This window comes from Duncaniella freteri, from assembly GCF_004766125.1.
GTDB classification, from domain to species: Bacteria; Bacteroidota; Bacteroidia; order Bacteroidales; family Muribaculaceae; genus Duncaniella; species Duncaniella freteri.
Genome location: NZ_SJSA01000001.1, coordinates 1,781,640 through 1,839,310, shown reverse-complemented (window position 1 = coordinate 1,839,310; position 57,671 = coordinate 1,781,640). Strand labels below are relative to the sequence as shown.

At 47.6% G+C, this 57,671-nt stretch carries 38 protein-coding genes, 1 tRNA gene and 1 pseudogene (2 of these 40 cut by a window edge); 16 read left to right on the top strand and 24 right to left on the bottom strand.

Going from position 1 to position 57,671, the window contains the following annotated elements; genetic code table 11:
* The 6 genes in view from EZ315_RS07890 to EZ315_RS07865 are tightly spaced (at most 57 nt apart) and all read right to left on the bottom strand, a layout consistent with a single transcriptional unit that may run on beyond the window.
* On the bottom strand, positions 1 to 1,797 hold the 5' portion of the coding sequence (locus EZ315_RS07890) for a glycoside hydrolase family 2 TIM barrel-domain containing protein (RefSeq protein WP_135471589.1). The gene continues 1,443 nt to the left of window position 1, outside the view; the window shows 1,797 of its 3,240 coding nt (coding positions 1-1,797); its start codon is at positions 1,795 to 1,797; its stop codon lies beyond the left edge, outside the window.
* 9 nt (positions 1,798 to 1,806) lie between these two features.
* Positions 1,807 to 5,979 carry a beta-d-glucuronidase/beta-L-arabinofuranosidase gene (locus EZ315_RS07885; RefSeq protein ID WP_135471588.1) on the bottom strand — a complete coding sequence of 1,391 codons (4,173 nt, stop codon included), beginning with the start codon at positions 5,977 to 5,979 and terminating at the stop codon, positions 1,807 to 1,809.
* A gap of 18 nt (positions 5,980 to 5,997) precedes the next feature.
* On the bottom strand, positions 5,998 to 8,652 hold the full coding sequence (locus EZ315_RS07880; RefSeq protein WP_135471940.1) for an alpha-d-galacturonidase: 2,655 nt from the start codon (positions 8,650 to 8,652) through the stop codon (positions 5,998 to 6,000).
* A 44-nt stretch (positions 8,653 to 8,696) separates the two neighbouring features.
* A complete protein-coding gene (locus EZ315_RS07875) occupies positions 8,697 to 10,901 on the bottom strand; it encodes an alpha-L-rhamnosidase-related protein (protein WP_135471587.1) in 2,205 nt (734 codons plus the stop codon).
* 6 nt (positions 10,902 to 10,907) lie between these two features.
* The gene (locus EZ315_RS07870; protein WP_135471586.1) at positions 10,908 to 12,731 is read right to left on the bottom strand and encodes a right-handed parallel beta-helix repeat-containing protein; all 1,824 of its coding nucleotides are present in this window, start codon (positions 12,729 to 12,731) and stop codon (positions 10,908 to 10,910) included.
* 57 nt (positions 12,732 to 12,788) lie between these two features.
* A complete protein-coding gene (locus EZ315_RS07865; RefSeq protein ID WP_242452540.1) occupies positions 12,789 to 14,876 on the bottom strand; it encodes an aceric acid hydrolase in 2,088 nt (695 codons plus the stop codon).
* 447 nt (positions 14,877 to 15,323) lie between these two features.
* Between EZ315_RS07865 and EZ315_RS07860 the strand changes: the two genes are divergently transcribed.
* The 5 genes from EZ315_RS07860 (at position 15,324) to trpB (ending at position 23,093) form a co-directional block, all read left to right on the top strand.
* Complete coding sequence (locus EZ315_RS07860; RefSeq protein WP_135471584.1) at positions 15,324 to 16,547, top strand: efflux RND transporter periplasmic adaptor subunit; 1,224 nt, start codon at positions 15,324 to 15,326, stop codon at positions 16,545 to 16,547.
* A 1-nt stretch (position 16,548) separates the two neighbouring features.
* Positions 16,549 to 19,683, top strand: a complete 3,135-nt coding sequence (locus EZ315_RS07855) for an efflux RND transporter permease subunit (protein WP_135471583.1) — start codon at positions 16,549 to 16,551, stop codon at positions 19,681 to 19,683.
* Positions 19,680 to 21,092: an efflux transporter outer membrane subunit gene (locus EZ315_RS07850; RefSeq protein ID WP_135471582.1), complete on the top strand. Its 1,413-nt coding sequence runs from the start codon at positions 19,680 to 19,682 to the stop codon at positions 21,090 to 21,092. The genes EZ315_RS07855 and EZ315_RS07850 overlap by 4 nt, the downstream gene beginning before the upstream one ends.
* Before the next feature lie 35 nt (positions 21,093 to 21,127).
* On the top strand, positions 21,128 to 21,625 hold the full coding sequence (locus tag EZ315_RS07845; protein ID WP_135471581.1) for a peroxiredoxin family protein: 498 nt from the start codon (positions 21,128 to 21,130) through the stop codon (positions 21,623 to 21,625).
* 277 nt (positions 21,626 to 21,902) lie between these two features.
* Positions 21,903 to 23,093, top strand: coding sequence for a tryptophan synthase subunit beta (gene trpB, locus EZ315_RS07840; protein WP_135471580.1), 1,191 nt, complete (start codon positions 21,903 to 21,905; stop codon positions 23,091 to 23,093).
* Between the two features lie 86 nt (positions 23,094 to 23,179).
* On the opposite strand, the gene EZ315_RS07835 is transcribed toward trpB, so the two are convergent.
* Together EZ315_RS07835 and EZ315_RS07830 are read right to left on the bottom strand one after the other, a co-directional pair.
* Positions 23,180 to 24,037 (bottom strand): enoyl-ACP reductase FabI, encoded by an 858-nt coding sequence (locus tag EZ315_RS07835; protein WP_135471579.1) that lies wholly within the window; start codon positions 24,035 to 24,037, stop codon positions 23,180 to 23,182.
* A gap of 162 nt (positions 24,038 to 24,199) precedes the next feature.
* The gene (locus EZ315_RS07830) at positions 24,200 to 24,577 is read right to left on the bottom strand and encodes a winged helix-turn-helix transcriptional regulator (RefSeq protein WP_135471578.1); all 378 of its coding nucleotides are present in this window, start codon (positions 24,575 to 24,577) and stop codon (positions 24,200 to 24,202) included.
* Between the two features lie 164 nt (positions 24,578 to 24,741).
* Between EZ315_RS07830 and EZ315_RS07825 the strand changes: the two genes are divergently transcribed.
* The 4 genes from EZ315_RS07825 to EZ315_RS07810 all read left to right on the top strand — a co-directional run bounded on the left by EZ315_RS07825 (position 24,742) and on the right by EZ315_RS07810 (position 29,407).
* Positions 24,742 to 25,152 (top strand): cupin domain-containing protein, encoded by a 411-nt coding sequence (locus tag EZ315_RS07825; RefSeq protein WP_135471577.1) that lies wholly within the window; start codon positions 24,742 to 24,744, stop codon positions 25,150 to 25,152.
* Between the two features lie 84 nt (positions 25,153 to 25,236).
* The gene (locus EZ315_RS07820) at positions 25,237 to 26,802 is read left to right on the top strand and encodes a Gfo/Idh/MocA family protein (protein ID WP_135471576.1); all 1,566 of its coding nucleotides are present in this window, start codon (positions 25,237 to 25,239) and stop codon (positions 26,800 to 26,802) included.
* 20 nt (positions 26,803 to 26,822) lie between these two features.
* Positions 26,823 to 27,917 (top strand): phosphotransferase enzyme family protein, encoded by a 1,095-nt coding sequence (locus EZ315_RS07815; protein WP_135471575.1) that lies wholly within the window; start codon positions 26,823 to 26,825, stop codon positions 27,915 to 27,917.
* Positions 27,918 to 27,979: 62 nt separating this feature from the next.
* Positions 27,980 to 29,407: an MATE family efflux transporter gene (locus tag EZ315_RS07810; RefSeq protein ID WP_242452539.1), complete on the top strand. Its 1,428-nt coding sequence runs from the start codon at positions 27,980 to 27,982 to the stop codon at positions 29,405 to 29,407.
* Here the strand turns inward: EZ315_RS07810 and EZ315_RS07805 are convergent.
* The 7 genes from EZ315_RS07805 to EZ315_RS07775 all read right to left on the bottom strand — a co-directional run bounded on the left by EZ315_RS07805 (position 29,404) and on the right by EZ315_RS07775 (position 41,182).
* Positions 29,404 to 29,994, bottom strand: a complete 591-nt coding sequence (locus EZ315_RS07805) for a sugar O-acetyltransferase (protein ID WP_135471574.1) — start codon at positions 29,992 to 29,994, stop codon at positions 29,404 to 29,406. The two genes, EZ315_RS07810 and EZ315_RS07805, sit on opposite strands and share 4 nt — an antisense overlap.
* Positions 29,995 to 30,031: 37 nt before the next feature.
* Positions 30,032 to 33,007, bottom strand: coding sequence for an outer membrane beta-barrel protein (locus EZ315_RS07800; RefSeq protein WP_170957492.1), 2,976 nt, complete (start codon positions 33,005 to 33,007; stop codon positions 30,032 to 30,034).
* Positions 33,008 to 33,173: 166 nt separating this feature from the next.
* Entirely contained in the window at positions 33,174 to 36,083 is a 2,910-nt protein-coding gene (locus EZ315_RS07795; RefSeq protein ID WP_135471572.1) for an outer membrane beta-barrel protein, read from the bottom strand.
* Positions 36,084 to 36,136: 53 nt separating this feature from the next.
* Positions 36,137 to 37,159 carry a BF3164 family lipoprotein gene (locus EZ315_RS07790; protein ID WP_135471571.1) on the bottom strand — a complete coding sequence of 341 codons (1,023 nt, stop codon included), beginning with the start codon at positions 37,157 to 37,159 and terminating at the stop codon, positions 36,137 to 36,139.
* 471 nt (positions 37,160 to 37,630) lie between these two features.
* Positions 37,631 to 38,386, bottom strand: a complete 756-nt coding sequence (locus EZ315_RS07785; RefSeq protein WP_135471570.1) for a succinate dehydrogenase/fumarate reductase iron-sulfur subunit — start codon at positions 38,384 to 38,386, stop codon at positions 37,631 to 37,633.
* A gap of 30 nt (positions 38,387 to 38,416) precedes the next feature.
* Positions 38,417 to 40,396 (bottom strand): fumarate reductase/succinate dehydrogenase flavoprotein subunit, encoded by a 1,980-nt coding sequence (locus EZ315_RS07780; RefSeq protein ID WP_135471938.1) that lies wholly within the window; start codon positions 40,394 to 40,396, stop codon positions 38,417 to 38,419.
* A 105-nt stretch (positions 40,397 to 40,501) separates the two neighbouring features.
* Positions 40,502 to 41,182: a succinate dehydrogenase cytochrome b subunit gene (locus EZ315_RS07775; RefSeq protein ID WP_135471569.1), complete on the bottom strand. Its 681-nt coding sequence runs from the start codon at positions 41,180 to 41,182 to the stop codon at positions 40,502 to 40,504.
* 243 nt (positions 41,183 to 41,425) lie between these two features.
* Here EZ315_RS07775 and EZ315_RS07770 point away from each other — a divergent pair, with 243 nt between their 5' ends.
* Positions 41,426 to 42,145 carry a lysophospholipid acyltransferase family protein gene (locus tag EZ315_RS07770; protein WP_135471568.1) on the top strand — a complete coding sequence of 240 codons (720 nt, stop codon included), beginning with the start codon at positions 41,426 to 41,428 and terminating at the stop codon, positions 42,143 to 42,145.
* A gap of 128 nt (positions 42,146 to 42,273) precedes the next feature.
* Here the strand turns inward: EZ315_RS07770 and EZ315_RS07765 are convergent, their stop codons facing one another.
* The 5 genes from EZ315_RS07765 to EZ315_RS07745 are packed head-to-tail and all read right to left on the bottom strand — an operon-like array spanning position 42,274 to position 45,344.
* A complete protein-coding gene (locus EZ315_RS07765; protein WP_135471567.1) occupies positions 42,274 to 42,726 on the bottom strand; it encodes an RpiB/LacA/LacB family sugar-phosphate isomerase in 453 nt (150 codons plus the stop codon).
* 39 nt (positions 42,727 to 42,765) lie between these two features.
* A complete protein-coding gene (locus EZ315_RS07760; RefSeq protein ID WP_135471566.1) occupies positions 42,766 to 43,290 on the bottom strand; it encodes a DUF5063 domain-containing protein in 525 nt (174 codons plus the stop codon).
* Entirely contained in the window at positions 43,274 to 43,879 is a 606-nt protein-coding gene (gene nadD, locus EZ315_RS07755; protein ID WP_135471565.1) for a nicotinate (nicotinamide) nucleotide adenylyltransferase, read from the bottom strand. The genes EZ315_RS07760 and nadD overlap by 17 nt, the downstream gene beginning before the upstream one ends.
* On the bottom strand, positions 43,876 to 44,448 hold the full coding sequence (gmk, locus tag EZ315_RS07750) for a guanylate kinase (protein WP_135471564.1): 573 nt from the start codon (positions 44,446 to 44,448) through the stop codon (positions 43,876 to 43,878). The genes nadD and gmk overlap by 4 nt, the downstream gene beginning before the upstream one ends.
* 17 nt (positions 44,449 to 44,465) lie before the next feature.
* A complete protein-coding gene (locus tag EZ315_RS07745; protein WP_135471563.1) occupies positions 44,466 to 45,344 on the bottom strand; it encodes a YicC/YloC family endoribonuclease in 879 nt (292 codons plus the stop codon).
* A gap of 190 nt (positions 45,345 to 45,534) precedes the next feature.
* Between EZ315_RS07745 and EZ315_RS07740 the strand changes: the two genes are divergently transcribed.
* Positions 45,535 to 45,619, top strand: a tRNA-Ser gene (locus EZ315_RS07740).
* Between the two features lie 208 nt (positions 45,620 to 45,827).
* Here EZ315_RS07740 and EZ315_RS07735 read toward each other — a convergent pair.
* From EZ315_RS07735 to EZ315_RS07720, 4 genes and pseudogenes are all read right to left on the bottom strand, one after another.
* Positions 45,828 to 46,793, bottom strand: a complete 966-nt coding sequence (locus EZ315_RS07735) for an ISAon1 family transposase (RefSeq protein WP_242452538.1) — start codon at positions 46,791 to 46,793, stop codon at positions 45,828 to 45,830.
* Entirely contained in the window at positions 46,768 to 47,139 is a 372-nt protein-coding gene (locus tag EZ315_RS07730) for an ISAon1 family transposase N-terminal region protein (protein ID WP_135471562.1), read from the bottom strand. The genes EZ315_RS07735 and EZ315_RS07730 overlap by 26 nt, the downstream gene beginning before the upstream one ends.
* 347 nt (positions 47,140 to 47,486) lie before the next feature.
* A pseudogene (locus tag EZ315_RS16635) lies at positions 47,487 to 47,627 on the bottom strand (ZIP family metal transporter); the annotation flags it as partial.
* Positions 47,628 to 47,733: 106 nt separating this feature from the next.
* A complete protein-coding gene (locus EZ315_RS07720; RefSeq protein ID WP_135471561.1) occupies positions 47,734 to 48,690 on the bottom strand; it encodes a LuxR C-terminal-related transcriptional regulator in 957 nt (318 codons plus the stop codon).
* Between the two features lie 198 nt (positions 48,691 to 48,888).
* On the opposite strand from EZ315_RS07720, the gene EZ315_RS07715 reads away from it, so the two are divergent.
* The 5 genes in view from EZ315_RS07715 to EZ315_RS07695 are tightly spaced (at most 13 nt apart) and all read left to right on the top strand, a layout consistent with a single transcriptional unit that may run on beyond the window.
* Positions 48,889 to 50,388, top strand: coding sequence for a PepSY-associated TM helix domain-containing protein (locus EZ315_RS07715; protein WP_170957491.1), 1,500 nt, complete (start codon positions 48,889 to 48,891; stop codon positions 50,386 to 50,388).
* Between the two features lie 13 nt (positions 50,389 to 50,401).
* Positions 50,402 to 50,875: a calycin-like domain-containing protein gene (locus EZ315_RS07710; protein WP_135471559.1), complete on the top strand. Its 474-nt coding sequence runs from the start codon at positions 50,402 to 50,404 to the stop codon at positions 50,873 to 50,875.
* Positions 50,876 to 50,887: 12 nt separating this feature from the next.
* Positions 50,888 to 53,014 carry a TonB-dependent receptor gene (locus tag EZ315_RS07705; RefSeq protein WP_135471558.1) on the top strand — a complete coding sequence of 709 codons (2,127 nt, stop codon included), beginning with the start codon at positions 50,888 to 50,890 and terminating at the stop codon, positions 53,012 to 53,014.
* 2 nt (positions 53,015 to 53,016) lie between these two features.
* Positions 53,017 to 57,342 carry a cobaltochelatase subunit CobN gene (locus EZ315_RS07700; protein ID WP_135471557.1) on the top strand — a complete coding sequence of 1,442 codons (4,326 nt, stop codon included), beginning with the start codon at positions 53,017 to 53,019 and terminating at the stop codon, positions 57,340 to 57,342.
* Positions 57,342 to 57,671, top strand: partial view of a hypothetical protein gene (locus EZ315_RS07695; protein WP_135471556.1) — the 5' portion only. 354 nt of this gene lie beyond the right edge of the window; only the first 330 of its 684 coding nucleotides appear in the window; its start codon is at positions 57,342 to 57,344; its stop codon lies beyond the right edge, outside the window. The genes EZ315_RS07700 and EZ315_RS07695 overlap by 1 nt, the downstream gene beginning before the upstream one ends.

Sequence of the window (57,671 nt, the reverse complement as noted above, 5' to 3'; positions counted from 1 at the left end):
GTACTCACGGAAATTGCCAAGAGCATTGCCCATACAATGAGCGTATTCGCTCGTGAGAACAGGACGCGTATCGTTATCGCGCATTGCTATTGAAAGCAGCCGCTCCCAGCGTGCATTCTCGGCACGCTCCTTATCATCACCCTCCTTGATGCCAGGATTGAGATATTCATCCTGTACACGCGGATAGAAACGGCTTATGATGTCGACTGTGGCAGGATCAGGATTTCCGTCAATGCCCTGCGCACCTTCATAATGGACCGGACGAGTGGGATCGAAATCATGAAGCCATGCTGATATCGCTGCAAAATTAGGACCATAGCCACTCTCATTGCCCATACTCCAGAATATGACCGAAGGATGGTTCTTATCGCGCTCTGCCATACGTACAGCACGATCAAGGAACGCCGCATGCCAGTCAGGGGTACTTGCAAGAGTGCCTCGCAATCCGTGCTCCTCTATGTCAGCCTCATCCATTACATAAAGCCCTATAGAATCACACAGCTCATACCAACGCGGATGATTGGGATAATGGCTTGTGCGGACCGCATTGACATTGGCTTGCTTCATTAGCTTTATATCCTTGAGCATGAGCTCCTCGCTCATCACTCTGGCTGTGCGCGGATCATGCTCGTGACGGTTGACACCACGAAACCGTATCGGCTTACCGTTAACAAGCACCTGACCATCCCTGACCTCCACACTGCGGAATCCCACCTTGCTGCCGGCCCTCTCTATTACATTTCCGGAGCCATCAATGAGCTGAAGCTCCAGAGAGTAGAGAAAAGGGGTCTCGGCTGTCCACAGTTTCGGGCCGGAAATCCTACCGGAAATCCTACCCAATTTTCTTGGGCCACGCTGAGGATACCACTCATTCATCACTGAAGCCTTGTGGTCAAGGTCAAGGATCTCCTTGATAGGAATAATGGTGTCAAAGACCATACTATCACCATCCTTAAGCTCGACGCGAAGAGAATAATCGTCTCCGCGCTCACCATTATACACAGAGAACTGCGGATCGAGCTGGAATGTGAAATCACGATAGCCAGTGTCAGGAATAGTCCTCACGGTATAGTCCCGCAGACGCACATCAGGGGTATGGAACAGAGTCACATCACGGTGAATTCCGGCAAAACGCCAGAAGTCCTGGTCCTCAAGATAAGAACCGTCGCTATACTTGTACACCTCTACGGCAATCTCATTCTTCCCTGAACGTATATAAGGGGTGATATTGAACTCGGAGGGCTCCATACTGCCCTGTGAGTAACCGACCGACTTGCCGTTGACCCATACATAGAACGCACTCATAGCTCCGTCAAACCGAAGGAAGGTCTGACCACCTTTAAGCCATGACAACGGCACTTCGAATGTTCGGCGATACTGTCCGGTAGGGTTGCGCTCAACAAATGCTGTGAAATTCTCCTTAGGGACATCGGTCACATAAGGAGGATTGATCTTGAATGTGTATCCGGCAGAAGCATAGATAGGTGTACCGTAACCGTTAACCTCCCATACAGCCGGCACAGGAATCACAGCCCAGGATGCATCATCAAATCCCATAACCTCAAACCCCTCTACCCTGCCCTCAGGCACAGGCGACCAATGGAAACGCCAGTCACCGTTAAAGGATACGGAACGGTCGCCCTTCACTTCACCGTAAGGGATGAAAAAGGAGCGCGCAGGCTCACGGTTGATATGCAATATGTGATGGTTCTCCCAGTCGCGAGGCATGCGCGACCCGGCAGCAACAGCTGCCACCGATACCACAAGAAGGAGTGCAAACGTCAAATGTCTGTTCATAATTATCCCTTACTGAATTTCCAATGAATCAAAAGCCACCCCACTGAGATCGGGAGCCGAGATCACCACTTTATAAGTACCTGCATTAATATACGATCCGGTAGTGGTGCTGAGCATGCGCCACTTCTCAGGAGTGTCGGGCAGACTTATGGTATCATCCTTCAGCACTGCTCCATTAGGGGCAATGAGTTTGAAATTGACAGCCACAGGACGCTTATTGGTATTCATGAACTTGAACCGGAGCGCATACACCTGGGCAAGTCCGGTAGAAACCGTCCACTCAATGGAGCCCTTGCCGTTGAAGAACACACCTGTCTGTTTCTTGAATTCCTTGATCTGATGCCTGCCTGTGCATTTTGCCTTTTCGGCCTCATAGGTCACTGCCGCACGAGCATTCTCATCCTTAGGCAAAAGTTCCGACGGCATTTTCTCTATGACATCCATATCGGCATCTCGCCAACTCCATGCCGCAGTCCTCGGCTCAGCCGGCTTTACACCATTGTCGAGAGTAGCCACAGCTATCGCAGAAATAACAGCCTGGCCTGCATTGACCTCAGGGAAGCTTACTGACAGCATGCCATTTCTGACATCACAGTCAACAACCTTTTTCAACATGCGGTCATGTCCTGCCTCGGCCCAAATGTCAAGGTCGTCAATGACGGTGACACCATTGACCGCCACATCGAATATGCGCAATCCTTCACAATCGGTACCTTCACCACCGCCTGTGCCATGCCAAGGTTCGATAAAATAAAGTTCAACACGATATCTGCCATCAGGAACAGGCAGATTATATGAAAGTTTATGACGCCCGAACCGGAACCTCTGCATCAACTCCCAGTCATTAGTCCCGGAGATAGGATCACCGGTGACACGCTGACTTGCAATATAGGGTGACAAACCCTTGAAATCATGAGCCCACGAACGTGAATATATCGAATCGTCAGCAAGCCATTTCTGACCGAACTCATCGGTGTAGGCATCTCCGCCACAGTTTATACGATAGATATAATTGTAGCCGTCCTCGCCTTTGACCCCCTTAGTGCCCGGTGAAAGCAGAGCCGAATAGCCGGGAGCCTTCTCAAGATTGTCAAGAACTATCAAGTCCTCAGCTACTTTTTCTCCATGATGATAGCCCACAGCACGGAGCACATTGTAACGGACAGGCACATCCTTCCATTCCATGTGTGTGCCGATACCTCCTCTTGCCCTTGTGCCGAGCCAGTTGGCATCAACGGCATCATTGAACAGACGGACCGAATCACAATTGCTGTAGACCTGTACAGTAGCATTACGTGCCGACCTGAAACGATCGCGCCAGGAGCGGGACGCTATGTACACAAACGGATCGGAAGATGCATCCGTATAATTGGACTTGTACATATAATAGACATCAGCAGGCTCCTCCCAAGGAGAGACGAGCCCCTTGTAGTTGAACGGTCCTACTTTGTCGATACGGCGGTAAGCCTCGTCGGGCTGACGGCGACCGGGATTATCATGACTGCTGTAGATCCACTGGTAATGACCGCACACGCTATCCTTAGCCTCCTCGGCAAGACGCAGTTTGGTCTCCATGAGCTGGCACATGCGCTCCTCGCTCCAAGGGCCCTTCGGATCGAATTCGCCAGGCTCGGTATGAAAATCGAGTGTGCGCCAGGCACCGTATTCACCATTAAGCAGCTGATTAGGACCGGAAAGCTCCTTGCCGTAGGCATTGACATCACCTCCATAGGTGCCGCTCCAGTTCTGTATCACATTCCAGTCAGTACCTTCGCCTCCATTGCAGGTGGTTATAACACGCATATCACGAGCCATAGGGTCCATCTCACGGATAATATCGGCACACTCACGAGCAAAATCACGAGGAAGAGTGCTCTCATTCTGCAATCCCCACATAACTACCGACGGAGAATTTCGACGCTCCTTGACCCATTGACGCAGAAGTCTCTTGAAATTATCACGGAACTCAGGGGTATCATACCATATATGAGCCGAGAACTGCGGCCAAAAGAGTATACCCTCCTTGTCCCAATGCTCCTGATAGCGCAGATTGTGAGGCTGATGGGCATCACGCACCGAATTGAATCCGGCATTCTTTATCTGCTTGACGCGCGCCTCGATCTGCTCATCGCTGAATGCATGTGATGCACCAAACTGATGTTCATACTCACACACACCGTTAATGAACACCGGTTTGCCGTTAAGTATGAACCGCCGGTCACCGTCATTGCGCTTGACAGGCCAGCTGAAAGAGCGTATGCCATAAGGGGTGCTCACCTCTTCGGTGGTCTTGCCGTTACGCTTTACCATTGTGGAAAGCTTATAAAGATAAGGGTCACCTGTATCCCAAAGATGAGCGTCAGCGACCGGAGAGGACTGGGTGACAAAGCGTGTCTCGCCTGGATTCAGAGTCAGCTGCTCACTGAGACGGAACACTTGCCTGCCATCGGCATTTACAAACTTATTTACAAAATCGAATGTAGCAGGCTTGTCAGAATAGTTCTTTATTTCGGTCTCTACAAACACCGAATCACACTTGGCATTGTTCCATATGTGCACGCCAAACGGCTCCACTCTCACCTCGTCAGTAATCTCAAGCTGTACCGGACGGAATATGCCTAAAGGCTGTGAGCCTTCACTGAATCCCCACTCCGATGAACATCCTCCACACACCCAAGGCATATCGGAAATCATTTCGGGATGGTCGGCAAGGACTTCGAGAGTGTTGGTGCCACCATAATTCAGATAATCGCTCACATCAAATGTCAGGGAAGTGCGTCCCGATGGATGTCGACCGAGATCATGACCATTCAACTTTATATGGGCATATGAACCTACTCCTTCAAAATTTATGAAATATCGTTTACCATCAACGCGGACGGGGACATCAAAATCACGTACATAAGTGGCATTGCCGTGAAGATTTCCGTGAGTGAGCTGGCGATAGCCATAATAGTCATCCCAGTTGTGAGGGACATTCACATGAATTGAAGAGCCCTTATCGTCACCAAGCCATGTGGTCCAATCCTGATTGAGATTGACAACAGTGCGTCTGCCCACCGCCGGACGTTCCGGGAAACGGACTGCCGAGCGTCCCATAGGCTTGCTTGTGGCAACAGCTATACCACGCTGGTCCGCATTATTTACAGCACAATAGAAATGATATACAACACCATCGTGCTTGACAAGATAGCTTTTGTGAGCAAAAAGTTCGTCATACTGCTTGGTGGGGAATATAAGGTCGTCACCCTCCCAATCGTCCCACGTCACCATATCATAACTGCAAGCAAACGTGTTGAATGCCTTGTAGGGGCGAGAAGGATTGAACGCTGAGAAATAGAACATCACATAAAGGTCACCCATCTTCTGTATCTGAGCATCACCGGTAATGGTACCCTGAGCCTCATGTGTGAACACAGGATTACCCTTGTAACGTCGCCATTTCTTCATGTCGTCGGACAGAGCTATGCCTATGCGCTCACCCTTGATACCTGTCTGCGGATTGATGCCTCCTGCATTATAGTACATCACAAACGGCGCGCCGAGTGTCTTTGCTTCATCCTTATATACGGTGCTTTTATATTGAGTCAGTCCCTCCCACCACTGGGTATCCTTATCATTGACCGACAAGATGGGACGGTCAAGGCTCTCCCATTCGTGAGCTGAGCCTGGATTACCCTTGGTCCAAGCAAGACCCACATACAACGGTGCATTGACAGCCTCGTATCCTGTGCCCTCGCCTCCTATATAGGTCATATAATATCTGCCTTTGAAACTCTGTATGGCATAACCGCCACCCCAGGTCCAGTCAATCAGCCCAGGGAAACCTCCGCGCTGATTGCGGTCCCATCCTTTGTCCTTATATGACAGGATGCGACCGAGAGTCCTCCACTCCAGGAGGTTGTCACTCTCGGCAATCCATGTCTCATACCCTCGACCGTCAGTTCCTGAACGACCGTTATAGACCACATAAGTCATATACCACTTGTCACCTTCACGGAACACAGTCGGACAATCAATCTTATGCTTGTTGTCCTGAGGAGCCACTACAAGACCGTATTTATAGGGTGTCCGTGACTCACGATACACCTCAGCCATGCGCTCCTGGCTCACATGACGCTGAGCCAGCGCGCCAATGGCGATTATCAGGGAAAGACAAGATGATACAAACAGTCGTTTCATAATTAAATTGTCCGTTGGTTAATAGAAAAGCCAATCCATAGCCTCGTCTGCGCCTGCAAGAGCGGCGTTGCGAGGTTTGATCTCGTCAGAAGTAAATCCGAGTACCAGAGTGTAACCCTTGGGGAGCAACAGAGAATGGCTTCCCGGATTGAAGCTGTAAGCATGAACATTCGCCAAAGGCATCTTATCAAGATGGATGGCATTGGTCAGCACAGGCTCAGCCTGACCGTACTCGTTGGCAGAAGCATCGGTCTCAAGTTTAGGAGCCTTGGCATACTTTTTCTGATCATCCTTGAAATAACCTACAAGGAGTCTGACAGGTGCCTGACAGGTGAAATCGATCTTTGTTCCATCCTTGCGCTGGTCGTCTCCATTCACCTGGAATGCAGTCAATCCGTCAAGCTCTGGAGCAAGTCCTCTCACTCTGGCATCAGGCATATTGGCAAGCACTGCTGCTCCTTCGGTAAGCTTCACACGTTTCCATGGTCCTGACACAGTGACATCCGCCTCAGAGAGAGGAGAGATGACTTCATCAGCTCCGGAATCCTTACCTGCCGCCTTGTCCTTGAGCATCGCAATGTTGTTTCTAAAGTTCTCAAGCTCCTTCTGATAGTGGACATAAAGCTCCTCCCATGTCTTGTTCTTTCCGCCATCACCGGCAATGGGTATACGACGCATGTTGGTCTGCATACTGTTGGCATACAGATATGTGCCCTTGGTGCGTTCTACGAGCTGACGGTAATAATCAAGACTCTTCTCAAGATACGGGACAGCAGCATCAAGATATTTCAGATCTTTGGTCCACTGATAGTTGAGGACCTCACGGGCAGCCTTGACCTTATTGTCAAAGAAATAAGCAAACAGACGATAGCAGTGCATGTCATTGCTCAGACGGTCAAACTCATCCTTGTTAGCCTTGACATTTCCTTGAAGTCTTTCAATAGCCTCTACAGCCTTATCGCCATGGACCACACACTGAGACGTGATATCAAGCGGAAGCTCTCCGACATGGGGGATCCCTTTGTGCTCCTTTTCAGCAAACTCGATAAGCTTTTCACCCTCAGGGCCGCAGCTCTCATAGAAACCGGGATAGATAGTGTATTTATACGGATTCACCAACTGGCTCATGAACATGCCGAGAAGAAGTGTCTGACGGTTGCCTTCTGTGATGCCGAAACGGCGCAGAAGCTTTGGAGCTATCTCTCCCGATTCCTCAAACGCCTCACGTATTGCTGCTCCCTGATCATCGGAAAGACCGTAGGTACGTGCGAAACGACGGTTCCAGTACTTCACCTCATCGTTGCGGTCACGCCTGCAATTCCATGCATACCTTCCCCAGCCCTCGTACCAGGTGCTGTCGCGCACAAGCTGGAGTTCACGACCGCCGGGTATACTGTCAGCCGAATAGGGCCAGTCCCAATAGGAGGCCTGAGGGTACAGGTGCAGAGCATTCGCACCATGTACATCATGCATTGCCTGAGCAGCCTTCTGTGTGAAATCGGGCGAGCTCCAACGCCACGGTTCGAGATTGGCAAGAATATGCACGTTGCTTATATGCACACTCCCAAGCGAACTGAGACCGCGGTGTATCTCGGTCCAGGGACCGCGAGGCTCGTAAGTGGTGAGCGACTCGCCATTATATTTGTGCATAGTATAGAGATTCTTGTATATAGGAAGAGCGGCATCCATCACCATCTTGCAGTCAGTGTCGTGAGCACGCAGAAGCAACGGCGGCTCATCCGTACGGCCAAGCTTTGCCAGTCCGTCCTTCACTCCAGGAATAATGGTCTCGGTGAACCACACCACATCATCCTCGTAAGTATCCATTGCCTCGCCAAGACACACAAGCAGCCCTACATTAGGATATTTCTCAATGAATGCGGCGACACTCTTGCGGGTGTAATCGCTCAACAGAGGGCTTATGGGGCGGTTGCGGTCCTGCGTCTTTAGGCCGTAATGCTCGGCAAAAGGCTTGGAAAGAAGAATGTTATAGAACATCTGTATCACAAAGATACCACGCTTGTCAGCCTCATTGGTAATGAACGAGTACATCTCCTCATTCTTCTTGAAAGTCTCATCGTCCACTTCTATTGCAAACGGATAGTCCTCAAGCTTGACAAGCGATGCAAAAGGATGGCCGTTCCACAGATAAAGGGAGTTCATGCGATTGGACACAAGCATATCCAGGTACTTCACCCACAATTCCTTATCGTAGAACCAAGGGAAGTTGTCAGGAGTGTAAGGATATTCATATACGGCACGTCCCGGTAGCAGATAGGGTTTCTGTACACCCACACAGGCTCCACGAAGCACCATTTCAGGAGCATCGGTGAATTCTGCCGGAACACTGTCGAGGCTGCCTCCGAACCCGACACGGTCAATGACCTCACGGCAACCGTATATGACACCGGATCCGTCATTTCCAATCACGTTGATAGTGTCATTGACAGTGGTTATCGTGAAACCCTCCTTCGGACCAACACTGTCGGAAACCATAGACAGACGTATGACCTTGGTGCCTTCAGGTGCTCCCTCCAGAGCAGGCAACACATCATAGCCCATAGTCTGGAGCACGGAATCAAGATGCTCGGCTGCAAACACCACTCTATTGGATGAGTTTCCAGGATATTCGATAGCCACCGACTGCCGGCTTGAACACCCCCACAAAGCCATCGCTGCGAACACAGCCGCTGAATATTTCAATATGTCAATTCTCATCAGATATGCTTGTATTTGACTGTTATTTCATCATGTGTATCTATAAAAAGACGATAACTGTTGTCTCCGGTCTTTTCAAACTTTCCATAAGATGATTTTGGAAGCTTACCGGAGCGGACATTAAGATACCCTTTGCCCTCAGTCGCCTTTATGCGGATCTCTCTGTCGTTCATATATACCGATATGTCTCCATCAGGAGTGGGGACCGAACCTTCCATCCATTTCAGTCCTCCGAGAACAGGAGTGATCGAAAATTCCTCGTAACCCGGCTTTACCGGAATAACCCCAAGATAATACTTCCCAAGCAGATAGACAGGACTTGCACCCCATGCATGACACAGGCTCTTGCCGTAGGGACGACCATACATGGCAAGATGCTGGGAACCTGAATCGGTAGGGACATATTTCTCCCAGAATGATGTCGCGCCCTCACGGAGCATTCCGCCCCAGTAATCCTTCATCTCTCCGAGCACCTGCTCCTGCATACCCTGGCTGCACAGTGACTCCAGCTCATAGAAGCGCATATAGGGGGTGGTGATAGCAGGGACAGAGGGATTGAGCATCACATTCTCCATGACTGACTTTGTGGTAGGAGCGTCAAAGAAACCGTAATTGATGGCAAACATATTGGCAAATTTGTTGACCTGATCACTTTTCCTGCCGTTCTCCACATTATGTACGAGAGCCTGGCGCGACTCATCCCAGAATGTAGGAATAAGCTTTCCACGAAGCTCCGAAGCAAGTTTGCCGTAACGACCGGCATCGGCGGTATCGCCAACAATATCAGCGCAAAGCTTCATTGTCTCAAGGCTCTTGCAGAAAAGCACCTGTTCAAATGACAGCGCGCCCTGCTTGCTCATAGGGAAATCAGCCCAATCGACAAACACCCAATCGCCGGTCATACCCTCAAGCATTCCATCCTTATTGGTGCGTCCGAGCACATACTCCATCAGAGACTGCATCCTGGGATAGAGTTCTTTCACAAAATCCTTGTCACCGGTGTACAGGTAATAGTCATATATCCCATTGAACCAGTACAGAGTATAGTCCATTATGGTATTGATATGGGCTGTGACAGGGTCCTTGCCACGCAGGAGGCGCGTTGTGCGCTTGACCGTCGGACTGTCAAAGAACAGATAGTAGTTCATCAGATAGCTCTGTACTGCATCTCCGCTCCACACCCAACGGTCACGCTTTATACCGTCAATAAAAAATTCTCTTGTCGTGAGATGCATGGTGTAGGCACCGACATCCCATATACGGTTAAGTTCAGGGTCGCTGCATCTGAACGAGCCTCGATATTCCACCGGAGCATACTCATACAGCATTGCAACATCCCCTACTTTCACTCCCGATTCGGGAGCCACATACACGTATCTGAACGCTTTAGTGTTATCAAGAGTGTAGTCACCGGAATTGCGGACCGACACATTGGTGGCAAGGTCACGCACATCATCTGCCGAGAATCTGATCTTGTCGAGAGTCTCGCAATGGTCAAGGTCAAGAGCCTCCTCCGGACTTTCACCATAATATATATTCACAGTCCCATGCCCTACAATATCCTTGAGCACAATGCGGCCGAAAGTCTCTTTACCGAAGTCATAGAGCCTGCCGCCATCGGCTGTCTTATCCTCAACCGAGACATATGACATAGGCTCATATCTCAGCGGCGACACCTTGGAGGGAGGTGTGTTAATGTCATTAAAGTCCCAGTATCCTGCAAGAGCATACTCGGTGGCGGAAGTGTCGCTCGCCTTTCCGCTTTCGTCAATCCATTCTTTATCCTCGTTGGTCACTTTCCATGTTCCGTCGCTGTTGACGGAACGTCCTTTCACATATATAGAAGGTGGTGTCGACTGATTCCACACCTTTATGTTAAGACTATGCTTGCCTGCCGGCAAGGTGAACTTATCAGGCATTCCGAACTGGAGCTTGCCGTCAAACTTCACGTTGTATTTACCCTCAGCCGCAATCTCGATCTCCTCAGGCTGGGCAAGGTCGAGCTGCTTGCTGAACTCCACAGTCACAAAATGGCTGTCGGTTTTCCAGAAAGGGGGAAAGAATGCTCCCCGCTCGGTACGGTTGTTGTTCATCCGGTTGCCGAGCCATATCTCATAGTCGCCCGGATACCATATCCAGGTCTGAGCTGAAGCTGCCGAAGCCAAGGCAAATACGCCCAATAATGTCATCCATCTTTTACTCATGGCTGATTATAAGGTTTTAAGGTATTGATAATCTTTGGTAAGTCCGGCATTCTCCTTGATTTTGGAGTCCACGTTCGGACCATTGTTCTCCCACACATTGCCAGGACCGTTGGCATTCCGGAGAAATTTTTCACTTTCGGTCCAATTGTCCTTCACTGTGATGAATGAAGAGCCCTCATCGGTGTAAAGATAGAACCAATGTTTGGGGTCATGAGCATAACCCGGCACATATATGTCACGCACACAGTTCTCTGTCACCCAACTGTGAGGCTGAGAGCCAAGCGTGTACACGCCTGCCACATCATACATATGGCGGGCATAATGATGTATCAGATTGGCATGCACACGGTTGTCGCGCATGCAGTTGACTGTGCGAGTCCATCCCCACCCGAGACTTATGCCACTGTAGGACACATCACTGATCTCATTGTGCTCTATATTGATACCCTTGACGTAGCCGGCAGCAATGCCGAGCGTGCCCCAGTCCTCGTTGGATACATCTGTGATGAGATTATTGGATATGATGAGGCCTGAACATAATTCCCTGCCGTCAGCAGGATCATAAGGCAGATGGGTCTCATGCGACCCAGGGCTGAAACTTCCAGCCACAATGCCGTTTCCTGCTATGTCACGGAACAGACATCCCTTTACAAGTCCGCCTTGTGTGCCCCATTTGTAATCGAGCCCCGACGAACCGAGATGCTCGAACCGGCATCCGATGAAATACACATCCCTTGCCCCGCTCACAGTGACCGCAGACTCGGGACGACCGAGCCAGCCCTGATTGTCGAGCTTATGGTTCTGATAACGTTCCATCTTCGGACTGATCCTGTAACCGTCGGTCATATACATTCCTGCCTGCAAAGGCACGTGCCCCATAAGAGAGGGACGCATCCAGGTTGTGTACTCAAACCCTATATTCTCAAATCTCACATTCTCAACAGGACGGTCGAGCGTACCCTCCACATTGAGAAGTGTCTCAACGGCAGGAACCACTGCGTCTGTGACAGTCTCTCCGGGATAAGGATAGTAATACAACTTTCGGGTGCTGATGTCGTGATACCATTCTCCCGGAGTGTCGAGAAGCTCTTTGGCATTGGTGAGATAGAATGCCGAATTATGTCCGTCGGTAGTAACCATCGGACGCGGCCAAGGATGCTCAAACTGTATGCGGCTCTCAGGATTATGGAACCTTACAGCTGCGCTGTCACCATGTATCTCTATGGACTTGATACGCAGATTCGCCACACACCACATCTCATGCAGCACCATCTCGGCATAGGGTGACTTCAATATCCCTTTGACAGCCTCGGCAGGCACCCAAAGAATTTCGTTGACAGGATCATTGCTCATGATACGGTGCATCTTCTCAAAATCCTGCACGTCACGAGCCCGCACCGCCTTCTTTCCATTGACATATAACTGACGGAAATCGAGCGGACGACCATTGAACGCAGGCACATCTGCCACAAGAAGCTTGCCCTGACGTTTCCAACCGTCAATCCTGACTCCTCCATTGAGCCATGCAACACCGTCGGATGTTATGACAGTCGGAGCCTCGGGCGTGCCACTGTCCTCAGGACGCACAAACACAGGCTCATACACACAATAATTCCCCGGTGCCATATGTATGGTCACTCCCGACTCAACTCCCGGAAGGGACTGACGTCGCATCTCGCGCGCCTGACGCAGAGCCGAAGTAAGAGTGGCTTTAGGCGCACCCTGTTCGCCGGAGTTCCGGTCATCACCCGCAGGCGATACATAAATGTCGGCTGAATATAATGTAAATGCCGTGAAAAGAAGCCCTGCTGTGGTAAAAGATTTCTTCATGCTGTTATTTTTTGTTTGTTATAATATCCCCGCCGGACAAATGTCACCGAACGCCGATCACCTCGACAAAGGCAACCATACACTCATTTCAGCCTTGTCACGGTTTCCCCAGGCATAGTAAGGTATAAGGGTCACTCTGACACTCTTGTCGGCACTCCCTACCTCGCGATAAAGCTTGCCGGTCCAATCACCGTTGTCAGCCAGGCGCGCCATGGTCTCAAGTGCTGTCATACGGCTTCCGTCGATAGTGATGTCCTTTTCAGTGAACGCCGCATCAGCAGGAATGAGCACATCATCGATTGACTTGCCATCCTCTATATCAATGCTCTCAAGGCAGTAGACGATAGGACCGCGCTTTACAGCCACATGATTGCGAGTCTCCTCGACAAGAGGATTCGACTCAAGAAGCCGGGTGCGCATATCCATATCGAACACTACTTCATCGCCGGGCTTCCACACCCTGCGCAGGGAGATATAGCTGTCAGGGGTAACACTTACAGCCTCAGGCTTACCGTTGACACTCACCGTGGCTTTATCGCACCATGAAGGCACACGGAGATTCAGGGTGATATCCTCTTTCTTAGGTGTCTCTACAAATTTCAGCACCACTTTGCCGTCATAAGGATAACCTGTGTGCTGGGTCACAGCAAGAGGACGCTTCTTGCCGAGAGACGTGCGCAGCTCGCTATCCCCATAAAGGTTACACCACAGGGTGCTGTCATTAACCGTATATGCGTAGTTCTGAGCTTCACAGATTGTACGGAGCGTATTGGGCGGACAGCAGAAACAGCTTATGTACTCCTCGCGGGTCTTGGGCCAGCGGAGAGTATAGGGAAGATTATCGCTCATACGGAGCGGATTGGTGTAGAAATACCGCTTGCCGTCAAGACTGACACCGCTGAGCACACTGTTGTAAAGAGCGGTCTCCACTATGTCGGCATATCTGGCATCGCCGGTCGACTCAAGCATGCGCCAGTTGAACAGCATATTACCGATATTGGCACATGTCTCGTTGTGGGCTGTGCTGTTAGGGAGCTGATAGGGACGGCCATAACTCTGGTGCACCTTCTGTATGCTGTCAGGCTCATAGCATGTACCGTCGGGTGATGTGCCGTCATAGAGCGCACCACATGCTCCTGTGATATACATCTTACGGGTCACAATGTCGTTCCATATACTTGTGAGGTTCTTCATCAGCTGCTCCTCACCGGTCTCGGCATACAGGTCAGCCACTCCCGCATAAAGATAATTTGCACGGACAGCGTGACCCATGGCATTGTACTGGTCGCGGAACGGAATACGGTCCTGATTGTCGTCAGTGCCGTTCTCGACCAGCCCGCGTATGTTGATAAGATTGTTGGCAAAATCGAGGTAACGCGGATTGCGTGTCTCACGATACATCTCCACCACACCCATATAATGCGAGGGACATATGGCATTGCGGGCAAGCTCAGCGGAAGCTGTCTCATAAAAATGGCACAGAAAATCAGTAGCCTTGACCGCAGCATCAAACAGCGTTGTCTTGCCGGTGGCTCTCTTATGAACAATACCCGCCATCATGAGATGTCCGAGATTGTAGGTCTCGAAGTTAAGACGATTGGCAAACGCGCCTTTCTCATCTTCGGCTCCCACCTTGGTGCCAACCACGGTCTGATCCTTATGGAAAGCATGAGTATCGACCCCGCGGTTGCGCTCGTCAATGATCACAGGTGTATGGATATACCCATCCTCCCTCTGCGCCTTGACCACCTGTCCGATAAACTTATCCATCAGGGCATCAAGTTCGGGGTCTTTGTTGACAGCATACACAGCCGCCACCGCCTCAAGCCACTTGTACATATCGCCGTCGTGGAAAGGTGGCCCCCAATGCTCTCCGGGACAGGTGCCGGCAGCAATCTCAAAGTTGCGGAAACCGTGAGAAACGTCAGGATTGTTCCAAGTGTCCCACATGCTTTGAAGAGAAGTACCGCTATATACATTAAAACGCTCTCCCCAAAATCCTCCGGTCCATTTCACAGCTCCGAGAGGGGTATTGCTCATTACAGCATGCCGACTGCGGGAAGTGTCAGTAAGTCCGTTAGATTGCGCTGATAAACCAAGCGAAATGACTGCGCCAGCCAATATGGCAGTAAATTTTTGATACACAACAGAATGGGATTAGAATTAAGTTTTATTACCGCAAAGTTAGTTAAAATTAATTATTTCAGCAACTTTAATAGCAACATATTTTACTTATTACAATAAGTCAGGCTACAATAAATTCAATAAGAACCCCTAATACAAACAGCATGGATGCGCATCATAAACCATTCCGAAACGCACCGGCAAGTAATCACTGAAAATATTCCGAATGATCAAACCATTTGTATTTATTATTGGACGTTGGTTTACACATTTGATGTTTCTGTTAACATTTTACCTTGTGTTAATACAGGATTCACTACCTTTGCATAAGTAAAAACCCATAATTTTATCTCATAAATAAAATATACAGAGGGAATGAACTTTTTAGAATCCTTAAATGTTAAATTTAAGATTCTGATTGTTAAAAAGTTCATCCCATTATTTATTATCACCAATTTTTCTTTGATTATGCCTAATAAATACATGACATTACGGAGCGCAAAGTTTTGGTCGATCATTGCCATAATAGTAATTGCAGCAGGGATTGCCCTATACTTCACTTTCCGCTCTAAGAAAGTGGAAAACATACTTCCCACTGTGGAGGTTGAGACTGTGACCACCGACAATGTAAACATATACGGCGAATATGTAGGCAAAATCCGAGCCCAACAGTTTGTCGAAATCCATGCCCGCGTGGAAGGCTACCTTGAGAACATGCTCTTCAAGGAGGGCTCTTATATAAAGAAAGGACAGACATTGTTTGTCATAGACCCCCGCTTGTATAAAGCTAATGTCGACAAAGCGCGTGCCCATGTCAACAAGGCGCGTGCCAACAAGCAGAAAGCGGAGCGCGACCTCAACCGCATAAAGCCTCTCTATGCACATAACGCGGCATCCCAGCTCGATCTTGACAACGCTACAGCAGCCTATGAGATATCCAAAGCCGAACTCGCCGTAAGTGAGGCAGATCTGACACAGGCTCAGATGACCCTTGGCTACACTCAGGTGACATCACCCATATCAGGTTTCATATCCGAGCGTGTAGCCGACATAGGCACACTCGTCGGTCCCGGCGGTGGCAAATCACTGCTCGCAACCGTGGTGAAAAGCGACACTGTAAGAGTTGACTTCTCAATGACCGCTCTCGACTATCTGCGCAGCAAGGACAGGAATGTCAATCTCGGAGGCGCGGACTCCACACGGAAATGGAACTCGTTTGTGACCATCACTCTTGCCGACGGCTCCGTATATCCCCACCGAGGGCTTGTGGATTTCGCTGATCCTCAGGTCGATCCGAAGACAGGGACATTCTCCGTCCGTGCTGAGATGCCTAATCCCGACCGCAGCCTCCTGCCGGGAGAATTCACCAAAGTGAAAGTCCTTCTTGATGTCAGGGAACATGCCGTGGAAATCCCTAACAAAGCCATGGTGATCGAGAAAGGCGGTGCATATATCTATGTGGTACGCCCCGACAGCGTTGTAGAGAAACGCTTCATTGAGATAGGACCGCAGGTAGGGAACAGCACTATAGTAGAACGCGGTCTTGCCAAAGGTGAAAAAATAGTAGTGGAAGGTTATCACAAACTCTCCCACGGAATGAAAGTAAACCCTGTCGCAGCCCCTGTCAAAGAGGGGGAGACTGAGACAGAAACATCATCAGCTGACAATGCTGACATAGGAAAGGAGGGCTGACATGAAGCGCAATTTCTTTTTAGAGCACCCTGTATTCTCGATAGTAATATCGATCGTCATATTCATAATCGGAGGCATAGGGCTGGCAATGCTTCCTGTGGACCAGTATCCTCAGATTGTCCCCCCGGTGGTCAAGATAACAGCCTCCTATCCCGGAGCGGATGCCCAGACAGTGACACAGGCCGTAGCCACACCCATAGAACAGGAGCTCAACGGCACACCGGGCATGATATACATGTCATCGTCAAGCTCCAATTCCGGAGGCTTCTCTGCCCTCGTGACCTTTGATATAGACACGGACCCCGAGCTCGCAGCCGTAGACATCCAGAACCGTGTGAAAAAAGCAGAATCACGACTCCCTGCCGAAGTGGTACAGAACGGCATATCGGTATCCAAGGAGACTGCAAGCCGCCTTATGACCATCACGATACTCTCGTCCGACCCGAAATTTGACGAAGTGTATCTCAGCAACTACACCACGCTCAACGTTCTCGACCCCCTGCGCCGCATCCCAGGAGTAGGAAGTGTGAGCAATGTCGGAAGCCGCTACTATGCCATGCAGATATGGGTGGCACCCGACAAGCTTGCCGACCTGGGGCTCACGGTAAAGGACATACAGTCGGCACTCAAGGACCAGAACCGCGAATCGGCAGCCGGAGTGCTCGGCCAGGCTCCTGCCACTGACATCGATCTCACAATGCCTATCATTGCCCGCGGAAGGCTTTCGACTGTAGCGGAATTCGAGGACATAGTGATACGTGCCGACGCCAATGGGTCAATAATAAGGCTAAAGGATGTGGCACGAGTGTCGCTTGAAGCGTCAAGCTACTCCACCGAGAGCGGAATCAACGGAGGCAATGCCGCTGTGCTCAACATCAACATGCTCCCCGGCTCCAACGCCATGGAAGTGGCCGATGCAGTAAAAAAGGAGATGGAGATCATAGCCAAAGGTTTCCCTGAAGGCATAACCTACGAGATACCTTTCGACATGACCACTTATATATCCGAGTCGATCCATCATGTGTACCGGACATTCTTCGAGGCACTGGTGCTGGTGATCCTTGTGGTGTTCCTGTCGTTGCAAAACTGGCGTTCAACCCTCATCCCCATCATTGCTGTGCCGATATCGCTTGTCGGGACTTTCGGCGTGATGCTTATATTCGGATTCTCGCTCAACATGCTCACTCTGCTCGGACTTATTCTCGCCATAGGCATAGTGGTGGACGACGCCATAGTGGTGGTGGAGAATGTGGACCGCATAATGAACACTGAAAAACTCTCCCCTTACGAGGCAACAGCCAAAGCCATGAGCAATCTGAGCAGCGCGCTTATAGCCATGTCGCTCGTGCTCTGCGCCGTATTCATTCCTGTGAGCTTCCTCCCCGGAATCACAGGTCAGCTCTACCGTCAGTTCACAATCACAATAGCGGTATCAGTGATCATATCCACAGTAGTGGCTCTCACGCTCTCCCCGGTGATGTGTGCCAAGCTGCTCCGTCCGGCATCAAGCAAAAAGAAAGCCAGAGTGTTCCGACTCATCAACATGTGGCTTGCACGCGGCAACAACTTCTACTGCCGTATGATACGCAAGGCGCTCTCTTACCCCAAACGCATGTATGTGGCATTCGGAATGGCACTGATATTCATATGGCTCATGAACACACTTATGCCGCGAAGCTTCATGTCGCAGGAGGACCAGGGATACTTCACCGTGGAGCTCGAACTCCCCGAGGGCGCAACAATAGAGCGTAGCCGCGAAGTGACCGAGCGGGCCATCGCATACCTGACCGATGATCCAGATGTGGAATACGTGCTCAATGTCACAGGCTCATCACCACGAGTAGGCACCAATCCCGCCCACACTCAACTCACTGTGATACTCAAGCCCTGGGACGAACGCTCCACCGAGAGTATCTCCGAGATACGCGAAAGGGTGCGTGCACATCTGTCGACCTATCCCGAGAGTGAAGTATTCATCTTCTCTCCCGCCATCATCCCCGGATTAGGCTCGTCAGGAGGTTTTGAAATGGTGCTCGAAGCACGAGGAGACGCCTCCTACAGCGATCTGCAACAGGCAGTCGACACCCTTAAGCACTATGCGGCGATGTGTCCTGAGGTATCGGGGCTCTCTACATCGATGCAGGCCGACATACCTAAACTATACTTCGATGTGGACCGCGACCAGGCCAAAATGCAGGGCATCCCGGTAAGCGACATCTTCTCCACAATGAAAGCTTTCACCGGATCGATATATGTCAACGACTTCAATATGTTCAACCGCATATACCGAGTGTACATCCAGGCAGAAGCTCCCTACAGGTCCAACAAGGAGAATCTTAACCTCTTCTTCGTAAGAGGAGCCGACAACGCCATGGTGCCTATATCTTCGCTCGGCACATCCCACTTCACTACCGGTCCCGGCACAATGTCGCGATTCAACATGTTCAATTCAGCGACTATCTCCGGCGAAGCATCCCACGGCTATAGCACCGGGCAGGCTATGTCAGCTCTTGAGGAGATAGTCAGGACCAAACTTCCCGAGAACATCGGTGTGGAATGGAGCGGACTGTCATACCAGGAGAAACATGAAAACGGCAACACCGGACTGGTGCTCGGACTCGCATTCCTGTTTGTGTTCCTATTCCTTGCCGCCCAATACGAAAGCTGGAGCGTACCCATGGCTGTGATACTGTCCCTACCGATAGCAGGGATAGGAGCATACCTGGGAATATGGATGTGCGGACTTGAAAACAACATATATTTCCAGATAGGTCTGGTGATGCTCGTCGGTCTTGTCGCGAAGAATGCCATCCTCATCGTGGAGTTCGCCAAAGAGGAGGTTGACAAAGGTGTCGATGCTGTGCATGCCGCCCTTACAGCCGCCAAGCTCCGCTTCCGTCCAATAGTGATGACATCGCTCGCCTTCATGCTCGGACTGCTTCCTCTTCTGTTTGCCTCCGGTCCGGGTTCTGCCGCCAGGCGGGACATAGGCACAGGTGTATTCTTCGGAATGCTTGTCGCCATCACGGTAGGCATAGTGTTCGTGCCGTTCTTCTTTGTCGCCATCGACAAGCTCAACCGCCGCCGCTCCACTTTCCGTATTCCTAACCCAACACGTTTATTGAAAAAGAAATGAAAGCTGCATCATACATACTTCTGGCATCAGTGCTGACGGTCATCAGCTCCTGCTCCGGCGTAAAGAATCTTTCAAAGCCGGAGCTGGCAATGCCTGCCACATACACTCCCGAGTCGCCTAACGACTCCCTGACTATCGCCGATATGGCATGGTGGGAATTCTACGCCGACGAACCTCTGCGTAAGATAATAACCAAAACACTTGAAAACAACCGCGACCTGCTCAAGGCGGCTGCCCGCGTAGAACAGATGAGGAAACTTTACGGAATTGAGAAAGTCAACCTCACTCCTGAAGTCACAGGTCTGCTGAGTGCCGATCATGAGACCAACAATTACGGAGGCAACGGTACAAAAAAAGATCCTGAATACGACCTAAAAGTATCAGTAGGATGGGAAGTGAACCTATGGGGGGCACTATCCTGGGCACGCAAACAGAGCGGAGCCAAATATCTCGCCTCGGTAGAGGACATGAGAGCCATGCGCATGACACTCGTGGCAGAGGTAGCAGAGGCTTATTTCCGGCTAATAGCCCTCGACAATGAACTTGACATCGTGAAGCAGACCCTCGTGACACGCAAAGAGTCACTGGAACAGGCCCGCCTGCGATTCGAAGGCGGACTTACCTCCGAAACAGTGTATCAGCAGGCAAAAGTGGAATACGCCTCTACAGCGTCACTCGTCCCCAACCTTGAGCGACAGATATCAGTGGCCCGCAATGCCATCACTCTGCTCATGGGCGAATATCCGGCGCAGGAACTGGAACGCTCCACTCTTTACCTCAACGAGACTCTCCCGGCAAAACTTCCGCTCGGAATTCCGTCCACACTTCTGAGGCGCAGACCCGACATACGTTCTGCCGAGCAGTCACTCGCCGCAGCTCTCTCAGGCGTAGGCCTTTCGTATGCCGACCGCTTCCCCAATCTACGCATCAGCCTCTCAGGAGGCCTTGAGAATGACGAATTATCATCATTCTTCAAGTCCCCTTTCTCCTACGCTATCGGCTCCATCACCGGGTCCATACTCGACTTCGGACGAAAGAAGAAAAAATATCAGGCATCTATCGCTGCCTACGAACAGGCACGCTACACCTATGAGCAGTCAGTGCTACAGGCATTCACCGATGTAAACAATGCCATAGTGACCTATAAGCGCGTATATGAAGCTGCCGCCCTGAAAGCGGAGCTACGTGACGCCGCAAGCAAATATGTACAGCTCGCTCATGTGCAATATAAGGGTGGCACCCTCAATTACATTGACGTGCTTGATGCGCAGCGTCGCTACTTTGATGCGCAGATAAGCCTCAGCAATGCACTTCGTGATGAATACCTCGCTGTAGTGGCTCTGTACAAAGCTCTCGGAGGTGGATGGGACATGCTTCAGGATGACAAGAACAATACCAAAGAATCATAAGTTATTATATATGTAAGCAATTTTTTCGGACAATTATGAGAACGTTCTGGATATTCACAACCTTTGTAGCGATATTCATACTTGCAGTGTGGATGTTTGCCGAACGCGTCGTACAGCGCACTCCGGAACTCAAACAGCAACCACACATAACGGAAGTGCACGGAAACCACGGTGAGATATCACTGTCCGATCTGAAAGGCAAATATGTGCTGGTGAACTTCTGGGACTCGCACAATGCTGTATCCAGGATCGCCGCAGGGGAGTATGACCGCTTCTTCCGTGACAACAAGCACAAGAACATCCAGCTTCTCTCAGTCAATACCGACGATAACCTCAAACTGTTCAACGAGATAGTGCGAAATGACGGTCTCGACTCTCTCACACAGTTCCATATACGCAACGTCAAGGCGCACGGCATATCACCCGGATACCATCCCGAAGGTGGATACTCCTCCTATCTCATCAACCCTGCGGGCAAAATCATAGCAGTCAACCCGTCGATACAGACTATAAAAAAAATAATCAACCTATAAAATTTCAGTAAAATTCTTGGCAGTTTGAATTATTAGATATAATTTTGCCGACAGAAATACGACAAAATGAGAAATATGCTCAACAATCAGAACTATTGGTGGCGCATCGGTAAAGATTATCGATGGCATTATCGCACACATATATAGTTAGCGATCACAAAAGCATTTTCCTGAAAAGATATCCAAGAGGAGCCATCGATGATACATCGGCGGCTCCTCTTTTTTATAAAAATTTTTAACCCTTCAAGACTCGCCGGTATGGCGGATACATGAGACTATGACACAATTTCATTCACTCCTTCCTGTAGATGAGGAAGGCTATTACGGACATTTCGGAGGCGCATACATCCCGGAAATTCTCCAACAGAACATCCGGCTCCTCCGCGAAGCATTCTACAGATATGCAGCCGACAAGGAATTCAATCAAGAGCTTGACACCCTGCTACGCGACTATGTAGGCCGCCCCACCCCACTCTACCGGGCAAACAGGCTGAGCGAACGTTACAACACCAATATCTATCTCAAACGAGAGGATCTCAATCACACAGGTGCCCACAAAATCAACAATGCTCTCGGCTCTGTGCTTCTCGCCAAGCGCATGGGCAAGCACCGCATAATAGCTGAAACCGGGGCCGGACAGCATGGTGTCGCCACGGCAACAGCATGTGCGCTTATGGGAATGGAATGCACCGTGTTCATGGGCGCAACCGATGTGGCACGACAGAAACCTAACGTTGACCGCATGCTTATGCTCGGGGCTAAAGTCGAATCCGTCAAAAGCGGCAGCAGCACCCTCAAGGACGCCACTAACGAGGCTATAAACTACTGGTGCTCCAATCCCGACACCTTCTACGTGATAGGCTCGACCGTAGGACCTCATCCATACCCCGAGATGGTGGCACATTTCCAGTCGGTGATATCAAGTGAGATACGCAGTCAGCTCCTTTCGCAGACCGGATCGGAACTACCTGACTATGTGATAGCATGCATAGGAGGAGGCAGCAATGCTGCCGGAGCGTTCTATCATTTCATAAACGAGCCATCGGTACGACTGATTGCAGCCGAAGCAGCCGGACTCGGAGTGGATTCCGGACACACCGCCGCCACCATGACGTTAGGCACGGAAGGCATCCTGCATGGGTCAAGAACATTGGTCATGCAATCCGAAGACGGCAATGTGATCGAGCCTTATTCAATTTCCGCAGGGCTGGATTATCCCGGCGTAGGTCCCCTTCACTCCTATCTTGCAACATCCGGACGCAGCCAAGTGCTCGCCATCACTGACCGCCAGGCTCTCGATGCCGCTTTCCGTCTCTCACGAATCGAAGGTATAATCCCGGCTCTTGAATCGGCTCACGCTCTCGGGGTCCTTGATGTAAAGAGATTCAAGCCCACCGACACTGTTGTGATCAATGTCTCCGGCCGTGGAGACAAGGATATGCTCACATACATGCAAGATGAATGTTAGAAATATAAAAGAGCGGAGACAACAGTAAGGACTTGCTGTCTCCGCTCTTAAATTTTTTACTCAAAGTTAATACAACATATCAGGCATTAACCATACTGTATGGTTCCGTCAGCATTGCGGTAGAGATCGAAACTCTTTTCGTACTGGTCCATCGCACGAAGGCTCATACCCATGCTTGAGAAGCCTCCATCGTGGAAGAGATTCTGCATTGTCACCTTACGGCTGAGGTCGGAGAACATCATGATGCAGTAGTCGGCACATTCTTCAGCTGTAGCGTTGCCTAAGGGGGACATACGGTTGGCGAAGTCCATAAGCGAGTCCATGCCTTTCACGCCACTTCCGGCTGTGGTGGCTGTGGGTGACTGTGAAATGGTGTTGATTCGCACATGCTTCTCACGGCCATAGATATATCCGAAACTGCGTGCTATAGACTCAAGAAGAGCCTTGGCATCAGCCATATCGTTGTATCCGAACATTGTACGCTGAGCAGCGATGTAGCTGAGAGCCAGAATGCTTCCGTACTCTGCAATAGCATCAAGCTTCTTTGCAGCCTGAATCATCTTATGGAAAGAGATGGCTGAGATGTCGAGTGTCTTGCCAAGCAGATCATAATCGATGTCGTCATACAGACGCTTCTTTCTCACATTGGGTGACATGCCTATAGAGTGGAGAACGAAATCGATCTTGCCTCCAAGCACTTCCATAGAACGCTGGAACACCATCTCAAGATCTTCGATATTGGTAGCATCGGCAGGGATCACCTCTGCATTAAGCTTCTCGCCAAGCTGGGATACCTCACCCATACGCACAGCAACAGGTGTGTTGCTAAGAGTAATGATCGCACCCTCCTCAACGGCCTTCTCAGCCACTTTCCAGGCGATACTCTTGTCGTTAAGCGCGCCGAATATCACACCACGCTTACCTTTCAAAAGATTATAACTCATATCTTCTAAATTTAATGTATGCAAGCTCTCTTTTTTGTTGAAACAGTTGTTTAGAAAACAAGTCACTAAAGCACAGGGATTTATCGACTTTATTTTCACGGTATTACCGCTTGCAATATGAATTTTTGACTTATTTTTCGGTGCAAAGGTACAAAAAATTTCTCAACTCCGCTTACCTGACTGCCCGCGATTACCCACAATAGATGCAAAATTATCTATCGACCACTGTACGAGCGGAGCCAAAGCAGGAATGAGGGTACGCCCTGAAGGTGTCAGGGAATATTCCACTCTCGGAGGGACCTCAGCATATACCTTGCGACATACAAGCCCGACTGATTCAAGATTCTTAAGCGTGGATGTCAGCACCTTAGGAGATATGTCCTCAAGCACACGACTTATCTCACCAAATCTCATCGGCGACTCCTCCGCTAGAATATGCAACAGAAGTATCGACCATTTTGATGAGAAATGAGATATCACATTCCGTACAGGGCAATGCTCCGCATCGGAATATTTTTTTAATTTTTCTTTAACTTCCATATAATTGATTCTCAAAAAATCTTACCTGAAGGATAGTGACTTTCAAACCGGTAACATATTGCATTACAAATAAATATAGATTAACTTTGCACTATCATTCAGAAAGTAATTTCTGATAACAAAGTTACTATCCATTCACTTAAAATCCAAATAAACATAGAACTATGAACAAAGTACAAATTATCAACCAGGGAAAAAACTACACACATGCCTCGGCAGGAAACATTAGTGCTTTCGATGGAAAATCTTTTTTCAAGGATTGCACCGGAGCCACGTCATGTGAGATCTCATTCGGCACCCTTCCCCACGCAGCAGAAGTGCCATTCTTCCACAGCCATCGCAAAAACGAAGAGAACTATATAATACTCAGCGGATCAGGACGATTTCAGGTTAATGACGATGTGTTCGATATCTCCGAAGGTTCGGTGGTAAGAGTATCAACCGACTGCGACCGCAACCTCAAATGCACATCATCGGAACCGATGATCTATATATGTATCCAGGCTGCGGAAGGTTCACTCGGGGACCACACCATGACCGATGCCGACATCACCGAACGCCAAAATCTATTATAATCATTATTTTTGCTCCGGAGTGTTAAACTATCGTGTTTTTTCGGTACTTTTGCAATATTACACAATGACCGCTATATAATACCGATGAACACTATCAAATCAATTATCCTATCAGCCTGCATGGCTGTAAATCCTATAGTCATATCTGCATCCGGACAGACTGCTGATAAAAATATAAACGAGTACGGCACCGAGTGGCAATGGAACGAGGGCACCATCGAAGTGGAATCGCCCCAACGTGCCCCCGGACAGAAAAGTGTCCTGGGACTCGCACTTCCGGCTATGGAGTCAGTAAGAGTTGGCTTCGTAGGTCTCGGAATGCGAGGCCCGGGTGCCGTGGAACGTTTCACCCACATTCCCGGAGTCGAAATCAAGGCTCTGTGTGATTATGAACAGACAAGAGCGGAGGACTGCCAGAAGTATCTCGAAAAAGCGTCTCTGCCCAAAGCTGACATCTATTACGGAGAAAACGGATATGAGGAATTATGCAAGCGTCCCGACATAGACCTTGTATACATAGCCCCGGACTGGCTGCATCATGCCCCAATAGCCAAATGCGCCTTACGCAACGGCAAGAACGTAGCCATCGAAGTGCCGTCGGCTATGACTCTGAATGATTGCTGGGAACTGATCGACCTAAGCGAGAAGCATCAGAAACATTGCATGATACTTGAAAACTGCTGCTATGACTGGTTTGAGATGAACACACTCAACATGGCACAGCAAGGAGTGTTCGGAGAAGTGATCCGTGCCCAGGGAGCATATATACACGATCTAAGTCCATTCTGGAAACATTATTGGAAAAACGGAGAGAACGACAAACTCGGATGGCGTCTGGACTACAATATGCGCCATCGTGGCGACGTATATCCCACCCATGGACTCGGACCTGTTGCACAGGCTCTGAACATCCATCGCGGCGACCGCATGAAAACCCTTGTAGCCATGGACACAAAGTCGGTCAACGGTGCGGCACTCGTAACTGAGCTGACCGATTCGGTGTGCAGCAACTTCCGCAACGGCGACCACACTACGACCCTTATACGCACAGAGAACGGTAAAGTGATAGAGATACAGCACAATGTGATGACTCCTCAGCCCTACAACCGTCTCTATCAGCTTACAGGCACAAAGGGTTTTGCCAACAAGTATCCCATGGAAGGATATGCTCTGGGCAAACAGCAGCTCGCTGACGCAGGGGTGAAAGTCGATATCGAGGACCTCTCTGCCCACTCGTTCCTCAGCGGAAAGGAAAAAGAAGCTCTTATAGAGAAATACCGCCACCCGATCCTCATAAAATACGGAGAAATGGCAAAAGAGGTAGGCGGACACGGAGGGATGGACTTCATAATGGACGCACGCATGATATACTGCCTACAGAACGGACTCCCTCTCGACATGGATGTGTATGACCTGGCAGAATGGTGCTGCCTTGCCGAACTCGGTTCACTCTCCATGGACCACAACAGTGCTCCTGTCGCAATTCCCGATTTCACACGAGGCGACTGGAACAAGACCAAAGGCTACAGCCATGCTTTCGCATCACCCGAACAGGAGGAGGCTTCAATGAAGAAAGCTATCGCATTTACTGAAAGCCTTAAGGCAAAAGCATTGAAAAACAAAGGCAAAAAATCCAAATCAAAGAAATAGACCCATGTGGATACTGTAATATGAAGCCATTGAACGAAATAGTGTCGCACTTCGGCATAAATGCCAATGATAACGACATCCGCCACTTAGGCGACGGTCTTATCAACGACACCTACAAGGTAACCTCCGTACAGGCAGGTGACAATTCCGTCTACGTGCTACAGCGCATCAACCATCACATATTCAAAGATGTTGACAAGCTGCAAAGAAACATTGAAATTGTCACTCGTCATATCCGATGCCGCCTTGAAGCCCAAGGGGTGAAAGATCCCGACCGCAGAAGCCTCAGATTTCTTCACACTCAAGACACAGGTAAGACCTACCACTTCGATGGAGAGGACTACTGGCGTATGATGGTGTTTATCGACAACACTTTCACACGCAAGGCAGTGACTCCTGATAACGCTTACCGGACAGGGACCGCCTTCGGTGAGTTTCAGTATATGCTGTCGGACATAACCGAGGTGCTTGATGAATCTATCCCTGATTTCCACAATATGGAGTTCAGGCTCACGCAGTTCAGGGATGCTGTCAATAGTGACATTGCCGGAAGAGCATCCGGGGTCAGTGACATCATCGGAGAACTTGAACACAGATCCGAACATGCCTGTCTTGCCGAGAGGCTGCATCGTGAAGGCAAACTACCCAAACGCATATGCCACTGCGACACCAAGGTCGACAATATATTATTCGATCAGGAAGGCAATGTGGTATGCGTGATCGATCTTGATACAGTGATGCCGTCGTTCGTATTCTCGGACTTCGGAGACTTCCTGCGCACAGCCGCAAACACCGGCAAGGAAGATGATCCTGACACTGCCAATGTGGAGTTCAATATGGATGTGTTCCGGCAGTTCGCCAAAGGATACCTTGAAAGCGCAGGATGTTTCCTCACCCCGCTTGAGATAAAGCTCCTCCCCTATGCCGCCGAACGATTCGCCTATATGCAGGCTATAAGATTTCTCACCGATTATCTCAATGGCGACACTTATTATAAGACAGAATATCCGGAGCATAACCTTATAAGAGCGAAAGCCCAGTTTGCACTGCTAAGATCCATAGAGTCGAAAATCGACGAAATGACCGATCACATACATAATCTGACGCACGTATAACAATCATGCCTTATACCAAAACCCTTTTCACCGAATAAACATTTCGGTATCGGTTGCCGGTTATGCCAATAATCCGTACCTTTGTACCCCTAAAAAACAACGGTATGAAGGACGGGGATCTCGGACGTGACAAGATTGATTTCGGCAATGGGAAAATCAGCAAAGTTTTCCTTGCCTTATTCTTTCCTACTCTTGTGGGAATGATATTCAATTCGGCACTCACAATAATCGACGGCGTTTTCGTAGGGCAAGGCGTCAATGCCGACGGCATTGCATCTGTCAACATTGTAGCACCATTGTTCATGGTCGCTACCGGGATAGGACTGATGTTCGGCATCGGCTCATCGGTCATAGCAAGCATACGCCTGTCAGAGGATAATGTCAAAGCCGCACGCATAATACTGACACAGGCATTCATTGTAGGGCTGCTCATCATAAGCCTCATAATCATAGGATGCACCTGCTTTTCAGAAAATGTGCTTCAGCTGCTCGGATGCAGTGACCGTCTGCTCCCCTATGCCACGGACTACCTGCTGTGGCTACAGCCGGGACTGTTCTTTCTCTTCATACAATGCGTAGGGATGATGCTGATCCGTCTTGACGGATCTCCGAAATATGCCATGTGGGTACAGATAATAGCAGCGGTCATCAATATCGTACTCGACTGGTATATGATATTCCCCCTCGGCTGGGGCGTGATGGGTGCCGCTCTCGCCACATCAATAGCATGCACTATAGGAGGATTGCTTGTGTTGTCATATTTCATATGGTTCCACGACCGCCTAAGGTTCTACAGGCTGAAAATGTCGGTGACCTCACTGCTTCTGACTGTTCGTAACGCACGCTATATGATGAAGATCGGCTCTGCCACATTCATCACCGAACTTGCCATGAGCGTGATGATGCTCACAGGCAACTATATGTTCATGTCAATGCTTAATGAGGAGGGTGTGGCAGCCTATGCCATAGCCTGCTACCTGTTCCCTCTGGTATTCTCCATAAGCAATGCAGTAGCACAGTCAGCACAACCCATCATCAGCTATAATTACGGTGCACACAATGCCTGGAGAGTAAGCCGCGCCCTGCGCGTGTCGCTCTACACCGCCATGATATGCGGCACCATAGTGGCTTCCGGATTATGGACAGCCGACCACATAATAGTATCCATGTTCCTAAGACCTGACGAAGCCGCCTATCCGTTGGCAATAAACGGACTGCCGCTATTCTCGACATGTGCCGTGTTCTTCGCAATCAACATAGCATTCATCGGTTACTATCAGAGCATCGAACGGGTCGTGGCTTCGACATTCTACACCCTGCTACGCGGTGTGATCCTCCTCGTGCCGTGCTTTATAATCCTTCCCCGAATCATCGGGGTTGCGGGGCTGTGGCTATCCATTCCGATGGCTGAGCTGCTCACAAGCATGATAATCGGCATTAACTATATAAGACTCAGGATTTCGCATAAACGTCACGCAATCCGTGCTTAATCCGGACAACGGATATCGACCACAACGTCAGCCTCCGTAATCTCCCTTACCACCCTGCATGGGGAGCCTAAAGCAAGTACCCCCGAGGGTATGTCCTTAGTGACAAGACTTCCGGCTCCTATCACAGAGCCATCGCCTATTGTGACACCCGGCAATACGGTGACTCCGGCTCCTATCCACACATTCGACCCGATTGTCACCGGAGCCGAACGCATTATGCCTTCGTTCCTTTGGCGAAAGTCAAGTGCATGGGTTATGGTGCAGATTGATGTGTTGGGACCGATAAACACATTGTCACCGATCCACACCTCCGCCTCATCAAGAATAGCCACATTGAAGTTGCATATAAGATTGTCACCCACATGGATATTATATCCTATGTCACACCGGAACGGACTATTGATGATGAACCTGTCACCTATCTCTCCGAACAGATCTCTGATTATGGATTCCCGCTCAGACTTATTTTCAGGAGATATACTATTCAGGCTGAAGCAAAGTCGGGATGCCCTTCCGAGAGCATTTCCTATCTCTGTGGCAAACCCATTGTGCCATGCCCCTGACGCCATTAATTCAAGACTATCCATAAATCATATTTTTATCATATTATAAACTAAAGAACTTTCACATGCGCTTTTTCGGCTGAAGGTTCAGACGATACTGCGCCGTGAAAAGCACATAGCGCGGAAGAGTGTTGGAATAGGATACAGAACGTCCTGAGGCTGTCACTGAATAATAAACGTTTGAAAGACTCTGGAGAATGTCGAATCCCTTGACAGTGAATACCCACTTGTTCCCCTTCGGAGTGTAGGAAGCACTGAGATTCCACATGGCATCGGTGGTGTCAAGCTCCCTTGAACCATAGCCACGCCGGGTATAGAAATTAAGATCGGTGTTGATCCGGAAGCCGCCGGGAAGAGTGCACATACCTGTCAGCCCATAGCTGACATGGACCGAATTCACATTATTGGCACCTTCTCGTGCCGAACGTGTGCGGTTGTTGGATATATTTCCGACTATCGATACATTATGTTTAAAATTCGGGCTACGCCATCCCAGATTGACATTCTCACTTATGGCCCATGTATCGGCATAGGTCCTGGACGGGGCCGCGCCGTTGGTGCCGATCATATCCACATCATGCCTGCGGCTCAATGTCGAGGATGATGACAGAGTGAAGCATCTGTCCTTTCCGAATCCGAAGTGAACAAAGTCCGACAGCGACACATCGTTGTCACCGTTGACATTATACATACGTGTACGGCTCACGCCTGTGGATGTGTCATATGAATTACCATTGACAATCGAATTATTGGTATGACTATAACTAAGGCTCAAACTGTTTGATACCATACCTTTGCCAGAAATATTCCAGCTAACTGAATGATGGTGCACCGTTGACGATTTCAGGTCAGGATTACCCTCCGATATATAAAGAGGATTGGAATCATCCACCACATCCACCAGGCTGAGAAGCCCAGGAAGACTGGTCGACAAGGCATACTGATACGACAATGCATGCGACAGAGACTCCGTCATGAAACTTCTTTTACCGAACCTTATGTTGACAACTGCACTGGAAAACTGAAAATTGTTTTTTCTTATATTATAATTTTTACTGTCTCGCCAATAATCAAGATGTCGGTTAACAAGCCTTATCGTAGGCATTACAAATATATTAAGCTCATATCCGCTATCAAATTGTGTAACATACCTAAAATTAGACTGTAAAGAGTGATTCCTCTGACTGTTGCTTGAAGAATTACTGTTGGAAGGGTCAAAAGTCGATTCATAACCCGGGGGCAGAACACCACCGTATACCCCCATGTCGTCAAGCTTGTGAAGTGCATACATATAAGAACCGTTCTTGCCTTCCGAGTAAGATGCCTCATACACCAGATCAAGACTCACATTACGGATTCTCGCCGTATAGCCAAGCGAACCTGAGATATTGAAATCTCTGTTGGGAGATTGGTCGGTGTACTGTCGGCGATGTTCGGAGGGAACATGGTCTGCACCAAAATTTATCAAGTAGTCTTGCCAGCTGTGCGCCTTGTTTACAGAAAATCCTGACGATAGCGAGAATAAGAGTTTATCAGATGTTCCCGGCACCTTATAAATAGCTTCTGAACTGAACGATGCGTTTCCGCTCTTCCCTTCGCTATCACTTTTGCTGACATTTCTATTTATGATGGCGGCAAGCTCTTCGGGAGTGGCTGAACTGTATAGGTTCTCGATGAATTCGACTGTCGCATCCTCCATCTCCTCATTGAAGCTTGCGGAGAGCGATTTTGAAGAATTATCGTTGGAACTATAACTTCCGCTCATGCTCCCTGTGATATTCAACCGTCCGAGATCAAACATCATGGCATGAGATGTGCCAAGCCTCATATTCCGGCTTCGGTTTCCGGAATATGAATACTCATATGTATCGCCTGTATTGAAAAAATTGATTTTGTTGGCTGTTGTTGTTCGCGCATCATTGTCACCGGTGTACACAAATGACCCATGAAAGTTGTTTGCCTCATTATTGGTATCAAACGAATAGTCAAGCCCGATATTCTTATAACGGCTACGGCCCGATGGAGTAAACGATCTTCCTCCCCCCATGCTCACCACATTGTGCTCCGGACTGCTCAGGTTAAAATTATTGCCCACATTGTTCATGTTGCCTAAAAGCGTAAATCGCGAAGTGTTGCTGAACCATGAAGCAAAGAGCCTCGCTGTGTAGAGATCCTCTGTTCCATACCCCGCCTCAGAGTTGAGCAGCCATCCCATGGAATATTCCTTCTTGAGTTTTACATCCATCGTGAGATGTTTCTGTGCGTTAGGATCATCAATCCACTTTTCACGTTTTGTCTGACCACGGTACACCTCGACATTGTTTACCGTATAGGCACCGAGATTCTCAAGCATGATATTGCGGTCCTTGTCGAAGAATTCCTTACCGTTCAGAAGCAGCGACTCCACTTTCTCACCGTTCACCTTGATCTCCCCATTGCTGTTAAGCTCCACTCCGGGAAGCTGGGCTATCAGGGCATCAAGCATCGATCCTTCGGCAAGCTGAAATGCATCGGCATTGTAGACCAGCGTATCGCCTTTATGAAAGAATTTCACTTTCGAGACCACCACCTCCACCTCTCCGAGTTTATGAGGCTCACGCACGAGCTCGGTCAATGGCATCTCGCGCTTCAGTTCGCGCTTGCCCAGGCGTTCGACCTTATACACTATTGTCTGAGATGTGTATCCCGGACACCCTATCTCAAACACATAGGTCGAATCCTTGTGTTCAGTCATGAATTCGATATACGACATGTTCCGGACATGATCTGAATGGGTAAAGGCATATCTGGCTCTCGCCTTTATGGTATCACCGGGATTGCCGTCGTCATCTATCGGTATCATGAAAGCATCGATCAGGTCACGTTTGACCAACGACTCCACAATACGCCCCTCTATAAGCAGACTGTCGGGATGAACACGGCTGCCATCCACATATGAGTAACCGCCCTGGCGTGAAATACCGGACATGACCATATGTTGCGCCATCGATGCATACGTACTGACTGCCACCAGAGCAAGCGAAACAAAAATTCGCATTAAGTCACTCATTATCTGTATAATTATTTATTTAGATACAAATCTAAGCAATGAATTCGAAACCAACAAGAAATCATTGATAAAACTACATATTGTACCCCCATAAAGCATAATAAAGGATTACAATAATCGGTCCAACTCACCACCTATAAACAGAACCCAGCCATCACTTCTTAGGCTGTATGTTGAGACGATACTGCACCGAAAATAAGATGTAGCGCGGCAATGTGTTGGTATATGTTACTGTACGTCCTGTGGCTGTGACTGCATAGTGAATGTTATTAAGACGCCTGAGAAGATCAAAGCCGTCAAGAGTGAATACCCATCGTCCTCCACGCGGAGTGTAGGTGGCGCGCGCATTCCACACGGCATCAGTCGTGTCAAGCTGACGCATACCGTAGCCACGGCGTGTGTATAATCTGAAATCGGTGCTTATACCGAATCCTGCCGGGAGAGCAAATGAGCCTGTGACACCATAATTGTAATGCGTGGCATTGATATCATTGAACCCATCACGCGATGATGTGGTGCGGCGGTCCGACACCACTCCGTTCAACGATAACGAGTGCTTGCCTATCTGCCACGACACCCTTATATTCTCGCTTAGAGTACGTGTATCCACCTTTGACGGAGCCGGCTCCATTCCGTCAGTACCCACCATATCCACACTATGTATATTGCCAGCCACAGTAGCCGATGACAACGTAAATTGCTTTCTTCTGCCAAACTGAAGATTAAACACATTCTCGGCTTTTAAGGAATTGTTCCCGCTCACATTATAGGTCTTGTTGTAACGTACACCTGTAGTCTTGTCATAGTAATATCCCCTCACCAGAGCATTGTCAGTGACAGAAAAGTCCACTGTCACAGTATTGCTCATATAGTTTTTAGGCGATATCATATAGAACAGCCCCATTTTATACGTATGAGAGTTTTTAAGGTCAGGATTGCCGACTGATATGTTGAGAGGATCGGAAGTGTTGGTCACATCCACCAAATGCAGCAGATCAGGTGTGCCTGTGTCAAGACCATATTTCAGTGTCAGAATCTGCATTGCCGATTTTTTGGCAGGACCGCCCCATTGGTATCTTATCGATCCGCCAAGATCAGCTATAGAGAACAGCGCAGATGTACGGCTCACCGGATATGCCTTATTGTCACTGAAATAATGCAGATTGCTATGGAGCACACCGACATTAGGCTCAAATCTGATCTGCAAGGAATTGCCATTGGACAATTTGCCGAGATACATTAATTCAAGCGACAATGTATGCTTGTTCTCACAAAGCCGCGAAGTATAGCTGTTGCCTGCATCAAGACATGACTGATAACCCGCCGGAAGTTCCCCATACACGCCCATATCATCACCAAGACGCTCCAGGGCATACATGTAAGAGTCTCTGTCACGGTTATGGAAATTATAATCGTACTTCACCGCACCTGACAGCATACCTTTTCTCCAATTGTAACCTGTGCCGGCACGCAGTGTAAAGTCACTGTCAGGCGATCCGTAAGTGTAATTTCTCTGTCTGATACCCGCTATGGAATTATCACTATAATTTACGTTTATATCATGCCATGCCTCCGATTTGCGGGAACTGTAGCTTACCGCCATCTGGGCATATATCCGGTCAGGACTTTGAGGTATTTTATACGAAAGCATTGCGCCTCCGTTGACGCTGCCTGCCTTGTTCAGTCCGTTATTGAGTTGCCTGGAACGATTGATAATGGAGGACAGCTGTTCAGACAATCCGGTGGCATATACAGCTTCAAGTGCCTGCAACGACATTCCAGACTGCTCACTGTCAAATGTGGCCGACAGGCTCGATGACGTATTGTCTGTACGAGAATAGCTTCCGGCGACATCTGCCGAGATGCTTACTCCATTAAATTTACGTCCGAATGAATGGTTGGTACGGACCTTGAAATCCTTATATCTGTCACCGGCACTACTATAGTCGTAGGTATTACCTGTAGAGAAGAAATTTGTTCTGTCGGTCACAGTACTGCTGTTGAGTCTATTTCCCTCATATGTAATGTTACCTCTGGCAAATCTGTTACCCGACGGTACCCTATGCTGATAATTGAGCCCGGCAAGCTGATACCTGCGCGTGCCGGAAGGCATCTGCTCAGGGGTCCATGAGCTATTCTTACCCGGCTCACGGTTGTCATTCAGATTATTGATGTTACCAAGAAACACTACCTCGGTTGACGATGTGAACCATGCGGAAAACAGTCTGCCCATGAAACGTGACTCTGTGCCATAACCAGCCTGTGCATTCGCTATCCACCCAATCGAATACTCCTTTTTGAGCTTCACATCCATTGTGAGACGCTTGGGAGCATTAAGATTATCGTGAAACTTCTCCATCAACGAATGCCCGCGATACACCTCAACATTCTTAACCGTATAAGCTCCTATATTCTGAAGCATTATATTATTGTTGCCGTCAAAGAAATGTTTGCCATTGAGCAATAATGACTCCACAAACTCACCGTTGACAGTGATCCGTCCGTTATCACTGAGCTCCACACCAGGCAGTTGCGATATGAGAGCATCAAGCATCGATCCATCGGCGAGCTGAAATGCATCGGCATTGTACACTATGGTGTCGCCACGGTGATAGAATTTGATCTTTGAGGCTGTGACCTCGACCTCACGCAGCTTGTGGGGAGCACGGTCGAGATATATGTCAGGAATATTTCTCGTATCCTCACGATCGCCTACATTCTCCACCTTATATACAACAGTCCGGGGTGTATATCCTTCACATCCCACCTCAAAAACATACACCGAATCCTTCCTTTCCACGAGGAATGAAATACGGGCAAAATCATTTATAACACCGTCACTGAACATCGAATTGCTCTTGTTCCATACCGTCAGAGAATCCTTGCGGTTACCGTTCTCATCAATTGTGTATACCCATGCTTCAGGCAAGTCGTTCTTGAACACCGATTCCTTAATTCTGCCATACAGAGTCAAAGGCTTCTCTTCGGCGAAAGCCATGACAGCCACTAACGATACGATGAGTAATATGAACAGTCTCGCAGTATGTAGGGGATATGTTTTCATGACATTATATTTTTATGCCATAGGTGATACTCATTTCTCACCTATGGCAATTATTATAAATCTATGTAATTAATAGTGCATATCGAACTCCTGAATTTTGACGTGCAATAAAGCCGTGAACCGTCGGGTGACACACATATATCAGAAACATTCTTATCGGTCTTGATCTTCTTGACCGGATTACCATTCCAGTCCCACACTCCTACAGTAGTGACCGGATCACCCTCAGCCTTAGATTCGCTATATACAGCATATACATAATCATCCGAGACGGCAACACATCTGAAACCATATTGTATATTATGATTCACATGAGCGATACCGTCGTCAGACACCTCTATGGGAAAATAGTTGTTGTGAGATGTACGCAATATGCTATCGCCTGTTATCTCATACGTCTCCAAAAATCCCGAATTCCGAATTATTGATGCCACTCTTTTTCCGGAACCCGACACACTGATCTCCCTACCCAATCCTTTTGGTATTACCGGTAATAATTCATCACACGAACCTATCAGAGTAACACCGTCCGCTACATCAAGCAGGCTCACAGCCTGACGTCCTGTTGGCTCCCCGTTCTCATATACCAATGACACTGCTATGACACGATCGTCAGGAGCAAGCACGATATCATTAATCGGGAAAACAGAATCCACTCTATATAGTACTTTAGGTTCATATTCAGGTGAATATCTCACAAGAAACCTGTCAGTCATACCTAAATTGAACACACCGAAATCACCAGTACTTCTGTCAATGCTCAATCCGTATGGATTCGTCAGCTCTCCTATATGCGACCGACGGTCAATGTAGCTGCCCATCTCTTCTCCTGTGGTTATGTTATACACAAACAGGCTACGTCCCCCTGCATCACCAAGCACATAGACACAGGAGTCATCCACGGCAAAACATCTTGGATTAGGCATCATATCGTCACCGGTCACATAAGTCCACTTGACATCCATAGAGTCAGGAAAATGCAATCCGGAATCAGACATCTCACCACCACTGCCATTCCTCCCCGCACAGGCTACAAAGAGCAGGCATACAAGACTTAACAGAAATCTTACTACCATCTTATCTCCGCTTTGTTATAATCAACCGCATCGGGATATTCCAATTTGCAAATCGGACATGCATACACCACCCGACAACACCTGCCATAAACAATGCAGCATATATTGGCTATTAAATTACATCTTTTCATGGCAGTACATTTATCAGAGGAATAAACAGGTTTGGATTACATTAATGAATATGAATGAAAATGTGATAATGACGTCTTTCGCAAATATACGTGTTATGAATCATTAAACCAAATAATTACGAACAAATATTACAGATTCTTATAAAACATGCTCTATAATGCAAATTTAATAGGGAAGCAATAGTTTCTCAGTACTTAAATCCCACTTAATGTGCATAACACGAAAAAGGAACAGCAGAACGAATATATATTCTGCTGTTCCTTTTATAAATAATGACTGAGAGCTGTTGCCGGACGGATGTCTCCGCCACTATACCGCTATCAACTCTCTATAGTCAGATCAATCGGCACACTTTGCCTTGATGAACTCGCGGTTGAGGCGGGCGATGTTGCTGAGCGAGATGTTCTTGGGACACTCAGCCGCACAAGCTCCGGTGTTGGTACAGTTGCCGAAGCCAAGCTCGTCCATCTTGCTGACCATGGCGCGGGCACGGCGGGCACGCTCAACCTGACCTTGGGGAAGAAGGGCAAACTGGCTTACCTTGGCACTGACGAAGAGCATTGCAGAACCATTCTTGCAAGCTGCAACACATGCACCGCAACCGATACATGTAGCAGAGTCCATTGCTATATCGGCAACCTCCTTGGATATGGGGAGATTGTTGGCATCGGGAGCTCCGCCACAATTGAACGACACGTAACCTCCTGCCTGCTGTATCTGGTCAAAGGCATTACGGTTGACCATAAGGTCGCGTATCACAGGGAATGCGGCAGAACGCCACGGTTCGATGGTGATGGTGTCCTCGTTGTTGAACTTACGCATGTGGAGCTGACAGGTGGTTATGCCCTGTACCGGACCATGGGGATGTCCGTTGATATAAAGAGAGCACATACCGCAGATACCCTCGCGGCAATCGCTGTCAAATACCACAGGCTCCTCACCCTTCTCTACGAGCTGCTGGTTGAGCATATCGAGCATTTCGAGGAAGCTGCTTCCGGTGGAGACGTTCTCCACACGGTAGTTCTTGAACGCCCCCGGTTCTTTCGGGCTACGCTGGCGCCAAATCTTGAGGTTTACATTTATATTATGTTCCATTTTGCTTCAGATAAAAAATCGGGGGATTGATTATGACTTGTAGTTACGGGTCTGAACCTTGATTTCGGTGTAGTTGAGGGGCTCTTTGAGGAGGACAGGCTTCTCATTTTCGCCGGTGTACTTCCAGCAGGACACGTACATATAGTCCTTGTCGTTACGTGCAGCCTCACCGTCAGCGAGCTGATACTCCTCACGGAAATGTGCTCCGCACGATTCGTTACGGTTGAGAGCGTCGATCGCCATCATTTTGGCTATCACGAGGAAGTCCTCAAGACGCAATGCCTTCTCAAGTTCCTGATTGAGATCGTCGGCATTGCCTACGATGCGCAGATCGGTATAGAATTCCTTACGCACTTCTTCTACCTCTTCAAGAGCCTTTACGAGACTCTTGAGTGTACGTCCCATACCTACGAGATCCCACATCACATGTCCGAGACGCTTGTGGATCTGGTCAGGGGACTTGGTGCCCTTGATGTTCATAAGCTTCTGTATGCGCTCGCGCACAGCCTTCTCAGCTTCGTCAAACTCCTTGGTGTCGGTAGTGAAGTGAGGCACCTTGATCTGATCGCTGAGATAATTCTGCATGGTGTAAGGTATCACGAAGTAACCGTCGGCAAGACCCTGCATGAGAGCCGATGCACCAAGACGGTTGGCACCATGGTCAGAGAAGTTACATTCGCCGATAGCGAAAAGACCCTTCACTGATGTCTGGAGCTCGTAGTCAACCCAGATACCACCCATTGTATAGTGGCTTGCAGGGAAGATCATCATCGGGGTGTGGTAGGGATCGTCATCAGAAATCATCTGGTACATATCGAAAAGGTTGCCGTAACGGTCACGTACCACATCCTCGCCAAGACGCTCGATAGCATACTTGAAGTCAAGGTAAACAGCATTTCCGGAACCTACACCGTAGCCAGCGTCGCAACGCTCCTTGGCTGCACGGCTGGCGATGTCACGAGGACAGAGGTTGCCGAACGCAGGATAGCGACGCTCCAGATAGAAGTCGCGGTCCTCATCGGGTATATCGGTAGGCTTCTTCTTGCCTGCACGGATAGCCTCGGCATCCTCTTTCTTTTTGGGCACCCAGATACGGCCGTCGTTACGGAGCGACTCGCTCATAAGTGTAAGCTTGGACTGGTCCTCACCATGCACAGGGATACATGTGGGGTGGATCTGAGTGAATGCAAGGTTGGCAAGGTAGGCACCCTTCTTAAATGCCTGAACTGCGGCAGAACCGTTGCAGCCCATAGCATTTGTGGAAAGGAAGAAAGCACGTCCGTATCCGCCGGTAGCGAGCACTACGGCATGAGCGGCGTAACGCTCCAGCTCGCCTGTGATGAGGTTGCGCACGATGATACCGCGGGCACGGCCGTCGATGATTACGAGATCAAGCATCTCGCGACGGTTGAATGACTTCACTGTGCCTTTCTTGATCTGGCGGTTGAGTGAAGCATAAGCTCCGAGCAGAAGCTGCTGACCGGTCTGACCCTTGGCATAGAATGTACGTGACACCTGTGCGCCACCGAAAGAACGGTTGGCAAGGAGACCGCCGTACTCACGTGCAAAAGGAACACCCTGAGCAACGCACTGGTCTATAATATTGTTGGAGACTTCGGCAAGACGGTATACATTTGCCTCGCGTGAACGGAAGTCACCACCCTTAATGGTATCGTAGAAGAGACGGTACACTGAGTCGCCGTCGTTCTGATAATCCTTAGCGGCATTGATACCACCCTGAGCTGCGATGGAGTGAGCACGGCGAGGTGAATCCTGAATGCAGAAGTTCAGCACATTGAAGCCAAGTTCGCCAAGGGTCGATGCTGCGGATGCACCTGCAAGGCCTGTACCTACAACGATGATGTCAAGGTTGCGCTTATTTGCGGGATTGACAAGTTTCTGATGAGCCTTATAGTTGGTCCACTTCTGGGCGAGAGGTCCTTCGGGGATCTTGGAATCTATCTGATATTCAGGGAGCTTTGAGGACTCGATGTCGGCATAATCATTCATGATGGGGGTAGAATCAATCATCCCCTCAAGGTTCTTTATATCTGCCATATCTGGTAATGTTATTTTTTTAATTCGGGAAAATATTAGTTCTCGCTGTAACTCACATTACATGGCACGCACAGTGAACACTACGGCCTGAATGATGAAGAGACCTACGACGATGGATGTCCACCAGAAGCTGATGCTCTTGAGGCGGGGGAGCCAGGTGTCATTGTCCCAGCCTGCGGTCTGGAACATGGACCAGAAACCGTGATTCATATGGAACCACAGTGCCACAAAGCCTATGATGTAGACAATGGGGGTCCATACCTGTGAGAACGCGATGTTGATGAATGCTATACCATCGGCAGGATGCACATATACACCATTATACATGTATTCCTCCTCAAGAATCTCAGCAAGCTGCATCTTTGCCCAGAACTGGATGAGGTGAACCACAAGGAATGCGACCACAACAATGCCGAGCACAAGCATATTCTTGGACGACCATTCCACTCCGGGAGCAGCACCGGCAATGGCATACTGGTCATTACCACGTGCACGACGGTTCTGAAGCGTGAGCCAAAGAGCGTAGAGGATGTGAATGACAAAGAGAGCTGCAAGCCCCATGGATGCTACAAGAGCGTACCAGTTGGCTCCGAGAAATTCGCACACAGCATTATAGCCCATAGGCCAGAACAGCGCGACACCATTCATCAGGCAGTGAAACGTGACAAATAGGACAAGGCAAGCTCCGGTGACTGCCATCACAAGCTTGCGCCCTATAGATGAACATGTTAACCACATAGTAGTGTTGAGTAAAAATTAAATATTTATTGATTAGTTAATAATTTGCCGAGTGTGTTCTCTTTACCTCAGGGGATTTTCACCACAAAGATAGTGTAAATCCACGTCCCACACAATATTTAAAGAAATTTTTCCGTATTTATGTCGAATATCACTGACAGTGAAAATATTTTTACGTATTTTTGCACTCGAAATCAACTTATACAACCCAGTCCTTCACGACGCAGTATCCCACACGATACAATGATAATACTCTACCGAATATACCAGATTCTGATTTTCTGCCCGCTGATAGTGGCCTCGACCATTATCACCGCCATTTTCACAGTGATAGGTTCCGCTCTTGGAGCCGGACAATGGTGGGGCTATTATCCCGAAGTGCTTTGGGGACGCATATTCTGCTGGCTGGCATTCGTCAGAGTGACCGCGAGCGGACATGAAAACATCGACAAAGACACCTCATACGTGTTCGTCGCCAACCATCAGGGTGCTTATGACATATTCTCACTTTTCGGCTACCTCGGACATAATTTCCGGTGGATGATGAAGGAAAGCCTGCGTAGGATCCCGTTCGTTGGGTGGGGATGCAAGGCTTCGGGACAGATATTCGTTGACAACTCATCCGTAAGTGCCACCCGACGCACAATGCAGGAGGCAGAGAAACAATTGAGCGGAGGAATGTCGCTCGTAGTGTTCCCCGAAGGGGCCCGCACCTGGGACGGCAAGATGCGAAAATTCAAAAAAGGGGCATATATGCTCGCCGTAGAGTTCAATATGCCGGTAGTCCCTGTGACAATTGATGGAGCATTTGATGTGCTTCCACGATTCAGGCTGCTTCCGCGTCCCGGGCACATAAGGCTCACCATACATAAACCCATACCGCCTACACCCGGAGGCCATGACCTCAACACACTTATGGAAGAGAGCCGAAAAGCAATAGCCTCAGCCATGCCTCACGACTGAACGAAACAAAAACAGCATCAGGACAGGAGGGCTTGCCTGACGACAAGGACACATAGATATCTTAAACCTATGGTCGCATCGTCTATTGCAAAGCCCTCCTGTCCTGATGCTGTAATCCCTGAGGAACTTTATTTCAAAGGTATCTTTTCCACTCTACGCTGATGGCGTCCGCCGTCAAACGGAGACTCAAGAAATTTTTCAACTATACTGATGGCTGTCACATTGTCAATGAAACGTGCCGGGAGCACAAGTACATTGGCATCATTATGACGGCGGGCAAGCTCGGCAAGCTCAACATTCCAGCATATTGCCGCACGTATTCCCTGATGTTTATTAAGTGTTATCCCTATGCCGTTGCCTGAGCCGCACAACGCAATAGCCGGATAGCACATACCCTCTTCTATTGCCTGCGCACATGGATGGGCATAATCGGCATAATCGCAACTTTCAGCCGAGAATGTGCCGAAGTCCTTGTACTCAATCTCCTGCGCCTCGAAGTAGCCCTCCAAGAGCATTTTCATTTCGTAGCCTGCATGGTCACTGCAAAACGCTACAGGTGTACCTGGTTTTATAATTGACATCTTTATATATATATAAGTTTAGAATTTTCAACAACCTGTTCAGAACATGTCGTCATCTTCATCCGAGTTGTAACGGATATGGTTGAGGGGACGCATGAGATTCACAACTTTCTGTGACCAAAACGACGCGAAGTCCTCGCTTACAGCAATGAGCGCATCATTGATCTGCGACTCGGCGGCATCACGGACCGACGATACAAAGTTGTAAAGCACCTGGAATATATCGCACAGCCCCTCCGAAATGCTTGCCCGGATCGGCGTGTCAGAATATTTCATATCCTCCTCAAACACCTCAAGGTACACATCATCCTGACCGAGCATACCCTCTATAGCGGAACGGAGTGACTCATAATGATACTCGTCAAGATAGCTGTCGATATACGGCGGCTCCTCGTCAAGAGACGGTGCCGGCTTAAGGTCGGAAGCTGTGATGTAGATACGCGGAAGCAACCTCACCATCTCAGCTATGAACGCTTGCGGATCGGACTGGGAGGCGTTTTCGATTGCGGCACAATACTCATTGCCCAACGCTACAAACGCCAATGAATTAGGGCTTAACTGCATTTCCAGATAACGGTTTGGGGATATATAGATTGAATGTCTTGATATAATCGTAGACCCCTGAAGGGAGAAAATAGTTCATGTCCTTGCCTCGTGCTATTGCATTGCGTATGAACGAGCTCGACACATCTGCCATAGGGGCCTTGACCACTTCGACATCATCATCGTAAATGGTGCCGACAGGATATCCGGGACGAGGATAAACCACCACTCCGAAATCCCTGATGATAGCCTCACTGTCCTTCCATTGCGAGAATATCTTCCAGTTGTCCGACCCTATTATCAGCTTGAATGTATGGCGCGGATATCTCTTGGCAAGATAGCGCAGTGTATTTATCGTATAGGATGGCCTAGGCATAGACAGCTCTATGTCACTCACCTTTATGCCTTCTGCGCCTTTGAGAGCTATGTCGAGCATCTTCAGACGCGTCACATCAGGGATAAGCTCTGTTGAATTAGCCTTCAAGGGATTGAGCGGAGAGAGCATTAGCCACACCTCATCAAAACCCTCAAACTGCTTGAGGTAGCTGGCGAGCATCACATGACCTATATGAACAGGGTTGAACGACCCTCCGAACACTCCTATCCTCATCGGCAGGTGAACTCTTTTAAGATTTTCGACACATTCTCTATAGCTTCGGTGAGGTCATCGTTGACCACAGTGTGATCAAACTGAGGAGCGTATCCTATCTCGAACTCGGCACGCGCCACACGCTGCTCTATCGCATCCTCAGTCTCGGTGCCACGCCCCACAAGACGTGAGCGAAGAGCCTCGACCGACGGCGGCTGTATGAATACGCTCACAGCCTCATCGCCATACATTCTCTTCACATTCACTCCGCCCTTGACATCTATATCAAGCACCACATTGTGACCGCCATCCACTATGCGGGCAATCTCACTCTTAAGAGTTCCGTAATATCTCCCCGGATACACCTCCTCATATTCCACGAAATCGCCTTGTGAAATAGCTTTCTTGAAATCATCGTCGGTGAGGAAATAATAATTCACTCCATGGACCTCCCCATCGCGCGGAGGACGGTTGGTAGCTGACACAGAGAACTGCATGTCTATCTCACCTCGCTTAAGAAGGGCGTTGATTATTGTCGACTTGCCACAACCCGACGGAGCCGAGATTATTATGATCTTGCCTTTTTCCATATTAGACAACATGATATTCAGAGAACATTGAGAACCTGCTCCTTCATTTGCTCAAGCTCATCCTTCATCTGGACAACGAGCCTTTGCATATCGGAATGATTGCTTTTGGATCCGAGCGTATTGATCTCCCGACCTATCTCCTGGGTTATGAACCCGAGCTTCTTGCCCTGGGCTCCAGGAGCCTTCATCGTGTCGATGAAATATGTAAGGTGCTGTGCCAGCCTCTGTTTCTCCTCATTAATATCGAACTTCTCTATATAGAAGAACATCTCCTGCTCCAGACGAGACCGGTCATAATCAATCCCGCTCAGCTTGGTCAGACCCTCTTCCATACGTGCCCTCACACGAGCGGCACGCTCACCCTCATACTTCGATATCTGGCCAAGAAGCTCCGCGATACGGTTGACCCGCACAGTGAAGAAAGCCTCAAGCTTCTCACCCTCGACCCGACGGTAAGAACACAATGCCTCAATAGCCTCCTTAAGAGCTTCCATAGTGGCATTCACCTCCGATTCGTCAGCATCAGCGACCGACTCGACATGAAGCACATCCGGAAACCGCATAAGCATACTGAACCAATCTGATTCAGGTTCCGGAATGCCAAGTTCAGCGGCGGCCTGCTGGATCTGTGCCTTATAAGCCTTCATGACAGGGATATTGAACCGCTGCGACACATCTCCGCTCCTCGATTCGATAGAAACCGATAAATCAATCTTGCCCCTCACAAGCTTTTCGGCAATCACATTGCGCATATCAAGCTCGCGCTGACGCAACGATGCAGGGATACGCGTAGCAATATCGGCCTGCTTGGAATTAAGCGATTTGATCTCGATTGTAATCTTTTTGCCCGGAAACTCTTTTACTGACTTTCCGAATCCTGTCATTGAATAAAGCATAATTCTTTTACCGATCTTAGAAGTAGGACTTTGAAGAGGTTATATAAAACACACAAAAATACGAAGAATTTCGCATAAAACCGATATTTAACCATAAAAATAAAAATATTACAGAATACACTTAAAAAATTCCGCAAATTACTTGCACAGTAAAATAAAAATACCTAACTTTGCACACGCAAACCACAAAGGAAAGATGGCAGAGTGGTCGATTGCGGCGGTCTTGAAAACCGTTGAGGGTCACACCTCCGGGGGTTCGAATCCCTCTCTTTCCGCAATAAGTGCTAATTATCAGCATCTTAAAACCCACAACACTCGAATAAGCATCTAAAAAGATCTTGTTCGAGTATTCTTTTTATATACTATCAAAGCACACAACCACCATACCGATGGATCAGCCATGCGCCGTAAGATTCAGCTTGGTGGGCACAAGCCGAAATTCCGGTGCATTTGTTAAAACAATTAGAATAGAGTGTTAAAGATTCAGGCGTATAGCTTGACGAGTCGGAAGATAAAGAAATCATGGTCACGGACCCCTCGCATCTGCGAACGGAAGATTTTGACTTTGGAGTTGAATGCTTCGGCCGAGGCATTAGTTGCGCGACGTCGGAAATAATTGAGGATAGTCGGGGCGTGGTTCTTGAACGTCCTGATGACAGAGCGGAAGTTGTTGTTGCCCAATGCCATTACTTTTTCATACCACTTGTTCATCCGACCCATTGCTTTGGTGGGTGATATCTTTGCGTTGAAGATTTGGCGCAGTTCCATAGCCAGATGGTATGCAGCTTTCAGTATCGGATAGTGTCTGAACAGAATGTTTGCGCGATGACGCTGTATGTCAGTCCATTTGTTCTGCGACATCATCAGGGTGTGCTTGCTGCGGGCAAGGATCTGGCGCATGGTCTCGCCGTTGGAATATGTAATTGGAGGCTCTGATTTGTCACGGCTGTTGTCTTCGGCAATGAGCTGTCGGCGGATGTCTATGCGAATTTCGTCGACAGCCTCGTTATAGACCTGCTGCACATGGAAGCGGTCGTTAACGACGTGGGCGTTGTAGAATACCTCGGCGGCTATCAGCATCATCGAGGACGACAGATCGCATGTGACCTCCCTGACTTTTCGTCTCAGGGTCTTGCCCATCGCTCCGATGAGTATGGAGATGATCTCGTCGCTTTTTGTGCCCGGGATTGCAGCGGCAAGTGTACCACTGCCGCCGTGCCCGTCCTTATTGGTGAGGAATGTCCATACCTCGCCGTTGCTCAGACACGTCTCGTCAAGGCTCATGTACGGCCCGATGTTGACGGCGTTGAAGTAAATCCCACTGCCGAGTTCTCTCTCGCACCACTGGGCGTAGCCGCTCAGCTTATTGCGGTATAAGTCAGCAAAACACTTGCCGTTTACGCAGTACATCTGCGCTATGTGCTTAATCGACAATGCCGTCGTCTCCACCTTCGTCTTTTAAAAAAGCCACGAACTCGGCACTGAGTCGTGTCCCTTCTTCGTTGGGAAGCTCAAGGTTGTAGGAGAATATCTCGTTTGTTTTCTTGTCCCACCATTTGTTCTTGCGCATGTGCAGGAACACCGGTCTGCCACGCATGGGATAGTCCTGTATCGTTACATAATCCGTGTAGCCTCTCGCTACTATGTTGGGATTGCGGTAATCCTCGTCGGAAAGTTTCTTCTTCTCGTCAAGCCATATGTCGTAGGATTGATCTGTCTTTTCAAACCTGACCATCTCAAACAGCTCATTTAGGCCTGCGGGCAGAAACTGCCAAAATGCTTCACTAGTCTTCATGACGCAAATTTAACACTTTTCCAAAAATTCATGCACCGGCATTTCGATTTGAGCCCAAATTTCAGTAATTTTGTCCTCGGTAATCATAGCGCAAAATTCTTGTAAATCTTGTAATTAGGCACTATAAATTTACGGATTTTCCGCGAGAATACCAAGAAAATCAGCCATTTAGTATAAGGCTAAATGGCTGATTGTTTTATTATTGATTTGGGTGATTACTTATATCGAACTCACGTTAATTATAGTGATATCCTTATTTACCTCTGCGAATCAAGCATATATAGTTCTAACAATGAACGCACAAAAAACATGTTCACTATTAGGCCGACCGGCAAAATGGTAAACTTCTAACCCAATACTACATCAAGTACCATCATAAGGGCAAAACCGACAGCAAAACCGATCGTCCCAAGATTGGAGTGTCCACCTTGGGCTGTTTCAGGTATAAGCTCTTCAACCACTACATACATCATTGCTCCCGCACCAAAAATTTAGAACTTTTTATTTCATACAGCAAATTTAGATTGAAGTAGAGTATCCCACAATACTTAAAAATTGGATAAATCAGGGCTGAGAGATTGTCTTAATGTATAATTATCTATGTGGGTTTACATCTTTTATATCAACTAAATTATTGAGTATCGCAAAAACCGCCAGTCCCACTGATGAATGGATTTGTAGTTTGGCAGAGATGTTTCTGCGATATGTTGTCACTGTATGTATAGAAATTAATAACTGTGACGCAATTTCTTTATTTGACAAGCCTTTGGCAACGCAGCATATTATATCCTTCTCGCGATCAGTCATAGAATCCAGCAAATCTGTTTTTTCATCGTCGCTGTTGCTGTTTTTTACTGATTCATGACGTGACAACTTCAATGACTTTTCGAGTTTCTCAACTGCCGGGATAAAGAGTTTATTCTCAATCTCACAATGGTTCTTTAACTCATTGCCACAATAAATTATGTCGAATAATGCTGATGTCAGTATTTCATTGTCCTTCACATGATAATGTCTTATAAACAGGTCTTTAATTTGAGAAAGCTTTTCTGTCATACTACTGTGATGTGAGGAGTAGTCAGTAATTCGGAACTGCTCATTAGTAACGCCGCTCAATAAGTTGGTCACATAGCAAAACACCTCATCGTTTTCATGTTCCATGTGATTGTGTACTTCCTTCACATAATCATCAAAGAATTTCAGAAGCAGAAACGCTACGTCATTTATATCGGAGCAATTAATAGCCTCTATGAGTTTCCTACGGATGGAAGGCAATAGAAAGTCAAGGAAGTGTGTATGGGCTTTCCTTAGATATCCCATTAAAGCAGGCAGCGATATTTCAAATTGTGAATAGTTTTGTCCGTATAGGAAATTGGAAACTGCAAGGAATGACTCCATATGAACATTGTCTTCCTTACATGCTTCGCCAACTGTCTTATCGCCGAATCCGAAAGACAGTCCAAACCGACTTAAAACACCTAATATATGAGGTTCATCCTCTATAATGGCTTTAAGGCGATCACCAGGAAATATTGATTGATTCTTTGACATAGTTTGATAGTTGAAACGGGGCTGTAAATCCCCATGCAAAATTACTATGAATATAATACCCACACCATACCTAAAAATGAGTGTTTTTCTCTGGGGAATTAAATCATGACTACCTTAATTGCTCTAATTTATCCGATTTTTGAGTATTGTTTCAGTTTCCGGATACAAGTAATTTTGCGCCCAAAATTTATCATCAACATGAAACCAAAGAAGCACAAAAAATGGAAATGGCTCCACAAATGGGCGGGACTATTGGTCTCCGTCTTCATGTTGTTATTCTGTGTATCTGGGATAATTCTCAATCACAGGGACGCGTTTTCACAATTTAATATTGACCGCTCCTGTTTACCTTCATCATACAAATTAAAGAACTATAACTATGGGATAATCCGAGGTACATTGCCACTTGACAAAGATAGAATACTTGCCTATGGCTCATGTGGGGTGTGGTTGACGGATTCGATATTCAGCAATTCTTATGATTTTAATGCCGGACTACCGACAGGTATAGATCGACGAAATGTCAGAAATATCATAAAGGATCAGAGTGGACAAATATGGTGTGCCACAACTTATGATTTATATAAATTAAAAGGTCATGAATGGAAGCTGGTTGATTTACCAAAAAATCACTCAAAGATATCTGATATTTCATCTACACCTGACAACTCAGGAATAATTGTCCTTACTCGTTCAAACATCTATAGAGTATCACATGATGATATTAAGGAGTTAACTTTACAGGCTCCATTTGATGAGGATAATAAAATAAGTCTATTTAAGTCAATATGGAATCTGCATAGTGGTGAGCTGTGGGGGCTACCAGGTAGGATTGTTGTTGACATTATAGCCATAGTATTGATAATCCTGTCTTTGACGGGTATTATCTTGTTTATCTTGCCATTTTCTATTCGTCACAGTCATAAGACAATCCTTCCAGCGAAGATTCTAAAATGGAATTTCAAATGGCATAATCTAATCGGCTATTTCACTATTGTCCTTACGATACTTGTAGTGTTTACAGGAATGTGTTTACGCCCACCATTGATGATACCTTTTGTCATGACAAAGACATCACCGCTTCCCGGATCGAGTCTTGATACTGATAACTATTGGCATGATAAACTCCGTGCTATACGCTGGGATGAAGATAATCAAGATTGGATGATTTCAACATCAAAAGGATTCGTGCAATTAAAGGATTTTTCATCAAATCCAGTCATTATCCCTTCGGATAAAAGCCCGGCAGTAAGTCCGATGGGAGTCAACGTATTTTATAGAGAAGCCCCGGGAGTATGGATCGTCGGGTCTTTTAGCGGAATCTATCGTTGGAAACCCAATGAGGGGAAATGCTATACTTTTCATGATAACACTATTGTTGACCCCAATAGACGAAATTCATTTGGATTGGCAAACGACATAGTGTGTGGCTATAGTACTGATACATATAAGCCTATCCTATTTGATTATGCCAAAGGTACAGAAGAACTGCATCCTATGGGCAGTGACATGAGAGACCAACCAATGTCTTTATGGAATTTTGCCTTGGAACTTCATGTCGGAAGATGTTATTCATCATTCCTTGGTCCGATATCAAATCTGTTCGTCTTTATGTCTGGCTTGATAATATTGTCTGTTCTGGCATCAGGCTATATCATAAGTCGTAAAATCAAAAAATCACCTAATATAAACCAATAAATTATTATATAACATGAACCAAATTAAGTTTCTTTTTGCCACAATCATGGCTGTTGTCTTCTTGACAACATTCTCGTCGTGCAACGACGAAAAAGACGAGCCTGCGGTTCCCGCAGCAAAAACAATTCAGGGTACATACGCCGGTAATCTGGAATGTACGGTGATGGGCAGTGCCTCGATATTCGAGGGCAAGACGTTCATTGTCAACGCCACGGATGAATCAACTGTTTCTGTTGTGCTCCCTGCTTTTGGCGAAGCGCCAATGGCATTGCCGTCAATCACTCTCACCGGAGTAAAAGTAACAGAAGCAAATGGCGTGGTCACTCTGGCTACTACAGAAGTAACCGGTCAGACCGATGCAGGAAAATCCTACACGTGTACCTTCTCCGGCACAGTTCAGGACAAGACCCTGAATCTGAAGTTCAATCTTCAATATGGCGCAATGCCTATGCCGATGATTTGTTCTTCAACAGCTCTGAAACAGTAACTCACTCCGGCAATGGAAAGAATTAAAATTTTCCTTGCCATCTACGGACTAACGCTCCCTTTCATCGGACTCGCCGATACCTTTAACGGCCGGGTGGTCGATGAAACGGGGAGTCCGTTGATAGGCGCAACGGTCAAGGCATCCAATGATAGGATTACGACGACTAACACCGATGGTGATTTCTGTATTAGTGTAGAAAGCTCCACTGCAAAGCTTCAAATATCATATATCGGATTCCTTACAGAGACGTTTATATTAAAAAGCAATACCGGCAAACATGAGTTACGGATGACTCCGGATATAGGTGCCTTAGAGGAAGTGGTAGTCACTGCAACCCGTACACCTAAGGCTCTGAAAGATGTTCCTGTTGTCACAAGATTGATAACTGCGGATGACATACGCAAGACTGACGCAACAAATATACAGGACTTGCTTACAGAAGAGCTTCCGGGGCTTGAATTTACATACGCAATGAGTCAGGAGACATCATTAAATATGAGTGGCTTTGGTGGAAAATCCGTTCTGTTTCTCGTTGACGGAGAACGGCTTGCCGGAGAGACAATGGACAACATTGATTTCAACCGACTCAATCTTGACAATGTCGGTCAGGTTGAAGTTGTGAAAGGTGCTTCATCTGCGTTATATGGAGCCAATGCCGTAGGTGGCGTTGTCAACCTTATCACCCGTGAGAATAAAGAACCATGGCGTATCAATCTCAATTCAAGATATAAAAGTCTCGGAAATGAATGGAGATCAGGCGCAGACCTTAACTTTCATTCCGGGAAATGGACATCAAACACAAACTTTCAGTACAATACTTCTGAAACTGTCAAGCTTACTGATGCATTTGATGCCGAATCGAATCTGCAAAACTTATATGGTGGACGAACATTCAACATCAAGGAACGACTGTCTTTCCAGCCATCGAATGCACTACGCCTGACAGCAAGAGGTGGATATTTCAATAGGACGAGCACTCGAATAAATTATGACGACCACTATATTGACTATACTGCGGGGCTCCGTGGAGTATGGAATATAGGAGTCGGAAAGACACTTGAATTATCATACAGCTACGACCAGTACGATAAGCAACGATATGTAAACGACCGACGCACCCACGACCATGACTATAGTAATCGTCAGCATATCGCTCACGCTTTATATACTCAGTTCTTTGGGAATAACGTATTAACGGCTGGAGCCGACTACATGAATGATTATCTTCTGACTTATCAGTTCGTAAGTGGAGAAACTCATTCACAGTCTTCAGTTGATGCTTTTGTTCAGTTTGACTATAACCCATTGTCTTGGCTGAATATTGTAGCAAGTGTACGTGAGGATTATTTTTCGGAATCAAAAAACAATTCGGTCACAGCCCGACTTGCCACTATGTTCAAATTCAACCGTTTTTCAGTGAGGGCTAACTATGCCGGAGGTTTCAGAGCTCCAACCCTCAAAGAAATGTATATGAATTTCGATATGGCAGGAATACAGATGATTTATGGCAATCCTAACCTTAAACCGGAGAAAAGCCACAACTTCAATCTTGCGCTTGAGCATAATGGTCAGATCCGTAACAGTATTTTTGCCGGTTCCTATAGCATGAATGCAATGGGCTATTTCAACTGGTATGACAGCCGAATCACCACCACTGACTATCCTGGGGATTCGACCAATGAACCGGGAGCCATCTATTGTAACGAGGATGGAGTAAAAGTAGCAGGCATAGATATTTCAGCACGTTACAGACTACAAATGGGATTGGGAATGACGTTGAATTACAATTACCTGCATACAATGGGAAGAACCGTTGACTCTCAGTTTTCCAATCCCCGTCCACACTCCATGACTTGGAGGCTGGATTATGAAAGACGCTTATGCAGTGCATATAAATTTTATGCCGGTATATCCGGAAGGTATCTTGCCAAGCCGGAATCAAAGTACGACACAGACAATGCTTATTCTGTTTGGAAATTCACGCTCCAACAGGAGGTATGGCGCGGGATAAATGTCAATTTTATAATTGACAATCTGTTGAACTATCGACCTAAAGTATATTACTGGAACTCACTTCCTACGCTTGGACGGACTTGGTCGATAGGAGTATCATTAGATATTGACACAATGTTTAGATGAAAATGACAAGAAAAAAAATAATTCTTGCATCAGTAGCAGTGGTGATTTTAATTACCGTTGCTATTGTTGCGTGGAGAAGCATGGCATCATCCACAAAAATAGCGTTCGTAAACTATCAGCCAATCACTCTCGGAGAAATCGGTAAAGCCAATGACAACTCTTTCATTAAGATAGAAAATCTTGATGTCGAAGATTTAGAAAATGCCTCTAAATTCGATATGGTATTTGTCAATGGAATGGGATTGAGAATCACCGAGGAGCAGCGTGAGTCATTGTCAAAGGCAGCGGAGTCCGGCACACCCGTAATAACGACAGCTGCCACAAATCCCGACAATTATATCGTATCAACCGATTCCGTTGACACGGAATTTCTGAAACAGTACCTTCAAGGCGGTGGTCGTACGAATTATAGAAGTATGCTCAACTATGTAAGAAAATATATAGATGGCAAAAAACTGTTTATTGGCGAAATCAGCGACCCCAAACAGGCACCAAGCGGAATGTTTTATCACCAAGACCCCAAGGATCCTGACAATGAAATGTTATATTTCGATTCATTGTCTGAATATAGGAACTTTCTAAATGAAAACAATTTGCTTAAATCCAACTCTCCTGAAATTATTCTGACCGGACAGATGGGGGTCCCCGATGAATTGATAGCCGAATTGGAATCAACAGGCAACATCGTTTACCCCATTTCAAATATCCAGCAGGCAATCAACAACGGAATAACAGACAGTATTTCCCCATCGGCAATGATAAACATGGCTCACGGAAGGATGGGCGATGTCGTCGTGGAGTATCTGAAAGAAAAGAATATACCTCTGTTTTCGCCATTGAATGTCAATCGCGATTATAATGAATGGATGGATGACAAGATGGGTATGAACGGTGGTTTCATGTCCCAGAGTATCGTGACTCCTGAGATTGATGGTGCTATAAGACCTTACGCCCTATTTGCTCAGTATGAAGGTACCGACGGAGTGCCGGTGATAAAAGCTATTCCTGAACGACTGACTGAATTCGTTGAGACTGTCAATAATTATGTGAGTCTAAGGCATAAGTACAATAGAGAGAAGAAAGTTGTAATTTTCTACTTCAAAGGTCCTGGACAAAATTCTCTTGTCGCCGAAGGATTGGAGGTCGCACCCTCTTTATACAATATGCTCAACCGGCTCAAACTGGAAGGATACAAAGTGGATAACCTTCCTTCATCACTCGCAGTGTTTGAAAAATTGATTAATGACCGTGGTCGGGTATTCGGAAATTACGCGACAGGGGCAATGTCTGATTTTGTCAAAAAAGCCAATCCTGAGATTATAACCCGCTCCGATTATGAAAAATGGGCTGTAAATGACCTCGGTCAAGAAATGTCGGAAGAGATAACAGCTGTTGACGGTGAGTTTCCCGGTCATGGTCTTAAGACAGACAACGGAGATCTTGCACTTGCCAGACTTCAATTCGGCAATATTGTCCTTATTCCTCAGACGGCAGCCGGACTTGGAGATGATGATTTCAAAATTGTCCATGGTACGGATATGGCACCCCCTCATGCTTACGTTGCCTCTTATTTATGGGCTCGTAACGGCTTTAATGCTGATGCCATCATCCATTTTGGAGCACACGGTTCGCTGGAGTTTACACCGAGAAAGCAGGTGGCACTCGGCAGCCGTGACTGGTCAGACAGGCTGGTCGGCACAATACCTCATTTTTATATCTATTCCACAAGTAATGTAGGTGAAGCGATGATGGCAAAACGCCGCAGCTATGCCGGAATCATAAATTATCTCACCCCACCATTTCTGGAAAGCAATGTGCGTGGTATTTACAAAAACCTGACTGATGCAATAGCATCCTATAATAAAGAAGTCGAATCAGATAATCCTGACAGCAGTCGTCTTGATGCGGCCTCACGACTCGTGAAGAAGTATGTTGTAGAGCTTGGAATACATAGAGAACTCCGATTGGACAGTCTTATTTCAAAACCCTACTCTGCAAGTGAAATTTCCAGAATAGAGAGTTTTGCAGAGGAACTTGCCAATGAGAAAATCACAGGCGCATTATATGTTATGGGAATACCATACGAAAAGGATAAACTGAAATCGACTGTACTGGCGATGACTGTTGACCCGATAGCGTACAGCCTTCTTACTCTTGACAAACAACGTGGCAAGATAAAGGACAATAAGTCTGAAGGATTGGCATTCACCGGTCGATATTTGACACCAGCGCGCACACTTGTAGCAAATATTCTTGCGGAGAACCGCTTAGCTACCGATGCCGAGATTTGTAAAATTGCCGGTATTTCTATGACTGATTTGCAGAGTGCCAGAGCTGTTACCGAAGACATTAATGGTTCAAAAGACTTATTCTCGAAGATGATGGTAATGGGGTCGTCCATGCCAATAGCCGCTCCTACGGCTAAATTATCCGAAAGGAAAGAAAGTTCTTCTGCCAAAATGAAAAAAATGATGAATGCCACCGGTATGTCACCGGAGAAAGCTCTTGAAATGGCAAAGAAAATGGGTGCGGATTCTGCTGCAATTGAAAAAATGAGATCCGCAATACAAAGAAAATCATTAAAGCCCCAAAAAGGAGGTGCGAATGCCTCGAATGCCATGGGTATGTCATCTTCGAAATATACTAAAGAAGAGATAGAAAAAGCGTCGGCAATAATGGAGATTGAACGTGCCATTAAAAATGTCAGTCTTTATGCTGCGGCATTGGCTGATAGCCCTGAATATGAATTTGTTTCAGTCATCAACGCTTTGAATGGCGGTTTTATCGCTCCGACCTCTGGCGGCGACCCGGTCCTCAATCCTCTGGTATTGCCGACCGGAAGAAATATGTTTGCTATAAATGCAGAAGAAACGCCTTCGGCTGTAGCATGGGAAAAGGGAAAAACTCTGGCAGATAATACTCTCAAAATGTATCGTGAGGCCCACAACGATTCACTGCCCCGAAAGGTCAGTTATACGTTATGGAGCAGTGAGTTCATTGAGACCGAGGGCGCTACAATAGCCCAGATTTTATATATGCTTGGTGTGGAGCCGCTTAGAGATCCTTTTGGACGTGTGACTGATTTGCGGTTGATCCCATCTGAAGAACTTGGACGTCCGAGAATTGATGTTGTAGTCCAGACCTCCGGACAATTACGGGATCTGGCAGCTTCCAGACTATTCTTGATTACAAGAGCCGTAGAAATGGCATCTCAGGCAAAAGATGATAAATATCCTAACTATGTTTCAGAAGGTGTCGTTGAATCTGAAAAGCATCTTGTAAATAAGGGAGTATCACCCAAAGAGGCTCGTGAGATGTCAACTGCAAGAGTGTTTGGCGGTGTAGATGGCAACTACGGAAGCGGAATACAGGAGATGGTTGAGGCTGGAGACAGATGGGATGACGAAAGTCAGATAGCCGAGACATATATCCATAATATGGGTGCGTCTTATGGCTCGGAGAAAGATTGGGAAAGAATGCGTGATTTCGCGTTTGAGGCAGCTTTGACACGCACTGATGTAGTAGTCCAGCCTCGACAGAGTAATACATGGGGAGCTCTGAGTCTCGACCATGTGTATGAGTTCATGGGTGGTATGAATCTCGCTGTACGTAACGTAACAGGTAAAGACCCGGATGCTTACCTTGCCGATTACCGAAATCGCAGTCATGCAAAAATGCAGGAAGTAAAAGAAGCTATCGGCGTAGAAAGCAGGACAACCATCCTCAATCCGACATACATCAAGGAAAAAATGAACGGCGGTGCCGGGGATGCCTCAGGAATTGCTGATGTCGTAAGGAACACATACGGCTGGAATGTGATGAAACCTGATGTCATTGACAACGAATTATGGAACGACATTTATGATACCTACATAAAGGACAGCCATAACCTCGGCACAAAAGATTTCTTCAAAAACACCAATCCGGCTGCCATAGAAGAAATCACGGCGGTAATGCTCGAAACAGCAAGGAAAGGTATGTGGAAAGCAACCGACGAGCAACTTGCCACGTTGGCTGAACTGCATACAGAAATCGTAAACGAGTATCAACCTTCGTGTTCCGGATTTGTATGCAACAATTCCAAACTTCGTGATTATATCGCGTCAAATGTTGACAAGGCTACTGCCGATGCATATAACAATTCCATCAGTAATATTCGTGCGGAAAATGCCGATGGCGATGATGGAGTAGTCATGAAGAAAGACGAACTGAACAACATTGATAAGGTCACAAGTCGCATTAATAGCGGTGTTGTGCTTGGAATAGTCGCGATATGCGCTCTTATAGTGTTCCTTGTCATAAGACGTCGCAGAAATTTGAATAAATAATGGAGACGGTTGTTATTCTCATCATGTTTATGGTCAGTTTGAGCTTCGTGCTCAAACTGACCTTCATGCGCCCATGGCAAATGTTAGCTGAAGCCATAATTCTGGCATTTGCTACCATATCAACTACAGATATTGCAATCAGCCAGTCGAAAATACAGATTTCAGAATGGCTACAGACTCCGGACCTGATGCTTGACCTGGCGGTAATCCTCACATTGGACGTGGCATTGCAGATAGCATTTTGCCTCTTTATGATTAATAATCCAATAAAAGTCAAAGACAGAATTGTAAAGAATCTGCTTTTGTTTATTCCCGGATTGCTTATATTC

Bases quoted from the DNA above. Each gene is read 5' to 3' on its own strand.
- EZ315_RS07885 (WP_135471588.1), bottom strand. From the start codon at position 5,979: ATGAAACGACTGTTTGTATCATCTTGTCTTTCCCTGATAATCGCCATT.
- EZ315_RS07880 (WP_135471940.1), bottom strand. From the start codon at position 8,652: ATGGCTTTGTGGGGGTGTTCAAGCCGGCAGTCGGTGGCTATCGAATAT.
- EZ315_RS07875 (WP_135471587.1), bottom strand. From the start codon at position 10,901: ATGAGTAAAAGATGGATGACATTATTGGGCGTATTTGCCTTGGCTTCG.
- EZ315_RS07870 (WP_135471586.1), bottom strand. From the start codon at position 12,731: ATGAAGAAATCTTTTACCACAGCAGGGCTTCTTTTCACGGCATTTACA.
- EZ315_RS07860 (WP_135471584.1), top strand. From the start codon at position 15,324: ATGCCTAATAAATACATGACATTACGGAGCGCAAAGTTTTGGTCGATC.
- EZ315_RS07855 (WP_135471583.1), top strand. From the start codon at position 16,549: ATGAAGCGCAATTTCTTTTTAGAGCACCCTGTATTCTCGATAGTAATA.
- EZ315_RS07850 (WP_135471582.1), top strand. From the start codon at position 19,680: ATGAAAGCTGCATCATACATACTTCTGGCATCAGTGCTGACGGTCATC.
- EZ315_RS07845 (WP_135471581.1), top strand. From the start codon at position 21,128: ATGAGAACGTTCTGGATATTCACAACCTTTGTAGCGATATTCATACTT.
- trpB (WP_135471580.1), top strand. From the start codon at position 21,903: ATGACACAATTTCATTCACTCCTTCCTGTAGATGAGGAAGGCTATTAC.
- EZ315_RS07835 (WP_135471579.1), bottom strand. From the start codon at position 24,037: ATGAGTTATAATCTTTTGAAAGGTAAGCGTGGTGTGATATTCGGCGCG.
- EZ315_RS07830 (WP_135471578.1), bottom strand. From the start codon at position 24,577: ATGGAAGTTAAAGAAAAATTAAAAAAATATTCCGATGCGGAGCATTGC.
- EZ315_RS07825 (WP_135471577.1), top strand. From the start codon at position 24,742: ATGAACAAAGTACAAATTATCAACCAGGGAAAAAACTACACACATGCC.
- EZ315_RS07820 (WP_135471576.1), top strand. From the start codon at position 25,237: ATGAACACTATCAAATCAATTATCCTATCAGCCTGCATGGCTGTAAAT.
- EZ315_RS07815 (WP_135471575.1), top strand. From the start codon at position 26,823: ATGAAGCCATTGAACGAAATAGTGTCGCACTTCGGCATAAATGCCAAT.
- EZ315_RS07810 (WP_242452539.1), top strand. From the start codon at position 27,980: ATGCCAATAATCCGTACCTTTGTACCCCTAAAAAACAACGGTATGAAG.
- EZ315_RS07805 (WP_135471574.1), bottom strand. From the start codon at position 29,994: ATGGATAGTCTTGAATTAATGGCGTCAGGGGCATGGCACAATGGGTTT.
- EZ315_RS07800 (WP_170957492.1), bottom strand. From the start codon at position 33,007: ATGCGAATTTTTGTTTCGCTTGCTCTGGTGGCAGTCAGTACGTATGCA.
- EZ315_RS07795 (WP_135471572.1), bottom strand. From the start codon at position 36,083: ATGAAAACATATCCCCTACATACTGCGAGACTGTTCATATTACTCATC.
- EZ315_RS07790 (WP_135471571.1), bottom strand. From the start codon at position 37,159: ATGGTAGTAAGATTTCTGTTAAGTCTTGTATGCCTGCTCTTTGTAGCC.
- EZ315_RS07785 (WP_135471570.1), bottom strand. From the start codon at position 38,386: ATGGAACATAATATAAATGTAAACCTCAAGATTTGGCGCCAGCGTAGC.
- EZ315_RS07780 (WP_135471938.1), bottom strand. From the start codon at position 40,396: ATGAATGATTATGCCGACATCGAGTCCTCAAAGCTCCCTGAATATCAG.
- EZ315_RS07775 (WP_135471569.1), bottom strand. From the start codon at position 41,182: ATGTGGTTAACATGTTCATCTATAGGGCGCAAGCTTGTGATGGCAGTC.
- EZ315_RS07770 (WP_135471568.1), top strand. From the start codon at position 41,426: ATGATAATACTCTACCGAATATACCAGATTCTGATTTTCTGCCCGCTG.
- EZ315_RS07765 (WP_135471567.1), bottom strand. From the start codon at position 42,726: ATGTCAATTATAAAACCAGGTACACCTGTAGCGTTTTGCAGTGACCAT.
- EZ315_RS07760 (WP_135471566.1), bottom strand. From the start codon at position 43,290: ATGCAGTTAAGCCCTAATTCATTGGCGTTTGTAGCGTTGGGCAATGAG.
- nadD (WP_135471565.1), bottom strand. From the start codon at position 43,879: ATGAGGATAGGAGTGTTCGGAGGGTCGTTCAACCCTGTTCATATAGGT.
- gmk (WP_135471564.1), bottom strand. From the start codon at position 44,448: ATGGAAAAAGGCAAGATCATAATAATCTCGGCTCCGTCGGGTTGTGGC.
- EZ315_RS07745 (WP_135471563.1), bottom strand. From the start codon at position 45,344: ATGCTTTATTCAATGACAGGATTCGGAAAGTCAGTAAAAGAGTTTCCG.
- EZ315_RS07730 (WP_135471562.1), bottom strand. From the start codon at position 47,139: ATGAAGACTAGTGAAGCATTTTGGCAGTTTCTGCCCGCAGGCCTAAAT.
- EZ315_RS07720 (WP_135471561.1), bottom strand. From the start codon at position 48,690: ATGTCAAAGAATCAATCAATATTTCCTGGTGATCGCCTTAAAGCCATT.
- EZ315_RS07715 (WP_170957491.1), top strand. From the start codon at position 48,889: ATGAAACCAAAGAAGCACAAAAAATGGAAATGGCTCCACAAATGGGCG.
- EZ315_RS07710 (WP_135471559.1), top strand. From the start codon at position 50,402: ATGAACCAAATTAAGTTTCTTTTTGCCACAATCATGGCTGTTGTCTTC.
- EZ315_RS07705 (WP_135471558.1), top strand. From the start codon at position 50,888: ATGGAAAGAATTAAAATTTTCCTTGCCATCTACGGACTAACGCTCCCT.
- EZ315_RS07700 (WP_135471557.1), top strand. From the start codon at position 53,017: ATGACAAGAAAAAAAATAATTCTTGCATCAGTAGCAGTGGTGATTTTA.